Here is a 56462-nt window from a genome sequence, read left to right on the forward strand (position 1 = left end):
GCTGCACCCGCACGAACTCCAGCGGCACGCTAACGTCGGTGCCCCGGAAGAACATGCGCGCCTTCACCGCGTCAGACGGCAGGCGGTGCACAAGGATCTCGTCGACGTACACCCGCACGGCCAGCTTGCTCTGTCCCGAGCGCATCATCACCAGCGGGACGTAGCCCCGCGTATAGGCGTCATAGGTGCCTTGGGGCGAGACATAGGCGCCGGGTGAGGTGTTGACCGACATCACGATGCCATCGGCGGGCGCTCGCACGGTGTACTTGTCGAGCAGAGCGCTGGCCGCTGCCGCGCCCTTCTGCAGGGCGTCGCGCTGCTTCTGCATGGAGCGGATGTCATAGCTCCACGCGCCCGCGCGCGTCAGTTCATATTGGCGCTGTGCGACGGTCAGGTTGCCGTGTGCAACACGTACGGCATTGGCCGCGTTGTCCATCGCATCTCGACTGACAGCCTTGGGATTGAGCCGGGCGGCAGCCTCCAGCTTGTCCAATTGGTCCTGCACCGTACGCAGGCTTGCCTCTGCCGCCATCACCTGCGCGCGTGTGACCTCCAGCGTCTCCTTGCGAGGCTGCGCCAGCAGTGCGTTCAACTGGGCGTCGAGTGCATCCGCCTGCGACTGCTGCTGCGCCGTCAGGGCGCGCTGGACGGAATCTTCGATCAGGATCAGCGCATCGCCCCGCTTCACCGCTTGTCCTTCCTGCACAAGAATGCGCGCCACGGTGCCTGACACCTCGGAATACAGATTCAGGTTGGCACCGCTTTGCTGATCGCTTTCGATGATCCCATTGGCGTAGATGCCCGTGGCATACGGATTGGCCGCCGCCTGGAAGACGGGCTGCAACGGTGGGCTCTGCCGCGCGTAGTAAATGGCGGCCCCGACACCTGCCAGCAAGCCAATCACCGAGAGCACCAATAGCCAGTGGATCTTCATCGCGCGTCTCCCCGCTCAATGCGGCTCAGGCGGCCATCCTCCATGTCGAGGATGCGACTGGCCATGTCCAGAATGCGCGCATCGTGCGTCACGATGACGATGCAACGGTGCTCGTTCAAGATCTGCGTTTTGACGAACTGCATGATCGAGCGACCGGTATCACCATCGAGCGAAGCCGTCGGTTCATCCAGGATCAGGATGTCTGGCTGCGTGACGATGGCGCGCGCAATGGCCACCCGCTGCTGCTCGCCACCGCTCAACTTGACGGGCGGCAACTGCGCCCGGTTCTTCAGGCCAACCACATCCAGGTAGTGCATGGCCTGCTCAAGCGCTTCATCCCACGGCACACGCCGCAGAATGAGCGGAATCGCAACGTTCTCCACCGTGGTTAGGCGCGTAAACAGGTGGTAGTCCTGAAACACGAAACCGATCTTGGCGAGGCGAAAATCGGCCAATGCATCAGCCCCGAGGCTCCAGATATCGACGCCGTCGACCACCGCGTGGCCACCGTCCGGGCGCAGGATGCCGGAGATCACGCTCAGCAGCGTGGTCTTGCCGCTGCCCGATGGGCCGACGATGAACAGCATCTCATTGAAGTAGGCCTCGAAGCTGACCTGCATGAGCGCACGCGTGCGTGCCTCTCCCTCGCCAAACCACTTGTCGAGCGCCTGTGCGGCAATGGCAGTGTTGGCCACAGTTACCCCCGGAAGATGTCGAAGGGCTCGATGCGCAGCACCTTGCGCACACCGATGTAGCCCGAGATGGCGGCAATGACGATCACCATGGCCAGCGCCAGCACCAGGTTGGCGAACGTGATCATGGCTGCGTAGTCAGGAATGCGAAGCCGCACCAGCGCGATGGACGCCGCGCATAAGCCGATCCCGAGGCCATAGCCCACCAGCGCCACAAAGGTGGCCTGGAACACGATCATCGTTACCAGCTCATGCCCCTTGGCCCCGATTGCCTTGAGGGCGCCAAACCGTTCGAGGTTTTCCAGGATGAACGTGTAGAAGGTCTGCCCCGAGATCGACAACCCAACGATGAAGCTGATCACCGTCATCAACAGGATGTTGGTGCCCAACCCCGTCTGGTACGTATAGAAGTGCGAGATGCGGCCGATGAACTCCTCCTTGGTCAGGGCGCGATAGCCGAGCTTGCCAACTGCGCGCTCAATGGCTGCGATATCCGCCTCACTCTTGGGCTCGATCAGGATGTACGACATCGTGTAGCGCGTGGTCGGCAGGTACTGCAGCGCGCGGCTATACGTCGTGTACAGCGTGGGCACACCGAACAGCCCGCCGGTGGCAACCTCCCCGATCCCCACAATCACGCCACGGTGGTCATTGATCTCGAACTCGGTACCAACGTGGGGGTTTTCAAGTTTGCCGAATTCAGCATCCTGAATGACGATGAAACCGTTCTCGCCATACACGTCCTCAATGCGTCCATTGAGCATGCGCGGGCGGCCGAACAAGGTGGCGTCGTCAATGCCAACCACGGTCACGGGCTGGTAGGTACCGCTGGCCAGGCGCACGAGCGCTCCACCCGAGTACAGTGGCACGGCAAACTTCACACCGTGAATGCTGCGCACGGCGTCGAGCACGTAGTCCGGCATGCCGATGGTGTTGGCGACGGTATTGACGGCCGGGTCCATGACCCACATGCGCGCGCCGATGTTGTAGACGGAAGAGGACGACCGGTTCAGCACCCCGGCAAATAGCGAGGTCATCTCGATCATCAGGAACACCGCAAAGGTGATGCCCACCAGCAAACCGCTCAGCTTGGCCTTGTCGTTGACCAAGAGCTTGTAGGCGAGTTGGAGAATGGCTGACACGAGCCCCCCGTGGTCATGCACGGCGGGTGAGGTCATGCCTTGGGGTGACGTTCGAGAGACCCGCAATGGGCCGCGTGCCAAGTCATCGGGTGCCGATGCATGTGCCTCAACGATAGCGAGTCATGCATGCCGGCCTTTGACGTGCCGCAAAGGCGGCGCACGCCTTGCGTGCGGATGCGCTACAAGGTGTCGTCGTCCGAGAACAAGCGATGGCGTATCGCATAGCGCACGAGCGCGGCCTCGCTGGACACCTGCAGCTTGTCCATCAGGCGCATCTTATAGGTGCTGATGGTCTTGGCGCTCACGCACAGGCTGGTGGCAATTTCCGTTAGCGGTTCCCCGCGTACCAGCCGGCGATAGACCTCCATCTCCCGGTCGGACAGCCGTGTGTGCGCGGCCTCTTCGTTGGCCTCGCCCAGGCTGTGTGCCAGTTTCTCGGCCATGGGCGGGCTGACATACGTGCCGCCGCGCGCCACCTTTTGCAGCGCCGTCACCAGTTCGGTCGCAGCGCTTTCCTTGGTCAGATAGGCCGCTGCCCCGGCGCGAAAGGCCCGCGCCACATACTGCTCCTCTGCGTGCATGGTCAGCACCAGCACACGTACGGTCGGGTGATCGTCATGCAACTGGCGCAACAGCTCCAGCCCACTGCGCCCCGGCATCGATAGGTCAAGCACGATGACCTGCGGCTGGTGGTCACGTACAAGCTGCAGCACCTGGGTGCCGTCGGACGCCTCGCAGGCGACCTCGAAATCTCCTGCGCGCTCCAGGATATGGCGTACGCCGTCGCGCATGACAGCGTGATCGTCGGCAATCATCACGCGGATCATCGTCCGGTCTCCTCGGTCACTTCGTGGGCAGCAGGAAAGCGCACGCTCAACCGAAAGCCGCTGTTGGGCGTATGCGTGATAGAGGCCTGGCCGCCCAGCAGACGCGCACGCTCCCGAATGCCAAGCAACCCCAGCGGCATGCGCTCACCCGCTACGGGCGGCACCCCGCTCCAGCCGCGGCCGTTATCCTGAATCGACAGTTCGAGCATGTCGCCTTGCTGCGTAAACTCGATATCAACGCGGGTCGCGTCTGCATGGCGCACCACGTTGTTGAGCGCCTCCTGCACAATCCGGAACACCGAGATTGCTGCACGCTCCTGCAGCTGTGTCTCCTGGGCGTGTACGTTGACGATCAGCCCAAAGCGCTGACGGAAGTTCTTGCCGATCCACTCGATAGCGGGCACCAGCCCCAGTTCATCAAGCAACGGCGGACGAAGATCCGCTGAAATCTGCCGCACCGCCGCAATGGTCTCGTCAATCACGCGTTGCATGGCCTCTGTCTGAGAGATCAGCACCTTGTCACCTCCCCCGGCCTGCAGATCCGTTGCCAGCAGTGAGATGTCCATCTTGAGCGCACTCAGACGCTGCCCAAGGTCATCGTGCAGCTCCCGTGCGATGCGATGGCGCTCTTCCTCCCGCAACGCCAGAATGCTGTCCGACAGGTGCTGCAATTCTTCCCGCGAGCGACGCAGCGCCGCTTCTGCCCGCACGCGCTCTGTGGTGTCGCGCAGCATCACGGTAAAGAGCTTGCCGCCATTCACCTCGATCTGCGAAATCGACGCCTCGATCGGGAATTCACGGCCGTCGGCATGCAGCGCGAACAACGGGCGCTGCTTGCCCATCTGGCGCTCTGATACGCCCGTCACGCCAAAACGCCGCACGTGCGCCTCGTGTGCACCGCGAAAACGTTCCGGCATGAAATCGGACAACGGACGGCCGATGGCATGCTTGGCCGGGCATCCGAACAGGGTTTCCGCCATGGGATTGAACAGAACGATGCGCTGGGCATCATCCACGGAAATGATGGCCTCCATGGAGGAGCGGATGATGCCCGCCAACCGGGCCTCGCTCTTCTCCAAGTCGGTCAGATCCTTGGCCACCGTTGCACGCAGCATGCGAAGCCGCAGCCAATAGAAGACGAGCGCCAGAACAGCCGCAATACTTGCCAAGGCCAACAATGCAAACGGTGCATCCCGCGCCTGAAGCGCCATGGCGAGCCAGGTGACTGACACAGCCAGCAGCAGAATGGCCAACCCACCCGCCACCAGCTCGGCCGGTGTGGAACGCGATAGCAACAGGCGCCTGCGCGACGCCTTCTTTGAGGAATGGCTGTCTTGCTTCACCACAGATGCCACCAAAAAAAGGCCGTGATGCACACAACATAGCCCATTCAGACGGCGGGAGGTACTAGCCAAGTGATGGAGGCGCCTCAGGAAAACCCCCTCGATGCTGTCAGGGATGCCTGACAGCATCGCAGCGTATCCCGACGTGCATCTCAGCGCCGCCTGATTTCGCGCAAACGCCGCGCCTTCGATACTGAGCATACGGACACCGAACTGTGGCTGCATGCGGTGGCCGATCCCGCCCCTCCCAACCAGACGCGGGACCCACATACAGCGCGTGCCCTCCGGAGGCCCCATGATTCCGAGCTCTCTCAAAGCCCAGACGTCCGTCGAAGTTGTCCGCCCCACACCCCTGCCCCAGCTCAAGCTGGTCCGCGATGCAACACAGGGCTGCCAAACGGCCAGCCCGGCGCTAAGCAGCCAATGCGCCAACTGCATGATGCATTGGGCGTGTATCACCGCAGCCGTACCATCCACGCAACAAGAACAGTTGAACCGGATGGTGCATACCTGGCGCAAGGTCGGCAAAGGTGAATCGCTCTTCCGTGCCGGCGACACCTTTCATGCGCTGTACGCCATCCGCTCCGGCTCTTTCAAGACGGTCGTGTCCCACCCCAATGGCACGAACCACGTCACGGGCTTCCAGTTGGCAGGGGAAACCCTTGGTCTCGATGGCATTGCCGCAGATCGTCATACGTGCGACGCAATTGCCCTGGAAGACAGCACCGTCTGCTCGATGCCCTTCCACTGCATTGAAGACCTGTGCCAGGACATTCGTCCGCTGCAGCGCCGGCTCCACCAACTGATGGCAGAAGAGATCGTGCGCGAATCCGGGTTGATGTTGCTGCTGGCTGGGCTGACAGCAGAGGCGCGCGTCGCCACCTTCCTGCTCAATCTGTCCACACGCATGCAAGACCGGGGCTACTCAGGGTCCAGCTTTACGCTGCGGATGACGCGCGAAGAGATCGGCAGCTATTTGGGCATGCAACTGGAAACCGTCAGCCGCGCGCTGTCGCGGTTCCAGCGCGAAGGCTGGATCGCGGTGAGCGGCAAGCAGATTGAGATTGCCAACAAATCGGCGCTCAGTGAACTGTAGCCGCGCGATGGAAGGCAAGCGCCGCCGTTGAAGATGCGGGCGGCGCTGCCCTGCCATCAAGTGGCGAGCTGCAGATGGTCGATGACTTCCGTCACGCCAGGCGCAGACCACGCGGCTCCCGTGGCCGCCTTGCGTTCCGATGCGGAGTCGACGCGGCCACTCAACGTCACCGTCCCGCCCTGCACGGACACCTGGATATGGTTGGCTTCGCGCGCGGCATGGCGCTGGAGTGCTGCCCCGATCTGCTGCGTAATATTGGCCGGCACCACGCGCGATTTGATCTTCAGCCGGTTGATCAACCCGGCCACGCCACGCAGTGACCCGACGGCATGCGCCGCAAGTTCACACTGGTAAGGCCAATCCAGTTCGCCCGAGAGCGTCACCCATCCGTTCTCCACCAGGACTTCAATCCGGTTGGACGGCAGGCTGGAATGCCATTCCAGAGCTGAGCGCGCCGCCTCGGCAACATCCGCGTCCGTGTGTGTGCCGGGCAATCGCACTTCGATCTTCTGAACCACGCCGCGCACACCCGCAACGCGTTCGGCGGCGTGCTCTGCCGCAACCTTTTCCAGATAGCTATGTACGTGCCCAGTGAGTGTCACCACCCCGTGGTCGACCTCCACACCCACGCCTGCCGCATCCACCGCGGGCTCCCAGAGCAGTTCGTCATTGACGTCCTGCTTGATACTCAAGTCGCTTTTCATATCTCACTCCTACTGTGCTTACGCTGCTCGCTAGCCCCACTTGCGCTCTCGCAATGCCTGGCAGCTCAGGCAGCGCAGCGCGGTTGGCTGCGCTTGCAGGCGCAAGAAGGGAATCGCCTCGCCGCAATCCACACAGATACCGTACTGCTGCTCTTGCATGCGCAGTCGTGCCGCGTCGACCTGCGCAAGCTCATTTCTGTAGTGAGCGAGCATGATGTCGTTCGTCGCGTCTCCAGCTTCTTGATCCGCCAGTTCCGCGTTCTCGACAGGTGCCTCGTAGGATGCCGGCGTGGTCGCCGCGCGCAGTGCTACCAATTGACGCTGTGTGCGCGCCTCTTGTTCATCGAGCAATGTGTTGAGTCGCGTCCATTGCGCCTCGGTAAAGCGGTCCATTCACGCTCTCCTGCCATCGATCTGATGCGCAGTCCCTACGTGGGTTTCAGGCCTCGGTCGGTGACAGCCATGCTGGCCGGCGCTTGGATTGATCCCACTTGCCAGCGGTCTGCACTTGCTCGATAAAGCCCGAGATCTCTTGTTGAGAAAGACCGCTGAGCACATCGCGCTGGCAAAGTGCCAGTACAGGTGCCGGAATGGCAGAGGTGATGCGCGCAATCTCTTCCATGGCACTGAACGCCCCACGCGACGCCATCACGCAGATCACCGACAGGTTTGCCGAGAACGGCGACTGATCCGCCAGGAAATCCCGCATCGGCGAGGCCAGATGCCGCATCCAGATTGGCGCCAGCACAACAACCTGGTCGACCTCATCCAGTGGCGGTCCGGCATAGTGATACTTGGCGCGCACGTGGAATAGCGTTTCAATCATGCAGCGCAGATCGCCAAGAAAGCCGGCACGCGGGTACTCATCCGACACCTCGGCAAGCTGCCAACCGCTTTGCGCCGCCATCAGTTCAGCCACCTGGCGTGCGGTTCCGGTGCGCGAGTAGTAAACGATCAGGTTTTTTTCCATGGCAGAAGTCCGAAATGGATAGGGTTGGGAGGTGCGCCGCCGTGGGTCAGGTGCTCACCCAAAGATGGTCGATCACGGCTCGTACACCTGGCGCGTCCATGGCGGCCTCCCGCGCGGCACGGCATTCATGCAGATTGCGCAAGGGCCCGTACAGCGTGACCGTGCCATCCGCCACCACGACATTGATCCGAGCGGCATCGAGAACAGCCTGGCGTTGCAGTGCCTTGACGATGCGCTCAGACAGGTCTGCCGGGCCGGCGGCCTCCCGAAGGGTCAGCGCGTTGGCAACCGATGTCACGCCGCGCACGCGCTGTACGGCATCCAGTGCAGCGCGACGCTGGAAATCCTGATCAACCTGGCCCCGCAAGGTCACCGCACCATCCTCGACCGTGACGCGAATGGCGTCAGCAGGCACGGCAGTGTTCCAGTGGAGGGCATCGCCGATGGCTTGGGCGATCTCCTCGTCCAGGCGCCGCATATCGGGCGGCACGCGCACCTGCACGTGCACAACGAGCGCCGTCACACCGGCTACCCGACGAACGGCTTCCTCCGCGGCATGCTTGTCCGCAAAGCTATCGGCGCTGCCGGAAATCGTGACGACGCCGTTCTTGACGCGAACGGCAAACCGGTCAGCATCCACAGCCGGATCCCATTGCAGTTCTTCTTCCACGTCGCTCTTGAGCTGGATATCGTTCTTCACGGCGGTCTCCTGGAACAACGTCCGGACTCAGTGAGACAGCAAGACCGGTACGGTCATCGTCTTGAGCAGCGTGCGCGTCACCCCACCAAGCACGAGCTCACGCAAACGGCTGTGCCCGTAGCCCCCCATCACGATCAGGTCTGCGCCGAAATCGGCGGCGCGCGATAGCAGCATCTCGCCAATTGCGACGTCGGAATCCACACAACGTGCTTCCTCAACCGTGGGCTCAATGCCATGTGCCACCAGCGCGCGGGCGACTTGACCAACGGTCGTGTCCTCCGCCCAATGTGGCGGGCGGTCACCCGTCATTTGCAGTACCTGTACGGTGTTTCCGGACATCAGCGGCATAGCATCGTGCAGCGCACGTGCCGACTCCCGGCCACCGCTCCACGCCACCAGCACCCTCTGCGCCACGCTCGTAAAGCGGCCTGCATACGGCACGACCAGTACCGGCCGGCCTGACTCAAGGATCAGCGTCTCAACAAAATCGGGGGCAACAAAGCTTTCGGCGTCGCTGGCGTCTTCCTGGCCGACAACCAGCAGGTCCGCCTCACGCGCCTGGCGCAACACCTCAGCCAGCGAATCACCGTCGACTGCCCGCCATTCCGTCTCAATAGGAACGGATTGCACCGCCTCACGAAAACGCGCGTGCACAACGTCTCGGACACGGTTGCGCCGATTGCGGTCCTCTTCCAGATAATGCGCTGCGCCTTCCATCCGGTAGAACCAGTTCGGGCTTGGCGCAAAGCTTGCATAGACAGCGATAAGCGTTGCGTGGTGCGCTTGCGCGTAGCACGCGGCAAGACTGAGGCGGTGCATCGCACGCTCGCTGGCATCGAGGTGCACCATCACACTGGCATAAGTCATGATCGAACCTTGTTTGGAGTCAAAAGAAGAACGCGCTACGCAATGACAATGTTCGTCAGCGGTTCAGTGACCGCGTGCTCGGTTTCAGTCGGAACGGCCCGCACCAGCAGCACTGGCAGCGTGCTTTGTCGCGTGACGCTCTCTGCCACGCTGCCGAGCAATATCCGCCGAAAGCCGCGTCGGCCATGCGTTCCGAGCACCAGCAGCTTGGCGTCGGCGTCGCGCGCGGCCTGTTCGATTGCATAGCCCACATCGAAGGCACCAAGCGGGTCGTTGACGAGTGCCGTCTTGACGCGCGCGCCTGCCTTCTCTGCCTTGGCTTTTGCGCTCGCTACGATCTGCTTGCCGGACTCAATCAGCATTTCGGTGAATCCAGCCACATCGATGTAGCCAACGTCGTACCTCAGGTAGTTGTTGTCGATCACGTGAGCAATGATCAACTCCGCGTCGAGCTTCAGGGCGAGCTGAATGGCTTCGTCCAAAGCGCGATCCGCCGTTGGACTGCCATCCACCGCAACCAGGATCCTGTCGTACATGGTGCGCCTCCATATTGAATCGGCCGAGCGCCCGAACACGGGCTGACGTGATTCCATGTTGGACCACCGGAGGGATTGCCCCTTGATTTACATCAGCGTTTTCCCATGCGCGAAGAGACCACGGCCGCTTGATCTGCCTCAAGGGGGCTGGCGCCCTTTTCACTAGACTTTTTGGTTTCCCGCTGCAGCCAACACCAGCAATGGAGGGCGACAACATCTTGTGCGGGATCAACTTCCGGAACCTGTCCGTTCTTATAGTGAATACGTACGCGCATCGGAGTCCAGCATGAGGGTCAGTGAGATTTGCTCCCGCCGCATCGTCCACGTTCCGGTCTCCGCAACGCTGCAGACGACCGCACGCCTGATGCGAGACCAATGCCTGCGGGCGTTGTTCGTGACTGAGCATGGCGTAACAGGCATGCGGGTTGTCGGCATCGTGACGGACCGCGACATGGTGGTCCATGGCATCGCCAGCCAGACCGATTGCGCTCAAACCGCCGTATCCGAAGTCATGACGCGCGGCGTGCTGACCATTCAGGGGCATGCAGTCATCAGCGAGGCACTGCGCACCATGCTCGGTCACGGCCTGCACCGTCTTGCGGTAATTGACGATCAGCAGCAACTCATCGGCATGCTGAGCCTGGATGACACCATCCGCGCGATCGGCGGCGAATGGACTCTGTTGGCCGGCATACTCGGCCGCGACCGGTGCACCGACCATGGCTCCGAAACCCTCTCTCCGTTAACCGTTGCGGACGTCCGCCCGATTTCATTTCATCCGTAGGAGTGCTGCCATGTTTCCCAACGTTGGAACAGCCGACCGCATCGTTCGCATCCTGGTCGGCCTCGTGATGATTCTGCTGGCGCTCTTCAGCAAGGTGCCGGCCTGGGTTGGATGGCTTGGTCTGGTACCTCTCATCACCGGCCTCATCCGCATGTGTCCGGTCTATTGGATGATGGGCATCGGCCGAGATTGAACGCTCTGCATCATCCATACTGAACGGGTGCGGTGCGTTTGGAGGCGCCGATGCCAGAAGCCATGCGAGCCATGGTCCACGAAAGCGCGGGGGCGCCACTGCAGTGGCGAGAGGTTCCTGCACCGATTCCCGGGCCGGGCGAAGTCCGGATTGCCGTGTCCGTGTGTGGCGTCTGCCGCACCGATTTGCACATCGTGGATGGTGAGCTTCCACACCCCAAGGCATCGCTCATTCCCGGTCACGAGATCGTGGGCATGGTCGAGTCCTGTGGCCCTGGCGTTTCTTCGCCAGCGCTGGGCGATCGAGTTGGGGTGCCCTGGCTTGGCTGGACATGCGGAGCCTGCCCGTTCTGCTTGAGCGGGCACGAAAACCTGTGTGACCACCCCGCCTTCACGGGCTACACGCGTGATGGCGGCTATGCCGAGTACGTGGTCTGCGATGCCCGGTACTGCCTGCCCATTCCAGAGCCGTATGACGATGCACATGCGGCGCCGCTGCTATGCGCTGGCCTGATCGGCTATCGCACGCTACGCATGGCTGGAGATGTGCGTCGAATCGGCATCTATGGCTTTGGTGCGGCAGCCCACCTGGTCACCCAGATTGCCGTAGCGGAGCAGCGCAAAGTCTTCGCCTTCACACGCGCCGGAGACACTGCTGCACAGCAACTTGCCCTGCAGACTGGCGCCAGTTGGGCAGGATCGAGTGACCAATCTGCGCCAGAGCAGCTGGACGCGGCCTTGATCTTTGCTCCGGTTGGGGCGCTGATACCACAAGCCCTGCTGGCCGTTGCCAAGGGTGGTGCCGTGGTCTGTGGCGGCATTCACATGAGCGATATTCCGTCGTTCCCGTACCGGCTGCTGTGGGAGGAGCGAAAACTCATGTCGGTCGCCAACCTGACCCGCGCGGACGGTCTTGCGCTGATGCGTGTGGCATCGGCAATTCCACTGAAGGTTCATGTCACACCGTACCGGCTGCAAGATGCCAACACTGCACTGGATGACCTGCGCGCGGGACGCGTGGCCGGCGCGGCAGTCCTGAAGGTCAGGTCTGATAAGCGTTGATGTGGGTCAATGGGGCGCCCTCCATGCGGCCTACGCTGGTGACACGCGGCACCATTTCGCGTGATCCCATTGGAGACCACCATGTACCAACGCATCCTGCTCGCTATCGACGGGAGTCATGCATCGCTGCTCGCATTGCATCAGGCTATCGTCGTGGGCAAAGCCACCGGCGCAGAGGTCGAGGCCTTGTTTGTGGCTGACAGTTCGGACCTGACCTTCGACATGGTCGGCTGCGACTCAGTTGCCTACGCAAAGCGCGTGCTCGAGGTGGGCCGGGAAACCCTGGCCAGCGCAGCGACCAAGCTGGAGACGGCCGGCATCAAACACTCGACCAAGCTGCTGGAACGGGGGATCGCTCCCGGCCAGATCTCGGCGACGATCGTGGCGGAAGCCAACGAAAACGGGGCGGACCTGATCGTGCTTGGTACGCACGGCCGAAGCGGCCTCGGCCATCTGGTGCTGGGCAGTGTGGCCGAAGGCGTGGTTCGCAAGACCAACAAACCTGTGCTGATGGTTCGCAGCGAGGTTGAGGACTAAGCGGCGCCATCCGTCCTTTACGGCACCAGGATTGATACCCGATACAGGACAAGGATCCGCTGCAGTGCGCTGCCCTAGCGCAGTGCATTTTCCGACGCTTGCGTCAATGCACGCGGATCTGCCTTGGCAACCCTGCCAGTGGCCCACGGCGACTCAAGCTGATGACCGGCGCCTTGCTCGCTTCAGCCTGGCTGCGCCGCCGCGCCATCCCAACCACGACCTTCAACGAACCAGTCCGGCACCACGGACTGCGCCTGCCCGACGGGCAATTCGGCGAACGGCCCAAGCGCCGGCTTACCGCACACGCCCCAGGTCGCACCATATTGCCGCGTGAACACGCTACGGCCCTGCGAAGTGACCCTGCCGAACCCGGGATGATTGCATCCCACGGTCCGACATCCCCCCGTACTTGCGCCGTATTCACAACGGTTTAGACCCGCTTGATTCTTGTCATCTGGTACTTGTAACTGATCCCTCGATTTCAGTCGCCAGACGCAAAAGAGCCGGAGCGATTTACATCGCGTACCGGTATATCATCCGGGGCGTTGCTTATACGGAAAACCCGCTACAACAAGCGGCATCCAAGCTAAAAGGGTTTCCGGTATAGAGCACATCATTTGTTATCAAAACAAAATAAAACAATACGCGCGAGTCAGGTCCATGAATACCAACCATAAACCTTCGGCACCGTTGCTCGAAGAGGAACAACATCCCGCCATCGTCCGCGTGGCTGACGCCACGATCCGCGATGCCAACACGCTGCTCCACTCCAGCGGCGGCATGGTTTTCGGCCGCGGCATGATCGGCACCGTTCTGGCACTGGTGCTGGGGTTCCTCTGCCTGCTGGGCGTGCTGGCGTTTCATTTTCCGCAGTACATGACCACGCCGGAATTGCGACGTGCGTACTCGGTGGATGTGATTCGACAGATCCTGTTTGTCTCGTTGCTGATTTCGGGTGGCCTGTCGCTGGCGAATATCGTGCTGGATAACCGGCGCCGCCTGAACTGTCTGGCGTTTGTATTCGTGGTGATTGCAGTGGCATTGGGCGGCTCCCGCGTGCCGGTGGGCGATTTCCCGGACCATACGCCGTATATCGGCATGGACTGGTTCATTCTCGATCTGCTCGGCTCCACCGCCATTTTCGTGCTGCTCGAAAAGCTGTTTCCGCTCTATAAGAAGCAGCCGGTGTTCCGCGCCGAGTGGCAGACCGACATGGCGCACTTCGCGGTCAACCACTTCATCGTGGGCCTGGTGCTGCTGGTGGTGAATTTCCTGATCCACCGCGTGTTCGGGTGGATGGTCCACGATAGCTTCCAGCAGATGGTGCAGCACATCTGGTTCATTCCGCAGTTGCTGCTGTGCATGCTGGTGGCCGACCTGATGGAGTACGTCACGCACCGCGCGTATCACGAGGTGCCGTTCCTGTGGCGCTTCCATGCCGTGCACCACAGCGTGAAGACGATGGACTGGCTGGCCGGCTCGCGCCAGCACATTCTTGAGTTGATCGTCACGCGTGTGGCCGTGCTGGGGCCGCTGTTCGTGCTGGGTTTCGACAAGGCCGTGGTCGATGTCTACATCATCATTGTGGGCTTCCAGGCGGTGTTCAACCACGCCAACGTTCACCTGCCCTGGGGGCCGTTGAAGTACATCTTCGTGACGCCGGATTTCCACCACTGGCACCACTCGTCGGAAGACGAAGCCATCGACAAGAACTACGCTGCGCACTTCGCCTTCATCGACTACCTGTTCGGTACGGCGGTGAAATCGAAGAAGGCGTTTCCAGAAAAATACGGCGTGGTGGGTGACTACATGCCCGACGGCTTCCTCAACCAGCAGCGCTTTCCGTTCCGCCGTCAGCAGAACTGAGTCGAGGACGCTTCATCATCATGCCGATTGCACCCGCTGCGTTGCACCTCATCCGCCGGCTCGGTCTCGAACCGCACCCGGAAGGCGGCTTCTACCGCGAGACCTATCGCAGCGAGGAACGCGTCCAGCGCGGTGTCCCTTCCGTCGAACGTGCGGCTGCCACCGCCATCTACTACCTGTTGGCGGATGATGCATATTCCGCCTGGCATCGGATCCAGTCGGACGAGCTCTGGCATTTCCATACAGGCGATGCGTTAGACGTGCATGTGTTGGAAGACGACGGTACGGTGCGCACGCATCGCCTGGGCCACGCGGCCGAGGACGAGATGGCGGTGTACCAGGCGGTGGTGCCGGCGGGCCGCTGGTTTGCTGCCGAGCGTGTGGCCGGAGCGCACGGCTACGCGCTGGTTGGCTGCACGGTCGCGCCGGGTTTCGAGTTCAGTGAATTCGAATTGGCGGAGGGCCATGTGCTGTTGAAGAGTCATGCGGCACATGATTCGTTGATCCGGAAGCTGTTGCCCAAGCCCATGGTGCGCTAGTCAGCACCAGACCACGCTTTCATAGCCGACTGTGCGGCGATAGATACTCATGCCGTGCCAAGTGCTGTACTCCATGTACGCGCATGTCAGGACGACGATCCAGTTGGCTGCTGTGGCTGTGGTTGACATATCCCCTCCCATCTCTGCCGTGCTCCGATAGTTGTGTTATCGGCACGGATTCAGCTTATGAGAGGGCGGCGTAAAGCCATTGCGCGAGCAACGACGGTTCTTGCCGCCAATTCTCAGGGGGATCTTTCGCGTCACGTCGCCGCCATGTGATGCACGACTGACAGGCCCTACGCCACCCGCTGCAAGGTGCGAAACACCTCGGGCTCCTCCACGCGCATCGCCAGCAACAACGCCGTACCGCGCTTCTCCACGCGGCGCATCGGCAACTTCGTCATGCAAGGTGGTGAGCTTGGCAGGTCGAACACATCTACGACGATGGAGTCTCGTTTGTACCCGTCACGACTCAAGCGCTCATAGAGCGAGAGCGCCAATCACGCGTTGGCAGCAGAAGGCACATCACGCCCTAGCGTCTGCGCACGCGGCCTGACCAGCGTCCATAGCAACGCCATGCCAATCAGGTCCCCGCAACCGAGCGCCACGAAAAACGGCGTGTAGCCGATACTGCTGACCAGCCAGCCGATCATCAGCGTAAAGCCGAGGTTGCCGAGGCCGGCCACGAAGCTGGCCATGCCGGTCACCGTCGCCACTTCATTCTTAGGGAACAGGTCCGCCGACAGTGAGATCACCGAGATCGACAAGGTCTGGTGCGCAAAGCCGCCCAGGCACAGCAGGAAGATGGCCACGGCTGGATCCTTGACGAAGCCCACGCCCGCCATGCCGATCATCAGCACCGCACCCAACGAGAACGCCACGCGCTTGCCGTCGACGATGACGATGCCAAAGCGCTTGTTCAGATAGGCCGAGATGGTGCCGCCCATCATGCAGCCGAAATCCGCCGCCACAAATGGCAGCCACGCGGTCAGCGCGATGGTCTTGAGATCGAACCCGCGCGCCTGGTACAGGTATAGCGGCATCCAGTAGACCAGCGTGCCCCACACCGGATCGGCAAAGAAGCGCGGCAGCGCGATGCCCCAGAAATTGCGCTGCGACAGAATGTGCCGGATGGACGGCTTGCCGCCTTCCCTGGCCGGCCCCGCCCGCTCGCTGCCTGTGATTTCCTGGTCCTGCTCCTGCCCGGTTGCAATGTAATCGGCTTCTTCCTTCGTGAGCGCGGGGTGCTCATCGGGGTGGCGATAGAAAATCAGCCACAACCCCGCCCAGCCCAGGCTCAACGCGCCGGCAATGATGAACGCGGTCTCCCAGTCGTACTTGAGGATCGACCATGCGATCAACGGTGGCGCCAGGATGGCACCGACCGATGCGCCCAGGTTGAACGTGCCGGCCGCAAAGCCCCGCTCGCGAGCGGGAAACCAGTAGGCCGTGGCACGCATGCCGGCAGGAATGAACGCCCCCTCCACCAGCCCCAGCAGGCCGCGCAGGATGAACAGGCCAACCCAGCCGCTCACGAACCCGTGCGCTATGCAGATCAGCGACCATGCCACCCCGCACAGCAAGAAGCCGAAGCGCAAGCCGATACGGTCCATCAGGTAGCCGGTCAGCGGTGCGCCAATCGGATACATGACCAGGAAGGCGCCCGTGATCCACCCATAGTGCTGCGTGGTGATGTGCAGGCTCTGCATGACCGTGGGTGCGGCCACGCCCAGCGAGCTGCGCGCCAGATAGTTCATGACCGTGCCGAGCGTCAGCAGGCCGATCATCCACCAGCGCAGTCCCTTGATTTTCATTGTCATTGCGGTCTCCCTAGGCCGGGAACAAAGTGCGCGCAACCGGCGTGGCATCCAGCCCAACCGATACCGCGCGGAATTGCGGATCCAGATGCGAGGCGATCCGGTAGAGGTCGGCAGCCTCGTTGCGTTGCCAAAGGCCTGCGTAGCCTTTCACGTTGGCAGCAGCACGACGCGCATCGAACTTGACGGTGCTGTGCACGAACTCCTCGTGCTGCCGCTCGCCGCGCGCAAAGGGGGCAAGCCAGTTCAGCGCGCTCGCCAGCCGGCCGCGAATCTCGGGCGCGCCATACCAATCGTGCCCATGCGCGACCGCCATCGACGCCGCCATCAACAGCGGCTCGAGGTTGAAGACCACGTAGTGCATGGCATCGCGCTGGGCGAAATCGTAGGTGCTGCCGTCATCGCGCACGTTCTGTCGCACGTGGCCGATGAAGGCGGCGCGCGCCGCGTCGATCCAGCGCCTGTCGCCGCTCAGGTAGGCACCGGCGGTCGCCAGCTTGACGCGATGGCTCTGCCAGTTGTTGAGCAGGGTGCTGTCGTCGCCCACGCGCCGCGCGGGCGTCAGGTAAGCCTCGGCCAGTTGCGCGCCGAAGGCAGGAATGCGCGCGGTCAGCTCGGCCGACAAATGCTCGCGCACCAGATCCAGCCCGAACAGGAATTGCACCAGCCCCGCCTCGTCCACCGGGTTGGAGGATGACCGGTACGCCGGCAGCCAGCCGGCGATGTACGCCACCGCCTTGTCGGCATAGGCGGACGTACTGGACACACGAAACGCCAGCGCCTGCACCAGCGTCTGCTGCCAGTCCTGCTGCGCCAGCACGCTCGCATCGCGGTCGCCTTCATGCGGCAACAGACCCTGCGTATGCACAACCTCGCGCACGTGCAACGCACGCGTCAGCCCGGCCTGTGCCAGCGAGATCAGTTGCGCAGCCACGGCAGGTGGCACGTTGCCCGCCAACGCCTCTGCACGCTGCGTTGAAAACAGTGCATAGGTGGCAGCGGGCTTGGCGCTGGTTTTGGCGACGGCACCGTCTGCCCACGTGGTGCGATAGGCGCCTGCCACCGCCGTCAACGGTGCCGCAAACATGCCCCGCAGCAGCAGGCGACGGCCCTGGGCGTGCCGGCCGGAAACGTCTTCGCAGCTCATAGCACCCCCGCGTATTCCGCCTCGGCCAACCCTCGCACGCCTGGGCGGACGGCGAAGACATGCCCGTCGTGCTCAGTGGCACCGGTGGCCGGGCGGATTGACGTGATGAACAGCGTGTCGAGATCGGTCCCGCCGAATGCACACATGGCCGGCTTGATGGCCGGCAGATCGCTCCTGCGATCCAGCACACCCTGCGGCGTGAAGCGCAGCACCGCGCCGGCATCGTTCGCGCAGATCCAATAACAGCCATCGGCATCCACCGCGGCGCCATCGGGGCGCCCTACGTAGTCGTGCAGATCGGCAAAGACGCGGCGGCGGCTGGGCGTGCCGGTCTCGGTGTCGTAGTCGAACGCCCAGATCAGCCGACGCTGCGGGTGCGAATCGGACAGATACATCGTCGTGCCATCAGGAGACCACGCCAGCCCGTTCTGCACGATCAACTGATCAACCACAGGCGCCGACAACCGCCCCTGCGTGTCCAGGCAGAACAGTGCGCCGGCCGGGTTGGCTGCAGCCATATCCTGCACCATCGTGCCCGACCAGAAGCGGCCCTGGCGATCACAACGGCCGTCGTTGAAGCGCATGCCCGGCACAGGGAACACCGGTGCAGCAAGCTTGCGTGCGTAGGCCAGCGTTGCACCGTCGGCAGGCGCCGGTTCTGGCAGCGCGACGGCAAACAGGCCCGTCTCCAACCCAGCCACCAACCCGCCATTGCGGCAGAACGCAAAACACGCAACCTTCTCCGGCAGCGCCCACTCCGTGCGCACACCCAAGGCCACGTGCTGCCGCACGATGCGCTGCGCGGGAATATCCACCCAGTACAGCGCGTCTTCCTGCGCACGCCAGACCGGGCTCTCACCGACCGTGGCCGGGGCGTACCCCTCGTCAATGCGCTCGATACGTGCTTGCGAAACCACGTGCATCACTTTGGCTCCATCGGCCCGGCGAGCACGAACGGTCCGCCCTGAAAACGCTGCGTCGGGTCGTCGAGATCGGTGGTGGGTGCAACGGCCGGGAACAGATGTTCGAACTGGGCTGAACTGTCCTGCGGGCGGAACCCCAGGAAGCTGGCCTTGGTGTTGTCCACCCACTTGATGCGGTTGTCCGACACGCCATAAACGATGGCATGGCCAACGCGGTTGGTGAACAGCGAGCAGCGCACAAGCTCAATGAAATCGCGATAGCTCAGGTAGGTGACCAGCATGCGCGGGTTCTTCGGCGCCTCGAACGACGAGCCGATGCGCAGGCACACGGTCTCCAGGCCGAAGCGATCGAAGTAGTAGCGCGACAGCGCCTCGCCAAAGCACTTGGTCACGCCGTACAGGCAATCGGGGCGCAGCGGCGCATCGACATCCAGCACAGAGGTGACGGGATGGAAGCCCATCGCATGGTTCGAGCTGGCGTAGACAACGCGCTGCACGCCTTGCTTCTGAGCAGCCGCATACAGGTTGTACAGACCGAGGATGTTGGCCTGCATCAGATCATCGAACGGCGCCTCGACCGAGATGCCGCCCAGGTGCACGACTGCATCCACGCCATCGAGCAGGGCGAGCACGGCTTGCCGGTCCGCCAGGTCGACGACTGCGCCCTCTTCGTGCGCCGCCAGCTCGCCCAGCGGGGCAATGTCGCTCACGCGAACCACGTCCGCCCATGCCGCCAGTGCGCCGCGCAGTTGCCGGCCGAGGTTGCCGGCAGCGCCGGTCAGCAGCAGGCGCTTGAATGGCTTGCCTTGTGCGGCCGTGCCGCCTTCTTTGTCGTGGATTCCCATGCTTGAATGATGTGGTTAGCGTTGATGTGACCGTGCCTGCTTGAGTGCCGCCTCGGCACCGCTGCGCATCAGGCTGATGTCGGTGGCCACGGCGACGTAGTCGAAGCCGTCGGCGATATAGCGAGCATTCAGCTCCGGATCGGCCATCAGGATGCCGATCGGCTTGCCGCAACGGTGAGCGCGCTCGCGGGCGTCATGGATGGCAGCCTGCACTGCCGCATGCCGGACGTTACCCAGGTGCCCCATCGTGGCGGCCAGGTCGGCCGGCCCGACGAAGATGCCGTCGATGCCTTCCACCGCAGCGATGGTTTCGAGGTTCTCCAGGGCCTTGGGTGTCTCCAGTTGCACGAGCAGGCCGACCTCCTCGTTGGCGCACTGGCCGTAGTCGGCATCGCGCCCGTAGCGGTTGGCGCGTGTGGCCAGCGAGACACCGCGAATACCCTGCGGCGGATAGCGCACCGCCGCAACGGCGCGCCTTGCATCGTCCGCCGTATCCACCATGGGCACCAGCACCGTCTGCGCGCCGATGTCGAGCAGGCGCTTGAGCACCACCGCATCGTTCGTGTTCGGCCGGACCACTGCCGACATCGTCGTCTGGGCCACAGTGCGCAACTGGTCCAGCACCATCGGCACCTCGTTGGGTGCGTGCTCGGTGTCGAGGAGGATCCAGTCGTAGTCAGACTGCGTCAGGACTTCGACGACATTGCTGGAGGCCAGCATGCTCCAGATGCCGAGTTGCTGCTTGCGGGCGAGCAACTGTGCCTTGAACCGGTTGCGCTGCATGGAAATGCCCCACCGAAAGTTAGAAGGAGTGGCGGATACCCAGACCCACACCGATCGGCGATCCGCCAGGTGCACGGCTCGCCACCGAAGTCACAACCGGGTTCACGTCATAGTCATAGGTGGCGAACGAGCCGTTGTGAATACGGCTGACGTAGGCCTGCAACATGGTGCGTTGCGACAACCAGTAGTGGTACGCAAACACCATCTGCTGCGCACCAGTGTGCTCACGCTGCGCATCCGCGCACTGGCCGAACTGCGCCGCACCCGAGCACTTGAGCGGGCGTGCCACCGAATAGCTGAAGATGAAATCCTGCGCACCGACCTTCTGCATGACCGAGACGCTGAAGGCGTCGCGGTAGGTCTCACCCTTGCCCACTGCCGCGCCGGTGCCGAAGATGCCCTTGGAGCCCAGCCGGTCCCAGCCCACCGAAAAATTGGTCGAACCTGCCGACAGCCACGTCGCCTCGTAGCGCACAGCCACGCGGTGTTCGTAGTCGTTCGAGTAGCCGGCCCCGGCCACGCCCATGCCCGCGCTGCCCGCTCCCGAGAGGCCCGCCCCCGCGCCCAGCAATGCCTGGCCACGCCGCGTTTCATAGGCATAAGCCGCGTAGATCGGGCCACGAGCGAACTGCGTCCCGGCGCCCCATGCATACATGCCGTTGATCGGCTGGCCGGCGGTGCCGCCCACGCTGCTGTTGGTCGGGCCCACGCTGCCCTCGCCTGGCGAATACACCACCTGCGCGCTCAATCCGCCCAGCATGTCGGGCGTCGTGTACTGGATGGTGTTCGCCAGACGCGCATTCAGGTTGGTCTGCACGCCGTTGAGCGTGGTCATGATGCCAATGTTGTTGGCAATCGATGTGCTGCCCGGAATGAAGTTGAGCTTGCCGCCCAGGCCGCGCATCGGGGTCGTCATCAGCCCCATCTGCACTGTACCGAGCGTGTCGCTGCGAAGGCCGACAAACTGATCACGCCCGCTGGGGCCGGAACCGGTGTCCGCGTTAAAGCCGTACTCGATCTGGAAGATGGCGGAAAGGCCATTGCCCAGTTCCTCCTTGCCGCGCAAGCCCCACAGCGAGCTGTTGCTGGAATCCTTCACTGCCATCGGCACATTGCCGCCCACCTTGTTGGATCCCGTAGTGCGCACTGCCTCGACCGTGTTGTCGATCACCCCATACAGCGTCACCGAACTCTGTGCATGCACGTTGACGGTCGCACACATCGCCGCCACCGCGCCCGCCGCGCAAGAGAGTTTCGTCTTCAAACTCATTTCCTTCCTCCTTGTGGATCTCTGTCTTCTTTGTGATTGCGTTGTGGTTTTCACCCGTGGCAGATCCACTGCGGGAAACCGGTCTCTCAGTTCAAGCGCAGCTCGGTTGTGCGATCGAACAGATGCAGGTTGGCCGTCTGAATGCTCAGGCTGGCTTGTGCGCCGTGCTGCAGGCCATAGGCCTGGCGGTCGCGCCCGGTTGCGGCCAGGGCGCCGACCGGGGTGTCACAGACGAGCAGCGTTTCGGCGCCGTAGAACTCGCCGCTCTTCACGCGGGCGTTCATGCGGATGTCTTGTGCCCCGTCGTCCGCGCCAATGCGGATGTGCTCGGGGCGGACACCACAGACGATCTCCTGACCATCGTGCACGGGGGCGCGCTCCGGCAGTGGAATCTCGATGCCCTCCGCGCAGCGGATGGCGGTCTGGTCGCCACGCACCTGGGCCACGCCCTCGAAAAAGTTGATGGAGGGCGAGCCGATGAACTGCGCGACAAAGCGGTTCACCGGGCGGTCATACAGCTCGACCGGCGTGCCGACCTGCTCGACACGGCCATCGCGCAACACCACGATGCGGTCAGCCAGCGTCATGGCCTCGACCTGGTCGTGCGTCACATACACACAGGTGGTGCGCATGCGCTCGTACATCTCGCGGATCTCCGCACGCACGTGGTGACGCAGTGCGGCATCCAGATTGGAGAGCGGCTCATCGAACAGGAACACCGATGGCTTGCGCACAATGGCGCGCCCCATGGCCACACGCTGACGCTGCCCGCCCGAGAGCTGGCGCGGATAGCGGTCCAGCAGCTTGTCGAGCGCCAGCGAACGCGCGATCTCATTCACGATGGCATCGATCTCTGCTTTCGGCCGCTTGGCGAGCTTCAGGCTGAAACCCATGTTCTCGCGCACGGTCAGTTGCGGGTACAGCGCGTAGCTCTGGAAGACCATCGCGATGTCGCGCTCCTTCGGGTGCAGTTGCGTGACGTCACGCCCGCCGATGCGCACGGTGCCGCCCGACACTTCCTCCAGGCCGGCGATGATGCGCAACAGCGTCGACTTGCCCGAGCCGCTCGGGCCCACGAGCACGCAGAACTCACCGTCGCGGATGTCCACCGAAACGTTCTTGATAATGTGCTGGTCGCCAAAGCGCTTGTCGATTGCGTCCAGGGTCACGGAAGCCATGGTTCGCTCCTCTTTCTGTTCTGATCGGTTACCGGGCCCAGCCTCAGCCCTTCAACGCGCCGGACGTAAGTCCGCGCTGGAAGTGCTTCTGAAGGCCGAGGTACAGCCCCACGCTGGGAATCATTGCCAGCAGCGTGACGGCGATGAAGACGTTGGGCGAGATGTGTTCGTCGGTGCGCAGCGAGGCAAGCACGACGGGCAGCGTGTACAGCGTCTCGCGGTTGACCACGATGAGCGGCAGCAGGTATTGGTCCCAAATCATCAGGAAACCGAAGATGGCCGTGGTGCCCAGCGCCGGCTTGACCAGCGGCAGCACAACGTTGAAGAAAATCTGCCACTCGCTTGCGCCGTCGATGCGCGCGGCCTCTTCCAGCTCCATCGGCACGGCCTTCATGAACTCGGTCAGCACGAAGATCGAGAACGCCCAGCCGGCTACCGGCAGGATCATCCCGAGGTAGGAGTTCAACAGGCTCGCGTGCACCACTGGCAGCTTGCCGAGCACGAGGTACAGCGGAATGGCGATGACCTCTTCCGGCAGCATCATGGTCGACAGGAACAGCAGGCTCACCACGCCCGCGCCGACAAACTTCTTGCGAGCCAGCGCGTACGCCGCCAGCGCGCTCACCGTGATCTGCAGCGCCAGGCCGGCTACCACCACGACGCACGAGTTCAGCAGATTGCGCCACGCACCAGCCTCGCTCCACGCATAGACGAAATGCTTGAGCGACGGGTGCGACGGCCACAACTGGAGCTGGCCCGGCTGCACGGTATCGGCGTTGAAAGCGGTGGCGATCATTGCCCAGTACGGGCCGGCAAACACGGCCACGACAACTGCGTACAGCAGCCAGCGGACTGCCGTACCGGCCACCCCCGAAAACCGAACGCGGGATTGCGCAGGCGCCATGGCAGCGGGTTGCCCGGAAACAATCGATTTAGCGTTCATGACGTTTGCTCCGCTGCCGCAGGGCCAGGTAGGTGACGGTGGTCACCGCCGTGAAGAGGAACAGCAGGCACGACACGGCAGAGGCATAGCCGTAGTCGAACTGCACGAAGCCGGCCTTGTAGACGTACGTCATGACAACCTCGGTAGCGCCACCAGGGCCGCCGCCCGTGCTCGAATACACCTCGGTAAACACGCGCACACCGCGAATGAAACCGAGCACGCCCACGATCACGAAGGTGTGGCGGATGGCGGGCAGCGTCACATACCACAGACGATGGTGCCAACGGGCGCCATCCACGGCGGCCGCGTCGTACAGCTCTCGGTTCACGCCGGTCAGGCCCGCGATGAAGATCATCATGTCGTAGGGCACGGTCTTCCAGATCTGCATGGCGATGAGCGAGCCGAGAGCGAGATCGGGGTCGGCAAAGAAGCCTGCGGGTGCCACGCCAACCCAGCCGAGGATCGTGTTGCCGATGCCCTCCGGCGTGGGCGCCAGCAGGATCTGCCAGATCTGCGCGACCACGGCAGCGCTCGTCACAGCCGGCAGGAACATCGCCGTGCGGATGATGCGCAGATGCCGCGCCGGGCCTTCCAGCGCCAATGCCAGGAAGAAGGCAATCACAGCCGATGCGATGACCGACACCGCCACATACAGCGCCGTCTGCACCACAGCCGCGTGCAGATCGGTGTCGGCAAAGGCGCGCTCGAAGTTCTCGAGCCCCACCCACTGCCAATCCGCGCCGAAGTGCACCTGGTAGAAGCTCATCTCCAGCCCGCGCAGCATCGGCACGAACTTGAACGTGACAAACACCGCAATGGCCGGCAGCAGGAAGAGCCACGGCACAATCGGATGGCGTGTGGCCAGCCCGCGCGCGTTGCGTTTCATGGTGAGTCGCATGACAAGCCCGCCGTCAGTTTGCAGCCACGCGCTGGCGGGCCAGTTCCTGGTTGACCTTTTTGTTCAGGTCTTTCAGGCCGGCATCGATATCGCTGCTGCAGTTGGCCAGGATGCGGTTCAGGCCGTCGGCCGTGAGCTGGCGCATGCTCATCCAGTCAGGAATGGCAGGGGCGTAGTGCGCGTTCTTCTCGTACACGGTTTCGACCGTCTGCCAGCGCGGGTCGTTGTAGACCTTGCCGGCATCCACCGTCTTGTTGACCGGCAGGCGCACCACCGGAAAACCGCCCGGATGCATGCCCAACTTCTGCCCTTCCGGCGACGTGAGGAACGCGATGTATGACAGCGCAGCCTGCTTATTGGCCGAACGCGTGACGTACGCCAACTCGCCTTCGCCAAGGCTGTCCGCTTTGCCGGCCGGGCCCGGCGGCGGCGCAACCACCTCGATCTTGTCGCGGCCCGGCTCTTGATCCACTACTGCGATGTGATAGGGGCCACTGAAGAAGATGCCCGTCTGGCCGGAACGGAAGCTGGCGATGGCATCGGCCGTGGTGGCGTTGATGGCGCCCGGCTGCGTCACCTTGTCGGTGCACAGCATCTGGCGGAAGTAGGCGACGGTCTTGGCGGCGGCGGGCTCATCCAGCGCGCCGCGGAACTTGCCCTTGCCATCCGGGCGGATGAAATCGCCACCCGCCTGCCACAGGAAACTGCTCATGAACCACGTGGTGTAACCACGCGTGGCCGAGGCGGGGAACGTAAAACCGTAGACCGGTTTGCCGGCGCCTGCCGGTTGCATCGTGGTGAAGGCCTTGGCCAGCTTTGCGATGTCGTCCCACGACTTCGGCTGCGGCAGGCCGAGCTTCTCGCGCCAGTCCTTGCGGATGAAGAACACGAACGACTGCACCGACACCGGCACCGCGTAGTACTTGCCGTTGTAGCCCTGCGCGCCCTGCCAGGCACGGTCCTGGATATCGGCGCTGCCGGGGAAGCCGGCACGGTCAATCTCGGTAGCCACGCCGGTCTTCATCATCAGGCCCAGCGACGAACTGTCGTTGATGATGACGTCGGGCAGGTCATTGCCGGCAATGGCGCGCGACAGACGCTGCTCGTAGTCCGTCATCGCATTGAAGTACTCGACCTTGATGCCGGTCTTTTTGGTGAACGCGGCTGCGATGTTGTCGTAGGTGGCGCGCGCATCCGGGTTGGAGCGCGTCCAGACACGCAGCGTGGTCTCCGCCTGCACGTGCGATGCGAATCCGAACAGTGCCGCGCATGCTGCGCCTGATGCCATCAGCCGCGCAAACAGGCGCGTGCGTTCCCTGGTGATCTTCATCTTGTCTCCTGCTTGTTCTTTCGGCTCGGCGTCCAACGTATGTGGCGCCGTGCTCGTTCATCAACTTCCACGCCCCGGCTCGGGCAAGCCGCTCAAGCCCTGCACCGCCCCTTACCCTTACGCGGTGGCGGGCATCCGCAACTGCGCGAGCAGACCGCCATCAATGGGCAACACGTGCCCGGTGATGAACGACGCTGCGCTGGACGCCAGAAACAACACCGGCCGCGCGGCCTCTTCCGCCAACCCGTGACGGGGCAGCGGCAAGCCGCGTGCGGCAGCCGGGTCGACGTTCTTCGTGTGGGAATGCGGAATCTGTGCCGGCGCAATCGCATTCACGCGAATACCGTGGTGGCCGAAGTCCACGGCCAGACAGCGCGTCATGGCATCCACGCCGCCCTTGCTGATGTCGTAGATTGCGTTGTTGCGGTGCGCACGCTGCGCCCCCGGCGACGACACATTCACCACGACCCCCGGATGCGCGCGCCCGATCCAGCCGCGGATCACATCCAGGCTGAGCGCGTACATGGCACGGAGGTTGACGGAGACGATCTCGTCGAAATCCGTGAGCGTGCCGTCTGCGGTCGGCTTCTTGGTCTGGGTCATGCCGGCGTTGTTGACCAGCACGTCGATGCCGCCACGCTCCGCCGAGCGGTCGATGATGGCCTGGCGATGCGCGCCATCCGCCATGTCACCCATGACGATGTCGCAGCGCTCACCCAGACTCTTGCTCAGGGCTTCGAGTGCCTGGCGATTGCGGCCGGTGGCGACCACGTGCGCGCCGGCACGGTGGAATTCGCGCGCGATGGCTGCGCCGATCGCGCCGCTGGCGCCGGTCACGACAGCCAACTTGCCGTGGAAATCGAACTGAGTGTGCATATCGAGGAAGCGGTTGAAAGAGAACTTCTTGGAAAACGGTTTCCAAACTATAGGGATCAGCCAGAGCCAAGTCAACCGTTTTCCTGGTTGGCCACACTCGTGAAAACCCGAACCCACCGTCAACCGACTTCCTCAAAGCGATTCGCTCTCCACCTTTCCGCTCACACCAACTGGAATGCGCCGCCCCCTCTTGCATCACACCCTAGTCAAAGATGGCTTAGGTAAGCCAACATTCTGTTTTCTCTTTCTCGATTTCTACTGAGAACATCCTCAGCACTTTCTTTATCGACCAGGTAGCCGATCGCTCGGTTTACGCTTTCAGGAAAATTGTTTACGATAGGAAAACGTTACCCAAAGATACCCGGCGGTCGACCAGCCGCCCCATCCGCAACAGGAAGCCCTCCATGAAGATCACCGCCGTCCGCGTCACCCCCATCGCCATCAGCGATCCGCCGCTGCTCAATGCCAGCGGCGTGCACGAGCCGTTTGCGCTGCGCTCCATCATCGAAGTGGAGGCTGACAACGGGCTCGTCGGCCTGGGCGAAACGTATGGCGACAAGCCGGTGCTCGAAGGCCTGCTGCGCGTAAAGGATTCACTCATCGGACTGAGCCCGTTTGACCTGAACGGTCTGTGGCAGCGCGTGACGGCGGCGGGTGCCCCGGCAGCGCAGGGCGTCGAACTGGACGTCGCGCCAGGCTCCGCGGCCAGCAAGGGGGATCGCAAGGTGTTCGGCGGGTTCGAGGTGGCGTTCGTGGATCTGCAAGCGCGCTCGCTCGGCATTCCCGTGCACGCGCTGCTGGGTGGCGCCGTGCGTCGCAAGGTGCCGTTCTCCGCCTACCTGTTCTTCAAGTTCGCCAGCGATGTCGACCCGTCGTACAAGCCTGACGCGTGGGGCCCTGCGCTCAACGCCGAGCAGATGGTCGAACAGGCCCGCAAGATGATCGACGAGTACGGCTTCGGCAGCATCAAACTCAAGGCCGGCGCGCTGGAGCCGGAGGTGGAGGTGGCGTGCCTGAAGGCGCTCAAGCGCGCCTTCCCCAACCATCCGCTGCGCATCGACCCGAACGCCAACTGGTCATTGGAGACGGCCATCCGCATGGCCGAGCTGCTGCAGGGCGACCTGGAGTATTACGAGGACCCTACCCCGGGCCTGGAGGGCATGGCTGCACTGCACAAGGCCACCGGCCTGCCGCTGGCAACCAACATGGTGGTGACGGACATGGACGAGTTCCGCCGCAACGTGTCACTCAATGGTGTGCAGATCGTGCTGTCGGACCACCACTACTGGGGCGGCCTGCGCGCCACGCAGACGCTGGCGGCGATGTGCGAGACCTTCGGACTGGGCCTGTCGATGCACTCCAACTCACACCTGGGCATCAGTCTGATGGCGATGACGCATCTGGCCGCCGCCGTACCCAATCTGACCTACGCTTGTGACACGCACTACCCGTGGCAGGATGACGAAGTACTCAAGGGCGGCAAGATCGCCATCGAGGGCGGCTGCGTGAGCGTGACCGACGCGCCGGGCCTAGGCATCGAGATTGACCAGGATGCACTAGCCGCGCTGCACGCGCAGTATCTGCGCTGCGGCATCACCAACCGCGACGATGTCTCGCAAATGCGCAAGTTCCGCCCCGACTGGACACGCAAGAAACCGCGTTATTGATTGCGAAGTACGAAGCAACCACCCTCACCTCACCGAACAACTCGGAAGAACATCATGGCAACCATCGGTTTCATCGGTCTGGGCATCATGGGCGCCCACATGGCCCGCAACCTGCTCAAGGGCGATCACACGCTTGTCGTCAGTGGCAAACACTCGGTGCCCGATGACCTGCGTGCACGCGCCACGGTCGTCGCCAATTCCGCGGCTGTCGCCCAGGCGGCGGACATCATCATTGCCATGGTGCCGGACACGCAGGACGTGGCCAACGTGCTGTTTGGCGAAGATGGCGTGGCCCAGGGCCTGACCGCCGGCAAGCTGTTCATCGACATGAGCTCGATCTCGCCGATCGAGACGCAGGCCTTCGCCAAGCGCATCGAAGCGCTCGGTGCCGACTACCTGGATGCGCCTGTGTCGGGCGGTGAAGTTGGCGCGCGCGATGCCACGCTCACCATCATGGTGGGCGGCAAGGAGGCGGCGTTTGAACGCGCCAAGCCGCTGTTTGCACTGATGGGCAAGAACATCACGCTGGTGGGCGAATCCGGCGCCGGGCAAACCTGCAAGGTGGCCAACCAGATCATCGTGGCACTGACCATCGAGGCGGTGGGCGAGGCGCTGCTGTTCGCCTCCAAGGCCGGCGCCGACCCGGCGCGCGTGCGCGAGGCGCTGATGGGCGGCTTTGCCTCGTCGCGCATCCTGGAAGTGCATGGCGAGCGCATGATCAAGCGCACGTTCGACCCGGGCTTCCGCATCGAACTGCACCAGAAAGACCTGAACCTAGCGTTGGACGGCGCACGCAAGCTCGGCATCGCCCTGCCCAACACTGCCAGTGCACAACAGCTCTTCAGCGTGTGCGCCGCCAACGGCGGTAAGGCATGGGACCACTCCGCCCTGGTGCGCGCGCTCGAACTGATGGCGGACCACACCGTCGCCTGAGGAGGGTACCGGCGCAGCACCGTGCGCCATCCACGCCAATGCGCACCGGTGGAAAACGTTCTCCACCTATAATTCCGCACCATTGGCCGCTGCCGTTTTCGTGCAGCGGCCCACCCTCTCGCCACCGCACGTACGTGCCACCCGATGAAAAAGAGCTCTCCGACCATTCGAGACGTTGCAGCCGCTGCCGAGGTATCCGTGGCCACCGTGTCGAAGTATATGAACGGCGCGCAGCGTTTTTCCGCGCCGGTGGAAGCCAAGCTCAAGGCCGCCATCGAACAGCTCGGCTACCGCTCCAACCCGCTCGCGCGCTCGATGATCACGGGCAAGACACGCACCATCGGCCTAGCCATCCTCGACATCCGTAATCCGCACTTCACCAACATCGTGAAAGGCGCCAACCGGATTGCCCTGCAGAATGACTACACGCTGCTGCTGGTGGATACGGAAGAAAGCCAAGAGCGCGAGCGACAGTTGATCGAAGCGCTTGCACAGCGCGTGGATGGCATGATCGTCAGCTCGCGCATGCCGGAAGAAGCGATTCAGTGGATGCTCGAGTTGAACAAGCCGGTGGTGCTGTTTGGCCGCACGCGTGAACTGCAGATTCCCAGCGTCGGCTCAGACAGCCATCTGGCAGCCTACATGCTGGCGAAACACTTGCTGAACGAAGGCCACCGCCAGGTGGCTTACCTGGGCTTCGGCCAATCGCGCTGGAATGCAGAGCGCATTCGCGGGGTATCGGAGTGTTTTCAGGAGGCCGGCCTTACCGTCGACATTCACGACGCGTACGCGCCCTCGGCGCTGGCTGGCGAACAGGCCTGTTCTGCCATCATGCTTGCGCCCAAACGCCCGCAGGCGGTGATCTGCTACAACGACTTGATCGCACTCGGCTTCATGAAAGAAGCGCGCGCACTCGGGTTCAACTTGCCTGATGACGTATCGGTGGTGGGCTTCGACAACGTGCCCTACGGGGAGTACTCCTCCCCCGCGCTCACCACGATGGACCTGCAGAGCGAGCGCATGGGTGAGGTGGCCATGCAGAAACTGCTTGATCTGCTGGCCGGCCAGGACGGTGACGGCGAATATGCGCTGCTCGAACCGCGCCTGGTTGTGCGCGAATCCACCCGGCGCCGCGAAGCGGCGGCAAACGCCATGCCGCTGCCTGCCTCCAAATCACGGCGCAAGGCCTAGGGAACGCGCGGCGCTGCACCGCTAGACGACAGTCTGGCAGCGCCGCGCCGGGTCAGGCCGTCAGAACGAGTGATGCACGCCGGTGCTGACAACGATCTGGCTGCGGTTGGCCGACACGCCTACACCGTTGATCGCCGCCGACGGCGCATCGCCTGAGGCGCGCTGATATGTGCCCTGCAAGTACACCTGCGTGCGCTTGGAGAACGCATACACATTGCCAACGCTGAACTGGTTCCAGCGTGCGCTTTCGTACTTGCTGAAGGTATAGCCAACGTTGAGCGTGTTCGCCGCGGTGTAGTGCCACGCCGTGCCCAGATCGACGTTCTGCGAGCGGGCATTGGCGCCGCCCAGCGTGATGCGCGTTTGCGTGTAGACCGCATTGATCTGCACCGGCAGGCCGCTGAACTGGTACAGCGTGCCCGCACCGAACGACTTGACCGAGCTCATCGGCGTCATCACGCCCGGCACCAGCGTCGTCCCCAGCGTGTTGGTGATCCCCAGGCGGCCGGCAATGTCCAGCGCACGGTCGTTCGACGCGGTATAGGCCGCAGCAGCGCGGAAGCCGCCGTTGCTGTAGTACGCGCCCAGGCTGTAGCTGCGGCTCTTCGAAGGCGAACCCGGTACCTCGCCAAAACCGTACATGCCGCCCAGTTGTAGCCCGCCGAAGATGGGCGAGACATAGCGCACAGCGTTGTCGATCTGGAACTGGTTGGCCAGATTATCGAAGTTGCCCGGGTGGAACAGGTAGAAGTTGGTGAGCTGGAAGCCGTTGCTCAGGCGGCCGAGGTAATCGAACATGAAGTCCGCCTGATGGCCGAGCTGGATGTTGCCCAGACGTTCGTTCGACAGGCCGACCCATGCGGCGCGGTTGAACAGCTTGCCTGCCACCACGCTGTTGCCGGTGTCGCCCAGAAAGCCCGATTCCAACTGGAAGATGGCCTGGGTACCGCCGCCAAGATCTTCCGAGCCACGGAAACCGAAACGGTCCGGCTGCATCGTGCCCGGGTCCACGCGCATGGCAGAGCCGCTGGTCGCACCGCTTTTCAGGTTGTTGATGTAGGCCACGCCTTGGTCAATGCTGCCGTACAACGTCACATTGCTCTGCGCGGCAGCCGTACCGGCCAGGCCCATCGCCACCATGGCGAACAGTGTCTTCCTCATGTTTGCTTCCTCCGTTGGCCGGGGTGTCGGGCCCCGTCCGTTGTTATCGCCCGCCTATTGGCAGACCGTTATCGATCGTTCCACCTATGAAACGATGTTTAAGAAATTGGCAACGTAAAAAAAGAGAGCGCGCGACTGGTCAGGCCGGCGCTCAACTGCTTAAAGATCAACCACCAGCCGCTTACCCTTGCAGCCGGATACGCAGACCATCATGGTCTGGTTAGAGGCCCGCTCGCTCTTGGAGAGCACGCTGTCACGATGCTCGGGTTCCCCCTCCAGCACGCGTGTCTCGCACGAGCCACACACGCCTTCCTTGCAGCTGTATTCCACCTCCACGCCCACTTCCAGCAGCGCATCGAGCAGCGACTTGCCGGCGGGCACGCACAGCTCCGAGCCGGTGCGCGCCAGCTTGACCGTGTACTCACCCTCCTGCACCGACGACACTTCCGCATCCGCCGCAAAGCGTTCGATGTGGACATTGGTGTAGCCCAGCGCTTCGCATGCGGCCTCGAAAGCGCGCAGCATCGGGCCGGGGCCGCAGCAGTAGAAATGCGTATCCGCCGGATGGCCTGCGAGCAGCGCCTTCAGATCCGGCGGGCCGCCTGCATCTGCGTCAAAGTGAAAGCGCACAGCATCGCCATGTGCCGCCAGTTCATCGGCGAAGGCCGCTTCCGCACGTGAGCGGGCGCAGTAGAGCATCGAGAACGTCTTGCCCTGCTCTGCCAGCCGGCGCGCCATGCACACGATAGGCGTCACGCCAATGCCGCCGGCCACCAGAACCGTGCGCGGCGCGGCTTCATCCAACACGAAGTTGTTGCGCGGGCCGCCAATCTTGAGCGTCGAGCCCACACGCAGTTGCTCATGCACGTAGCGCGAGCCGCCACGGCTATTGCGGTCGAGCAGCACGCCGACCACATAACGGTCACGCACTTCCGGCGCACCGCACAGCGAGTAGCTGCGCACCAGGCCATTGCCCAGGTGCAGGTCAATATGTGCGCCCGGCGCGTATTCGGGCAGGGTCTTGCCGTCCACATCGCGCAGCTCCACGCTCACGATGCCCTGGGCTTCGTAGCGCATGGCGTGCACGCGCAGGTTGAGGGGGGGATTCGTACTCATGACTGACACGTCTCTCAACTTCGGTTCAGCGCTTCTCGGTGAGGAACTTGCCCTCAACCTTGCCGGCATCCTTCTGCCGGCGCGTATTGCCGTCGATACCGCCGTCGATGGCCCATTCGGCAAACACGGTCGGGCCGGGCTCGAAATCGCGCGGCTGCCATTCGCCATTCAGTTGATCTTCATCGGCGTAGTACTCGATCAGGCCGCCGGCGGGGTTCTTGAAGTACCAGAAGTACGCCGACGAGATCGGGTGACGGCCCGGGCCGAGTTGCGTATCCCACCCGCAGCGCGACACATGCATGCCGCCGCCAAACACTTCGTGGATATCGCGCACGGTAAAGGCCACGTGGTTCAGCCCGCTCTTGGCCTGCGGCAGTTGCAGCAGGAACAGATCATGGTGGCCGCCTTCCGGCTCGCAGCGCAGGAAGGCACCGCGGCCCGGATAGTGATCCGACGGTACGAAGCCGAGCTTCTCGATGTAGAAGCGCTCGGTCGTGGCCACGTCCTTCACGAAGAACACCACGTGGCCCACTTCGATTGGCGTGGCGCGTTCGTAGATGGGGCTGGGCTGGTTGAGGCGTGGCTTGTCTGTCCACGTGTTCATCGCTGCGCATTGCACGTCGATGTCGTGCTTAGCGGTCAGTTGCACCCGCACAGCCAGGCCGTTCGGGTCGATGCAGCCAACACGGCCGTCCGCATTGATGTAGCCCGGTTGACCTGCCAGCTTGTCGGCCAGACGATCCAGCACGGCTTGCGAATCCGCACCCCAGATCACTTCGCGCAGCGTAGGGCCGGCCTCCATGGCCGGCGGCAGCGTGGCATCGTCGCTGCGTTTGACGCGCACGCGGCAGCCGTTGAGCGTTTCGAACAGCAAGCCACTGGCGTCTTCTGCCTTCAGCGTGAGGCCCCAGTCCTGGAAGAACTGCTTACAGGCGGCAAGGTCGTCGGCACCGTAGACGATTTCGTCGATGCCTCGAATGGTATTCATCTTCATCTCCTGCTTGGCGCCGCGTGGCCTCGGGTGGCCGGCGAGCGCTGTGATTCGTTGCGGGTTGTCAGTGCACCGTGCCAGGGACGGCGCGCGTGGCTGCCTCTCCCTTGCGCAGCAGGGCCAGTCCACACAGCAGTACGATCAATTGGGTACCCACCAGGCTGCCGAAACCGGCAGCAAGGCCACCACCGCCCCCCAACCCGATCACGACACCCATGATGGCCGGCATAAAACCCGCCACCAGACTGCCCACACCATTGGTGACACCAAACGCGCACGCAACGTGCTCAGGCTTGGCGTTGAACTGCACGGTGCTGGGGATGGCCGGGCTCTGCAGGCCCCAGCACAGGCTGGCGGCCGTCAGCCAGTAAGCGGCGGCATAGCGGTCGGTGCTATTGATGGCCAGCAGCACTGCCACCGCCACGCCCAAACTGCCGAACACGAAGATCAGCGGAATGCGGCGACGCGGGATGAGATCCAGCAACAGCCCGCCCAGCAGCACACCGAGCACTGCAGCGTATTGCGGCATCGATGCCATCCAGCCCATCTCGCGCAGGGAAAAGCCACGCGCTTCCTTCAGGTAGGTCGGCAACCAGTTGCTGCTGCCCCACAGGTAGGAAAGGAAGGCGGCGGTCAGCACCGTCATGGTCAGGATGTGGCGCGTGTGGAAGGCACCGCGAAACATCTCACCAACCGTGTTCAGCGCAGCCGGGAGCGACTCCGGCTTAGGGATAGCCGCGTAACGCGCCGGCATGCGCACAAACGCCAGCACCAGCGGAATGCCCAAGAGCAGATTAAGGAGGCCGAGCAGATGGAACGACGCTTCCCAGTCGGCGCTGGCAATGGCGTAGCCCACCAGCGGATAACCCACCGCCAAGCCGACACCGGTGCCCATGTTGAAGATCGCGTTGGGCTTGCCGCTTTCCCGGCTGTCGAAATGAGCCTTGATGTAGGACGCGCCCAGCGAGAACAGCGGACCTTCGGCAAAGCCGAGAATAAAGCGGGACGCCAGGATCTCGATGTAACTGTTGAACCAAGGCGAAACCATGGTGATCAGCCCCCACAGGCAGAGCCCGTAGATCAAGCTGCGGCGCACGCCAAACAGGGCAGCACAAAACGGAGTGAACACAATGGCGGACAAGCCGTAGCCAGCCATGAAGGCCGTGGCCAACAACCCTTGGCCGCTGCGGTCATTGGCGGCTAGACCAATATGCTGCAGAAAGTCATGCTGCGTGATCAGCACCGCAATATTGATGCGATCGATGTACGAAATGGCGACGACCAGGAACAACACGACCACGCCAAACCAGCGTTGCGCACTTGAGTTCATTGCGAGCTCCTTTGCGCGTTGCGTTGATGCGATTTCATTCTTTTGTCTCCTCACACCTGCCCCGGGGCTTCAATGCTTCAATTGGCCCAGGCCAGCGGTTGTTCGTTCAGGCCCCAGTAGAGGCTCTTCTGCTCCATGTACTGCAGGATGCCCAGGCGGCCCTTCTCGCGGCCCAGGCCGCTGTCGCGCCAGCCGCCAAACGGCGTCGAGATCGAGAACTGCTTGTACGTGTTGATCCACACGTTGCCGGCCTGCACCGCGCGGCCGATGCGCCAGGCGCGCTTGTAGTCGCGCGTCCAGATGCCGGCGGCCAGTGCGTAGACGCTGTCGTTGGCCTGCTCGATGAGCTCCTCTTCATCGTCGAACGGCATGGCAACGAGCACCGGGCCGAAGATCTCTTCCTGGCAAATGCGCGCGCTGTTGGTGAGGCCTTCGATGATGGTGGGCGTATAGAAGTAGCCCGACTCACAGCCGGCGATGTCCGGGCGCAGACCGCCGGTGCGCAGGTGGCCGCCCTCTTCCACGCCCATCGCCACGTAAGACTCGATGGTCTCGCGGTGGCGATCGGTGATCAGCGGCCCCATCTGCGTGGACTCGTCGGCCGGGTTGCCGACACGCAGGCGTGCTGCGGCAGCCGCCAGGCGGTCCATGAACGGCTCATACAGCGAGCGCGCCACGAACAAACGCGAACCCGCGATGCACGACTCGCCCGACGAGCTGAAGATGCCGTACAGCACACCGTTGACCGCGTGGTCGAGATCGGCGTCTTCAAACACCATGGTCGGCGACTTGCCACCCAGCTCCAGCGACACCGGCATCATCTTGTCAGCCGCGATATGCGCGATATGGCGGCCAGTGTTCGTGCCGCCCGTGAACGACACGCGGCGCACCAGCGGGTGCTTAGTGATCGCGTCGCCAATGACCGAACCCTTGCCCGGCAGCACGCTGATCATGCCCTTGGGCACGCCGGCCTCTTCGCAGATGGCAGCCAGTTCCAGCGCCATCAGCGGCGTGACTTCAGCAGGTTTGACGACGACGGCGTTGCCAGCGGCCAGCGCAGGCGCCATCTTCTGCGCCTCGCTGGCGATGGGCGAATTCCACGGTGTGATGGCCGCCACCACGCCCATGGGCTCGTGCACGCTCATCGTCAGGCAATCGCCGCGCGCAGGCGTGAGGGATTCTTCCAGCGTCTCGCAAGCAGCGCCGAAGAATTGGAACGTCGCGGCCGCGCTCGCCACCAGGGCGCGCGTTTCGTTGATCGGCTTGCCGTTGTCCAGGCGCTGGCGCTGGGCCAGGGCTTCGCTGCGCGAGCGGATCAACTCGGCCACGCGGTACAGCACAGCCGCACGCTCATGCGGCTTACGCTGTGCCCAGCCGCTGGAGAGGAAGGCACGGTAGGCACCGGCCACGGCCTCTTCCACATCGGCCACGCTGGCAGCGTTGAGTTCAGCCACGACTTCGCCCGTGGCGGGGTACCGCGTGACATAGCGCTCGCCGGTGCCGAGGCGCCATTCGCCTGCAATGCAGATCGGCAACAAAGCGGTTGCGGTTGGATTCAGGGTGGAGACAGTCATGGCGCTGTGGCCTCACTCAGATCGAAACAGCGTGCGCGCGGTTGCCCAGCGCACGCACCACGCTGAACACCGTCAGCGCAGAAGTCTTGGGATTGGCTGCCAGCGGCTTGCCGCGCATGGTCAGCTCGAAGCCGCCAAAGGCGCCACGTGCCTCGACGTGGTGGATGTTCTCGTCCACCGTCGGATCGGCCAGCAGCTTGACGTGTGTGTGTTCCAGCCCCAGGCCTGCCAGCGACAGCGTGGCCGCCACGTTGGCGTTCTTCGGGAACAGGCGCGCAGCCTCACGGGCATTGCCTTCGAAAATCACGGTCGGCTCGCTCAGCGCATCCAGGTCGAATTGCTGATCGGCCGGCGTGTCCTTCCAGGCACGCGGGGGCTTGCGGCCGGTGTAAACCACAGCATCCAGCCCGCCAAGCCGCGCGGCGGCCAGCGCATCGATGGCCCCGATGGCGCCTGACAGCAACTGCATCTGCGCGTTGCCACGCCGTGCTGCAGCTTCCAGACGCTCGGCCACGCCCGGTTCGGACAACGCACCGACGGACACCACTAGGCAATCAATGCCCTGCTCCAGCGCCGGCACCACGTGCTCTTCCAGCGCGTCATGCCCGGCGCATTCGACCAGCAGGTCGGGGCGTGCATCGGGGGATAGATGCGTGACTACGCGTGCGTTCGGCGCGAGCGGGGCAATGGCCTCGCGCGCCTTGTCCATCGCGTGCTCAGGCACGATCACGGCATCAAAGCAGACGTCCGGATCGCTCTTGAGCAGCTCCAGCACGCCCTGCCCGATCGCTCCGCAACCGACCATCGATACATGCAGCATGTCCGGCTCCTTGGGTTGGCTCAGTTGCGGGTTCACGCCACCACCGTGGTGCGTTCGGCTGCGCGTTCGCCCTGCCCTTCCTTGGCCAGCTGGTTGACCGGCGGGCCCGCAAAGATGGTCTTGAAGCTGCCGATGGAGAGCATGTCGATCTCCAGCAGGAACGGGCCCTCACCGCTAGCGGCCTCGTTCAGTGCGTTGCCCACGTCGGCCAGATCCGACACGCGGCGATGGCGTAACTGCAGGGATTGCGAGAGCGCCGTGTAGTCCGGCGTATGCAGATCCACGTAATGACGGCGGCCGCCGTACTGCGCGTCCTGGATGTTCTTGATGACGCCGTAGCCCTTGTCGTTCATCAGCACGATGACGAGGTTGGCACGCTCCTGCACGGCCGTTGCCAGCTCACCCAGGTTCAGGATGAAACCGCCGTCGCCGGCCAGGCAGAACGTGGTCTTGCCCGATCCGGTTGCCGCGGCACCGATGGCCGCGCCAATGCCCATCGCCAGGCCTTGGCCGATGCCGCCGCCCAACGCATGCACGCCGGCACGCGAATCGAAAATACGCAGGTGACGGTTGCCCCAGGTGCTGTTCGATACCGTCACATCGCGCACCCAGTTGAACTCACGGCCCACGGCAGCCTGCAGGGCTTCCACCAGCTTCGAGTACGGGCCGAGGCCATCGACCAGTGCACCGACTGCCGTCTCATGCGCGGCACGCAGGTCGCCGGCAAATGCCGCGTCGATCTGCATCTTCTTCTCCAGTCGATCGGCCAGACCGTCCAGTGCGAGGGCCGAGTCGCCACAGACGAAGTAGTCGCTGGCGTAGCAGCGGCCTTCTGCCGAAGCATCCGCATCAATGCGGTACAGCGGACGCGGCAGCTTCAGTTCGTACTTGAGCGTTTCATTGCCGCGCAAGCGCGAGCCGACTACGACCATCGCATCGCACGTCTGGTAGAACGCCTCGACCGGCTTGTGCAGATTGAAGGCACCCAGCGAGCGCGGATCGTCTTCCGGCACAATGCCGCGGCCTTGCGTGCTGGTCACCACGCCAAAGCCCAGGTCCATCAGGCGCTTGACCTGCTTCGCGGCATGGCGGGCACCACCGCCCAGCCACAGCATCGGGCGGCGCGCACGCGACAGGCGCTCGGCCAGCTCATCCAGCGCATGCGCCGACGGCACATGCTGCGGCACGAGCAGCGGGCGCAGGTCGGTCGGCATCGGGATCAGCGCGGCCTGGATGTCGATGGGGATCTCCACGCTCACCGGGCCGGTCGGGGCCGTCAGTGCGGTCTGCACAGCCAGCTTCATCGTGCTGATGGCGGTGTCTGCGCTACGGATGCGGAAGGCCGCCTTCGACACCGACTTGAGCATCGTGAGCTGGTCCGGCGCTTCGTGGATGTAGGCCAGGCTTTGGTCCAGATACGGCGTTTCGATCTGGCCCGTGATATGCAGCAGCGGCGTACCAGCAGTCAGGGCTTCGACCATTGCGCCGGCGGCATTGCCGGCAGCGGTACCGGTGCTGGTCAGGCACACGCCCAGGCCACCCGTGGTGCGGGCATAGGCATCGGCCATGTTGGTGCCGCCTGCTTCGCCGCGCGCCATGATGAAGCGGATCTTGCCGCGCTCGCCCATCGCATCGAGGATGGGCATGTTGTGGATGGAGATCACGCCAAAGGCGGCCTTGACCTCGCAGGATTCCAGGAAGGCTGCAATCGCGTGGCCCACGGTGACCAGTTGTTGTTCCTGTGGTTGTCTATTAAGCATGACGGGAGTGTCCTCCGGAGATATCGATATGGCTGCCCGTGGTGTACGAAGACAACGGCGAGGCAAGGAACAGAATGGCGCGGGCTGCCTCTTCGGGCAGGCCCAGGCGGCCAAGGGGAATATGTTTTTGCGTGGCCAGGCGGCGCGTCCACGCGGCCCAGTCCAGATGCTTGTCTTCTTCGGGGCGCGCCTCAAAGCGGCGCCGCCACTGGCCGGACTCGACCAACCCGATCAGGATGCCGTTGACGCGCACGCCCTTCGGTGCAAATTCGGTCGCCATCGAGCGCACCAGGTTGAGCACCCCCGCCCGCGCGGCCGACGTGGCGACCATGTGCGGCTCAGGCTGCTGCGCGAGCAGCGAATTCACGCAGACGATCGCACCGTGCGCGGAGCGCTCCAGTTGCGGCATGAACGCGCGCGTCGGGTGGATGACGGAGAAGAACTTGAGATGCAGCTCCTGCGTCCATGCGGCATCGTCGGTGTCGGCAAACGTCGAGACGCGGCCCTGGCCGGCGTTGTTGACCAGCATGTCGATGGGGCCAAGCGCTTGCTCCACCGCATCGGCAAACGCAGCCATCTGCGCGGCATCAAGCACATCGCAGGTTGCGGCGAACAACTTCGCGCTCGGGAATCGGCTGCGCAGGTGTTGTTCAGCTTGTGCAAGACGTTCTGCATTGCGACCGCACAGCGCCACAGCGGCACCGGCTTCCAGCAGCAGTTCAACGGTGGCGAGGCCGATGCCCGAGGAGCCCCCGGTCACCACAGCGGTCTTGCCCGTCAGATCGATCATCGGCATGGTCATTCCCGGAACAGGTTGACGACCTTGCCGCTGGCGGGGCGGTAGTCCAGCAGGTACGACAGCTCGCCGGCGGCAGCGCGCACCTTGTCGATCATCGAATCCAGCTGTGCTGGCTCGATGCGCGGTGACGGGATCGTCGTGCCGAGCGCGGCGACCACCTTGCCGCCGCGATCCAGCACGGGCGCTGCAATCGTCGAGATGTTGGCCTCAAAGAAGCCCTCTTGCAGCACGTAGCCATGGTCTCGATCACGCTGGACCATCTCGAACAGCTCTTCCACCGTGCGCGGCGTGTTGGCAGAGAACGCTTCCAGTTGAGGCTCCGGATAGAGCTGGCGCAACTCAGCCAGTGACAGATCCGCCAGCAGCACACGGCCCAGCACGGTGGCATGCGCGGGCAACCGCGTGCCGACATTGACGGAGCTCGTGAACGGCGTGGGCGCCACCGATTTCGCCACATAGACGATCGAGCGGCCATCGCGCACCACGAGGTTGCACGGATAGTGGATGTCGTCGCGCAGGCGATCGAGCAGCGGGCGGCCTAGCTCGGTCAACTCCAGCGAGGCGAGGTATTCAAAGCCCAGGCGCAGCACCGCCATGCCAAGGCGGAAATCGCGGCCGCCATCGACGCGCTCGATAAAGCCCATCACTTCAAGCGTGGTCAGCAGGCGGAACACCGTCGAGCGCGGCACTTTCAGCCGGCGCGCCAGTTCCGGTGCAGACAGCACACGATCTTTGTGGCTGAACTCGCAGAGCAGGCGCAGGCCGCGTTCGAGCCCGGGGACGATGTACTTTTCCTGCACGTCTTCGGAGATGAGGTCGTTGCTCATACGTGTTGGCGCTTACGCGTTTCGGGATTGGGAGAGGACGGCTTGTTCGATCCAGCCAGCAACAGCATCCGGTGCATCGATATAGGAGGCGTGTCCGGCAGACGGCACGAGCGCGAACGGCAGACCGAACGTCTCGGCCAGGGCTTCACAGCCTTGCGGCGGTGTGATGCCGTCAACATCGCCGCATGCCACATGGGCGTGTGTCGATGCCGGACGTTTGCGCAGATAGGCGCCGATGTCGTCGCCGCTTAGCATCGCCACAGCCTGGCGATAGCCGCCATCGTTCAGGCGTTTCATGTTCCAGCGCACCCAGGCACGTTCTTCGCCGGTGGCATCGGGGCGCAGCAGGTGCGCGTGGCGCGATTCGGCCATCCCCTCGATACCCAGTTGGTCAAGCGTGGCTAGGCGCTGCGCTTGCACACTGCGGGACTTGGCTTCCTGCCCCGGCTGGCCGTAACCCTGTGCCGGGTTCAGCAGCAACAGGTGTTTCGGCTGCATCGCCAGGGGTGCGTCGGCCACATAGGCCGAAGCCATCAATGCGCCAAGGGAATGCCCGACAAGCACGTCCGGCTTGACGTGGAGCACAGCGAGCCAGGCGCGCAGCCGCGCGGCATAGTTGGCCGCGCGCGGCTCGTGCCGCTCCAGGGGTGTGGAGTTGCCGTAGCCCGGCGCATCCCACGCAAGCACACGCGTGCTTTGCGAAAGCAACTGCGCGCAAGGCAGCCATGACGCCGCACTGGAGCTGATGCCGTGCAACAGCACCACCACCGGCCCGCGATCGCCCCATTGCCGATAACCGACGCGATCGCCGCGCTCGCTGATCACAGCGGTGCGTTCGGCAAACTCAGCGCCGAGCAACGCCAGCGCATCAGCAACGCGCAACGGATGAGAAGACATGACAGCCTGCGCACACATGGCATCAACGCTTGATCTTGGCGAGCGGATGCTCGGGCGGATACGTCGGCGTAATCGGCTTCTTGGCGCCGAGCATCACGCACATGAGCGCGTCTTCGTCGCCGATGTTGATTTCTTCGCGGTACACACCGGGCGGCACCGAAACGAGGTCGCGATCGGTCAGGATGGTCTCAAAGCGCTCGCCGTCCTTCTCCAGGACCAGCTTGAGCTTGCCGCGGATGACGAAGAACACCTCTTCCACATCAGTGTGCAGGTGCGACGGGCCTTCGTGGCCGGCCGGGATGACCATGGTCGAAAACGTGAAGTGCTCCGACGGCACCGTGTTGGTGTCAGCCGCCACGCCCGTGCCGCCCGTGCCGAGGTAGCGCATTTGCGCACGGCGATATTTCGGGTCGTAGTCGGCCTGGAACTTGAGGGCGTCCCAGTCGTAGCGGCGGGTAGCGAAACGCGCTACGCGGCTGTTCATCCAGTCCTCAAACGACGCGCCTTCCGGGCGGTCCCACGTGCGCTGCACTTGCTGTTGTTCGGAGAGATCGCTCATCGAATACCTCTTCTCAATGGTGTGTGGTTGCGTTACTGCATGACAAAACCGCCGTTGACGGCCAGCGTCTGGCCCGTCACGAATCGGGAGAGATCGGACAGCGCGAACAGCACGGCGCCGCAGACGTCGTCGGGCACCTGGTCGCGCGAGATGGCGCGCTGATCGCGGTATAGCGCGTGGCGGTGCGCCGGCACGTATTCCGTGGCTTCCACCAGCGTCAGTCCCGGCGCGATGGCGTTGACGGTGATGCCGTCAGCACCGCATTCGCGCGCCAATGACTTGGTCATGCCGATGACGGCGCTCTTGCTGGCCACATAGGCCAGTAGGTTCGGCGCGCCCCACAGCGGCGTGTCCGACGACAGGTTGACGATGGCGCCACGGCCCGACGCCTTGAGCGCCGGCAGGCAGGCCGTCGTCATCAGCCAGGTGCCGCGCACGTTGACGTTCATCACGCGGTCCCAGGTGTCGACGTCGATGGACGAGGCATCGCGCCCGCCCGAGTTGGTGATCGCCGCGTTGTTGACGAGGCCGTCGAGCCCGCCCAGTGCCTGCGTAGCCGCAGCAGCACAAGCCTGGATGGAAGCCGGGTCACCGAGGTCAAGCGTGAAGCCATGGGCTTCGAAGCCGGCCGCGCGCAGTGCTGCGGCCTCCTCCTGCACACGCTCGCCCAGGATGTCTGCCAGCGCGACCGCACCACCCGCTTCGGCGATGGACTTGGCGAACGCCAGACCCAGCCCGCGTGCGGCGCCTGTGACGAGCACCTTGCGGCCGGCCAGCAGCCCGGTGGCAGGATTGCGCTCAGGCATGTTGGGCTTCCGAAGCAATGGGCTTGAGCATGGCGACCGGCGCATCGGCCAGTTCAGCTGCGGCGCGGCGGGCCAGGATGCGGCGGATGCGCGTGATGCCGATGTCGTGCTGATACAGCGTCTCGTGGTCACGCGCCTCGGGTGCCAGCGATTCGAGCACCACACGGTCCTGCTCGAGGACATCCCAGTGCAGTCCTTCCAGGCGGTTGCGATACAGGAAGCGCCACACGTCGCGCTCCCAGCCCTGCACGTGGCGCGTGCGCCAGAAGTAGACGATGCAATGCTCTTCATCAACCGGCGTGGTAATGCCGATGATGGTGAATGGGCCACCCGGGCCCACCTTCGGCTGATACGGAATCGACAGGCGCAGCCACATCGTGCCGGTCTCGCCAAACTCGGTCCAATCGAAGTTCACACCGCGCTGGCCGGTCTTCTGGAACATGATGCCGTGCTCGGTTTCGAGCACTTCCATCACGGCCTTTTTCTCGCCGCTGGCCATCGAGTGCGACACGGCGTGCAGGTACGCGCCGTGCATCGGGTCCATGACGTTGTCGATGGCGTAGCGGTAGTTGACGTTCCAGTGCGCGAAGCAGAGGAAGTGGCTGTGCTCGTCGCTGGTCAGCTCTTCGGGCAGGCGCAACGTGCCGACAGCGTCGTCGTATTCAGACGGTGCCTTGTCGCCAAACCACAGGAAGATGGCGCCGGCACGTTCCTGCACCGGGTAGCTGCGCACGCAGGTCTTGCCTTCCATCGGGCAGGCGTCGACAGCCGGCACGCTGGTGACGGTGCCTTGACCATTCACTTCAACGCCGTGGTACCAGCAGGCCACGTGATCGCCCAGGTTCCAGCCCATCGACAGGCGCGCACCACGGTGCGGGCAGCGGTCTTCCAGTGCATGCACCTGGCCAGCGGTGTCGCGCCACAGCACGATGTTCTGGCTCAGGCGGGTGATGCCCACCGGCGCGTTCTTCACATTCCACGATGCCGCCACCGGATACCAGTAGTTGCGCAGACCGGTGTTGATGCGCGCTTCCTTCTGCGCTTCCTTGTTGCCTTCCATTGCTTGCCTCGCTTGATGGGGTTGCGCCGGCTGCCTCTGCGGGCAATACGGCGTCGAATCGTGTGTGGTGATCAGGCGCCCAGGCGGCGCATCTCGGCCAGGAAGGCGTCTTCCGTCCAGACGTCGCCGCCGGCAGGGTTGCGCGGGCCGCGTTCATTCAGCACGGCGACGATGTCTGCGGGCGTCTTGGCGCCACCGAGAAACGCAGCTTCAAGCGAATCGCCCAGTTGGTTCTCATACGGGGTCGGCTCGGCGGCGCGCGTCTGCCACACCAGATTGGCGACCTGACCCGGGCGCTCAACACGGCCCTTGCCAGCGACGTTGTTCGGAGAAATCGGCTCCCACGGAGCGAGGTCGGGGTTGAATTGCGGCTGCATTTTTGTCGACTCCATCACGTTTCACTTGTTTTACCTATGAAACGTCTGTTAATATCTGGAACACAGGTGCAACTATAGACCGCGTCTTCGAAATCGCAGATGCGGGATTACCCTATGGTTTTGCAAAGAAATGTGGCGCCAACAGTCGACCGCGCGGCCAGATGGCGCGCGGGACGCCGGTCTTGGCGAGGTGGGCCAGCCCTGCATCAATCGACAGCGCCCCCTCCCTCCTCTCCTACCCAGCACGCCGGCGCCAAAACCGGCAGCCCCTCCCCATCAATACCCACCCGCGCCAGCCCGCGTAACCGGAGATGCGGCGCGCAGGCCCTCCCTCTTTCGAGGGAAGTCTCTTCAGATATGCAACTGGTTGCCGTATCTCTATTCGTCGCGCACAAGGGGCGGCTGGCTCGCGGCTGGCCGGAATGCGACGGAGACACGCACGAGACAACAACAACCACATGAAACGACTGACCTTGAACGCCAAGCTGTACGCGACGCTTGCGCTGCTGTGGGTAAGCCTAAGCGCGCTGCTGGTGATCGGCCTGCTGGCCAACCGCGCCACCATGCTGAACGAGAAACGGCTGGACCTGCAGCACCAGATCGAAAGCGCCACCGCCGTCATCAAGTCGTACCAGGATCGCGCCGCCAAGCAGACCATGCCGGTGGACGACGCCAAACGCGCCGCGCTGGAAGCGCTACGCCCCATCCGCTTTGGCAAGACCGGCTACATCGGCGTGATGGATTCCGGGCAGGTGATCCGCCTGCTGCCGGTCAAACCCACTTCTGAGAACCAGCACGTCGACACCTTGAACGACCCAGCCGGCGTGCAGGCGGTCAAGCGCATCATTGGGGTCGGCACGGGCTTCATCGAATACGAATTTCCACGCCCGGGCACGGAGAAACCCGTTCCCAAGCTCACGTATGCACAGTACCTGTCCGACTGGGATTGGCACGTCTATACCGGCGCCTATATCGACGACATCGACGCCGTGCTGCGCGAGAACGCACTCAAGGGCACGGCCATCGTGCTGACCATCGGCCTGCTGCTGACGCTGCTGATGCTGGCGCTGATCCGCAACATCCAGCGCAGCCTGGGTGGCGAGCCTGGCTATGCCGCCGCCGTGTGCACGCAGATTGCCGATGGCGACCTGAGCGTGCCGGTTGCGCTGCGTGCAGATGACCGGTCAAGCCTGCTGCACGCCATGCATACGATGCAATCCACGCTCACTGGCACGGTGGCGCGCATCCAGTCCGGCATCGAGCAGATCAACGTGGCCTCCAAGCAGATAGCGGCAGGCAACGCAGACCTGTCGCAACGCACGGAAGAACAGGCTTCGTCGCTGGAAGAAACCGCATCGAGCATGGAGCAGCTCACGGGCATCGTGCGTCAGAACGCCGACAACGCCCGCCATGCCAGCGCACTTGCGGGCGATGCGTCCAGCACGGCCAGCCAGGGTGGCGAGGTGGTGGCGCGCGTGGTGTCCACCATGGGCGAGATCAGCGACAGCAGCCGCAAGATCGTCGACATCATCGGCGTGATTGAAGGGATTGCGTTCCAGACCAACATCCTCGCGCTCAACGCAGCCGTGGAGGCGGCGCGTGCGGGTGAGCAAGGCCGCGGATTTGCCGTGGTGGCGGGCGAGGTGCGCACGCTGGCGCAGCGCTCCGCAGCGGCGGCCAAGGAGATCAAGGCGCTGATTGGTGAATCCGCCGAGCGCGTAGCGACGGGCTCCACGTTGGTAAGCGAAGCGGGCGCCACGATGGAGCGTATCGTGCAAGCCATCGCGCGCGTCACGCAGATCATGGACGAGATCAGCGCGGCCTCTGCCGAACAGAGCAGTGGTATCGAGCAGGTCAACCAGGCCGTCACGCAGATGGACCAGGTGACGCAGCAGAACGCCGCACTGGTCGAGCAGGCCGCGGCGGCGGCGGAATCGCTGGAAGAACAGGCGCAGGAGCTGGCGCGGGCGGTCAGCGTGTTCCGCGTGGCGGGCTAGTGTCCAGGCGTTACAGAAACTTGCGGTAGACCACGAAGCCGGACTTTTCCGCCACCGTGTCGTAGAGCTTCATCGCCGTCGTGTTGGTCTCGTGCGTCTGCCAGTAGACGCGCGGCAGGCCGGCCTCTGCTGCACGCTGGTAGACGGCTTCGATCAGTGCGCGGCCCACGCCCTGCCCGCGCGCCGCTTGTGCGGTGAAAAGATCCTGCAGGTAGCAGGTCATCTGCACCTGCGTCGTGCTGCGATGGAAGAGGAAATGCACGATGCCGAGCAACGCGCCATCGCGCTCGGCAACCATGGCATAGACGGGTTCATGCTCGTCAAAGAAGCGCTGCCACGTCGTCTGCGTGACGAAGTCGGGCAAGGCGGTTTCCCCGGCACGGCCGTAGAAGGCGTTGTAGCCGTCCCAGAGGGGTTTCCAGGCCTCGTAGTCGTCTTGGCGGATGGGGCGGATCAGCAGTTCGGCAGATGCGGGCATGGTGGGCAGTCCGTGTGATGAGGCTGCCATTCTGCCGCACGGGGGCACGCACATGCGGGTAAGTCCTGAGGGCCTCCGAAAGTTTGACGAAAGCCGACGGGTCATACAGTGCAATCACTGCTTGGCGACGAACTCCGCCAGTGTGCAAGGTGGAGGCGGTCGGGTGTCAGGTAGGGCGCGTCGGGCAGCAATGCTTGGCAAGGATGGGCTTGCAGTGTGATTGGGGAATCCGCGCTGCGAGCTCAACCGAAGGTTGCCGAGTCAGTGTTGTCATGCGCGATTGGGTTGGTGACGTTGCGATTGGAACATCCGCATACCGCCAACCTGCGTGTCACACCGATTTTGATCGGTCTTTCCTGCTGTCAACTTTCGGCCCACCGTCCTCCCGGTGGGCCGATTTCTTTTTCAGTCAGGGCTGCAGCGCATCCGGCACCACCAGCCGTTGCGTCAGGCGCTGCACGGTGGGTGCGGCAACGAGCACGATGGTGAATGCTGCCGGCCAGGCCAGCACGAAGGCATGCGCCCAGCGGGCGACAAAGTCTGCGCTGAAGCCGGCATTGATCCAACCAATCCAGCCCGTCATCAGCAACGACATCAGACCAGACATCAGCCAGGCAAACGTGACACGGAGGCGCGTAGGTAGCGAAACAAGCATCGACATGGCGGTTCTCCTTGCAAAGCCATCAAATGTGATTGACGGTATGCTAGACAACCGTGTTTCAAGAAACTATAGATGTTTATTGAAACTTAAATTCCAAAAATGGAATCATGTTTGACGACTTGGCCCTCTTCGTTTCCATCGTGGACCACGGCAGCCTGCAGGCAGCGGCGCGCCACGCCAACCTGCCTGCAGCCACCCTCACACGGCGCCTGCAGAAGCTGGAGGCCACCCTCGGCTGCCAGCTCCTGCTGCGCAGCGCCCGCAGCCTGAAGCCGACGCCCGAAGGTCTGCTCTATTACGAGCAATGTCGCCCGCTGCTGACCGCGCTCACGCAAGCCACCGCAACACTCGACGACGATCTCAACCAGATCAAGGGCACCCTGCGCGTGCTGGCGCCGCTGAACCTGTCACGCGGGCTGCTGGGGCCGGCCTATGCGAGCTTCATGGCGGCGTGGCCGGAGATCCGACTGGAGCTATCCCTGAGCAATCGCAATGAAGATGTCTGGCGGCACGGCGCGGACCTTGCCATCCGCGTGGGCCAGCAGGATGACCCGAAACTACGCCAACGCCGGCTGGGGGTGATCGGGATCGTGCTGGTGGCCTCGCCCGCGTATCTGGCCGAGCGCGGCGCACCGGCGCATCCCCATGATTTGGAGACCCATCGGCTGCTGGTGGCGTCACCCATTTCCACCTGGCGCTTCACCTCGCCCGATGGCAACGAGACTATCGAGATGCAGCCGCAAGGGCAATGCGACGTGAACGATATCGAGCTGGCGGCTTCACTGGCCGAGGCGGGACAGGGCCTGCTGTATTGCCCGCGCACGCTGTGCCATGCAGCATTGGAAGCCGGCCGGCTGGTGCGCGTGCTGCCTGAATGGCGCACGCCACAACGTACCATCTATGCGGTGTGGCCACAGCAGCAATTGCCGCGCAAGGTACGCGCACTGCTGGAGCATCTGGCTGAATTCGCAGCGGCCAATCCGCTGTTGCAAGACGGGCCGGAGCTGCCCGTCTGACCCTCACATCTGGAAGGTCGACACCGCACGGCGCTTGCGGCGCCCGATCACAATGTGTACCCACAAGGCAATGCACACCACCCCCCCCGCCACCCAGTGCAGGATCTCTGCACCCTGGCGTGGCAGTTCGCCGTTGACGTAGTACAGCGCGTAGCCCGTCACCACCAGCACGGCAGTCAGCGTGCCAAACACGGCGCCCGCCATGCGATTGCGCCGCCGTACCCAGGCGTTGCGGATATGCGGGCCCCACAGCATGCCGAGCAGATACAAACCCGCCATGGCGGCTGCACCGTGCAGCTTCATGCTCCACGCCAACGCCAGCGTGCCGCCCTCGCTGCCGTCATCCAGAAAATGCAGCGCCAGCCAGACCAGGCCCGTCACCAGCAGCACGGCAAACACGCCATACACCATCCAGCGCCGGCGGCGGCTGAGGCGGAAGGCGCTTTCGCGCAGATGGTGCGTAAAACGAGGAGAGGCAGACATGACGGACTGGGCAACCGGTTAAGCCGGCGAGCTAAATGGGCGAGTATAGGGCCACCGTTGCACCGTACTGATTCAGAAGCGGATGCGTGACATCACCTGTGGCGAGCACGACCTTGGTCAATGCATCAGCCAGCATGCAGGTGGGCGCCTGCACAGTCGCCCCTGCCAGCGCTGGAAGATCGATTCGATCTGCATTGTGAATACGCGATGCGCTATCAGCACGCGCACCCAAACCGCCCGCCGTTGAACTCGCGAGTGCAGCATTGTCCAGCGTGACCGTCACGGCAATACGCGCCGCATTACGCGGGTCGCGCACCTGGACCGTCATCGGCCGGGCTCCGTGGTGGCGCAAATCTCCGCCGGCATTGACGACAGCGCGCTCGATTGCAAGCGCACGCATCACCTCGATCGCACGATCAACCGCGTAGCCCTTGGCGATGCCGCCCAGGTCCATCGATGCGCGGGTCTGCTTGATGAGGATGTCGCCGTCAAAGGCGATGGGAAAGCGCGTGTCGGCCAACTGTTCAGGTGTGCCGACACGGCAATCAAACGCACGCGCCGATGCGCCATACAGTGTGGCCGCAAGACGCAGCACGGTGAGCGTTCGGGGATCAACGTGCAGCTGTTCACCAGGCGCAGCACGGTTGATCGCCTGCAGTTCACTGTCCAGCGCGTGAAAGCTCAGCAGCGCGTGTACGGCGGCAATCTCGTCGAATGCCGCCGCCACGGCTGCATCTGCATCCGGCCCCGCGGCGTGCACGTCAACCAGCGTGCCGAGCAGCGGCCGCGCACGCCGGCAGACTCCTGGCTCCATCTGACGCGTCAGTTCTTGACCAGCGCCAATTGCGCCATCACCGCGATGCGCCGGATGCCGTCGGTCAGGTGCGTGCACGACAGCGTCGCCCCGCTGATGTTGTTGATGTCGTCACCAATGCGCAGCGCCGACTTGGCCGACTTGCCCAGGAACTGCGCACGCCACGGCTTGTTGCGGACTTCATAGCCGTGGCTCTCGCGGTACGTGAGGATCTCGACGCCGGTGATCTCGCCCGCTGGGTTCAGGCCCACGGCGTAGTTGATCAGCTCGAACTTGCCGATGACGGCATCGGTCACGACGTAGCCGATCGCTTTGTCGCCCTGCTTGGCTTGCCACACGCGCCAGACGCCGGGCTTGGCCTGGCCGCCTGCGCGGTCGGCCAGTTGCTTGAGCTGATCGGCCGACAGCGCGAGCGCCACCGGCTCAAAGCTGGTGGCATCGGGAAACATCGCCTTCTGGGCCTCGGCCGCGGTCATGTAGTCCGCTGCAAAAGCCTGCGTGATGACGACACCCGGTGCGCCCACGGCGGCGGCACACACGAGAACGATGGGCACTGGCTGGTAACGCATGGCTTGCGCCTCCTTCGGTTCTTTGGATTGCTACGGCTTAGAACGCGACGCCCAGACCCAGGTCGACGCGCGAGAAATCGCGGTTCTGCTTGAAGCGCTGGTAGTCGACCTTGAAGACCACGTTCGGGTTCAGATAGAAGTTCGCGCCGATGGTGTAAACCGTGTCGGACAGCGACGGCCAGCCAGCCGGCGACGTGAAGCCCGGTGCCAGACCTTCGTACTTCTCGCCCATGTTGTAACGCTCGTAGCGCACGAACGGCGCGAAGCGATAGTCGCCCTTCTGCCACAGGTTATAGGCCGCCTGCGCATACCAGCCGTAGAACGCTGCCGGCATCGGGTTGGAGGCACCCGGGTTTAGCTGATTGACGGCAGCGGTGTTGCTGAATGTGCCGCGCGCATACAGGGCAGACAGATCCCACTTGCCCGGCGTCCAGCGGGCATGCGCCTCATACAGCGTGGCGCGCTGCCCGGGTAGCACGGGGTCGGGGGTGTTCGTAGCATTCGCATTCGTGCGGCTGCTCTTGCCTGTAAAGACCGAGCCGCCAAGCGTCAAGCCCGAGATGCCGGTGTAGTTGAGCGCCACGTACTGCGACAGGTTCTTGGCGTTGGCCAGCGCCGCCTCCTGATGCGAGGTCTGCATCGGCGCCATGGCGTTGTTCTGCATGTCCAGCGCGGAAGTGAACTGCGGAAACTCCGGGTTGAAGTTCCACTTGGCCAGGTTAAGGCCGGTGGTCAGGCCCACATTCCAGTTCAGGCCGAAATCGGTATCGCCGTACAACGACAGGCCGGCTTCACGCCACGTGCTCGGGATGATCAGCGTCTCGACAAAGTTGCGGTGCACGCCGTAGTAGTTGGTCGGCTCGTGGTTGCGGTTGATGAAGCCCGCCGGAATCAGGAACAGGCCTGCATTCAGGCCGATCTTGTCGGTCAGCTTGTGGTCGATGTAGAACTGCTCAACCTCGAACTCGCCGACGTCCGACGACGAGGTGACACCGTGCTCGATCTCGAACTCGGAGTTGAAGCGCGTCTTATCGTTGAAGCGATAGCCGATGCCGAACACCGCGCGAGAGAGGTCGACCTTGCTGTCTTCGGAGCGACGGGTCGGGCGGTCGTAATTGAGTTCGCCATAGCCCCACAGCGTCAGGTTATCCAGCGGCGACGGCTTGGTCGACGCGAGCTGCGCCGTCTGCACGGTCTGCTGCACGTCTTGCAGGGCAGCGGTCTGCTGCGCCTGGGCCTTGGCCTGCGTCTGCTGCTGCGTGGCCAGCGTCGCGTTCTGCGACTTCACTTCCTTCAGCTCGGCCTTGAGCGCTTCGATCTGCGCGGCCATGGCATCAAGCTTCTGCTCCAGTTGCGAGGTCGTGGCGGCATTGGCCGCGCCGGTCCCCATCAAAGCGATGGCGGCGGCGGCCGACAAGGCGGTTCGTTTCATGCTGTGACGCTCCCTTGGTGTCTTGAATGGTTTATTTGGTGGTGCTCGTCTTGGCCTGCGTGGCTCCGCTGGCCGAGACGGTCTGGATACGGGCGGCACCCACGCTGGCGGCGGTCGAGCCGCATTGCGCCGGCACGTTGTAGGCAGACGGATTGGTCGGATCAAACCCATCGGTGAGCGTGCACAGGAAGTGCACGATGTCGCTCATCTCCTGATTCGTCAGCGACGGGGCCTTGGCCGGGTTGTACGGCACCTCTGCCACGTTCACGTTGCCATCGAAGGCAACCGGCAGGTCGTTGTACGGCACGTCAGGCGTGCCGTCGGCCTTGACGTACCAGCGGCCAGGATCGGTATCGCGCGTGACGTACCACGCCACGACCTGATCCAGCGTCTGGAACACACCGTTGTGGAAGTACGGGGCTGTGAGCGCAATGTTGCGCAGCGTCGGCACCTTGAAGCGGCCACATGTGGAGCCGCCGACGCGGAAGTCGGTCCGCAGCGGGCCGCACAAGCCCATGTCGTAATAGCTGTAGTTCGGATCGCCCAGCGCCAGGCCATTCTTCGGCACGTACGGCAGCGTGGTGCCCTCCTGGTTGGCGGCAAGACTCCAGTTGCGCGGGATGCCGACGTTGTCGTTGGTGAAGTCGGTAAACAGCGCTGGCGTAGTGCCCTTGCCCGTTGAGATATGGCAAGCGTTGCAGTTGCCCTTGGTCGGGTTGTTGAACAGCAGCAGGCCGCGCATCTCGGCGTCGGACAACGTTGCCTTGCCGGCGAGGTAGGCGTCGAACTTGCTGTCGAAGGTGTGGAAGCTCGGGTCTTCACTCTGATAGGCAGCCAGCGCGCGGCCGATGCTCTGCATCGCGGTCGTGCTGTCCTGGATGCCGACCTGGGTGAACACGGCCTTGAACTGTTCGAGGTACGGGCGTGTCAGCAACGTCTTGAGCACGTCGTCGGCCGAGGCGTTGGCCATCTCGAACGGATTCGTGAACGGCTGCTGTGCCTGGTCCGCCAGCGACGGCGAGCGGCCATCGCGGAAGAATCCCCCAGAGGTCTTGCCGGTGTTGTCGGTCTGGAAGGTCGGCGTGAACGACGCGTAGTTCAACGACGGCGCATTGCGCAGGCCCGGCAGATCGGAATTCGGCCCGCCAATCGATACGGCCAGGTTGTTCGGGTCGGTAAAGGCACGCGCCGGGTCATGGCACGACGCGCACGACTGCTTGCCCGAGGCGGAAAGCGTCTGATCAAAGAAGATCTGCTTGCCCACCTGCGCCATCGGCGACAGGGCGTTGGCTGCGGGTGTGCTCGACGACGTTGTGCTGCTCCCGCCATCTCCGCCACCGCAGGCCGTCACCAGCGCGGTGCAGGCTGCCATCCACATTGCACGCCATGACGCGCGCGCCGTCCGACGTGCGCGTACGCCGTCTCCTCCGTGTTCTTTTTCTTGCATTTCCCTGATCTCGGCGGCCTGTAGACTCACTCAAGCCGCTTAATTAATGGTAATAGGAACAATTCGCGTTCGCATTCTATGGAACTTTTTCACGAAAAGCTACGTTCTTTGTGGCGGTGCACATACGCGACGTCAGTGAAGTTGCGCATTGCCAACCCGTGATATCGGCCCCTACCATGCCATCGATCAATGTCACCATCAGATCGACATGGAGACCCGCCGATGCCCACGCCAGCCGTTCCCACGCGCCCTGATACGCATCCGGATTTACGCCAGACGCGCGGCCATCCCCAATCCGTTCAGCGGTCTTCCCACGTCGTGCGCTCAGGCGGCGTGCGCTTGCATGCGCGCCTGACGCAGCCTAGGGATGACGCTGCCCGGCAGCGCCCCGCCATCGTTCTCGTACACGGGTATCCCGACGACAGTTCGGTCTGGGACGGCGTGCGCGATGCACTGGCGCGCCATAGCCGCGTCATCACCTTCGACGTGCGCGGTGCGGGCCTGTCCGACGCCCCGGCCGACACCACCGGCTACCGCATCCCGCAGTTCGTCGATGACCTCGCCGCGGTGGCGGATGCGCTGCTGCCGGGAGAACCATTCCACCTGGTCGGGCACGACTGGGGCTCGATCCACAGCTGGGAATCGGTGACGACCGACCGCCTGCGCGGACGCATCGCCTCATACACGTCGATCTCAGGACCGTGCCTGGATCACGTCGGCCACTGGATGCGGGCACAGCTCGACACCGGCACCTGGGCGGCCAGGCGCGCGGTGTGGAAGCAGCGGCTGCAGTCGTGGTATGTGGGGGTTTTCCACCTGCCGCTGGTACCGGAATGGTCGTGGCGGCTGTGGATGGCGCGCGCATGGCCGTGGTGGCTGCGCAAGACGGAAGGCATACGCGGTGCGGAGCAACGGCCATCGCTGGTGCGCGACGCATGCAATGGTGTGCGGATGTACCGCGCCAATTTTCGCGAGCGGCTGGCCCGCCCGCAGGCACGTGCGCCGCATGCCCCCGTGCAACTGATCGTGCCGACACGGGATCGCTACGTGAGTCCCGCCATCACCCGTGCGGTGGAGGCTTGGGTAGCGCACTACTGGCGGCACGAGATCGACGCCGGCCATTGGCTGCCGCTGCGCCGGCCCGACTGGGTGGCGGACTGCATCCGCCGCTTTGCCGACTACGTGGAATCTGGCAACGAACCCGCCGCATTGCAACGGGCCCGCGTGGCCGGCACGTTGGTACCGGCCTGATCTTGCGAACGCGTTACTTACCGCCCTCATCCAGCCAGCGCTGGTGGTATTCCTCCAGCAAGCGCTGCAGCGTTGCACCAATGCGGATGTAGTCCGGCTCGTTCAAGTTGGCCAGCGACACGCGCACCGATGGGTTGAGTGCGCCAAAGCCATTGCCGGGCAGCAGTACCACGCCGCTTTCCTTGGCCAGGCGGAACAGCACATCCGCCGGTTTGGTCTTGCTACGGAACCACTGCACGAAAGCCTCGCCGTAGGTCTTGCGGCCCACCACTTCGGCGTCGAGGATGTTGTAGTACGCCACGTCATTCTCATCCGCATCGTCCTCAATGCCGAGGGCCTGATACAGAGCAGCCTTGCGCCCGCGCACCAGGCGTTTGACTGCCGCCTTGTAGGCATCCGGCTGATCCATGAGCGCGTACAGCGAGAACAGCGCCATCTGCACTTGCTGCGGCGTCGACAGACCTGCCGTGTGGTTCAGCGCCACGGTGCGGCTATCGGCCACCAGGCGATCAATGAACTTGAGCTGATCCGGTTCGGTCGTGATGGACGCATAGCGCTGGTGCAGGATCTTTCGCTTGTCTTCTGGCAGTGCGGCCAGCTTATCGTCCAGCACGTTCTTCTCATGCGTGGCGATGGTGCCCAGGCGCCAACCCGTCGCACCGAAGTATTTGGAGTACGAATACACGAGGATCGTGTTGTACGGCGCCACCGCAAACAGCGAGACAAAGTCATCCGCAAACGTGCCGTACACATCGTCGGTCAGGATGATGAGATCGTTGCCGGCCTTGTGGCGCTCGTCCACGATGGCCTTGAGCTTCTTCAGGCCGTCTTCGGAAATCTTGACCGACGGCGGGTTGCTCGGGTTGACCAGGAAGAACGCCTTCACGCTCGGATCGCGCAGCTTGTCGAGTTCTTCGTTGGTGTATTGCCAGCCATTGAATGGGTCCGCATTGAGCTTGACCTCGACAAGCTGGAAGCTGTTGAGCTCCGGAATCTCGATGTACGGTGTAAAGATCGGCATGCCCAGCGCAATCTTGTCGCCGGCATTGAGCAGGAAGTTCTCCTTGAGCGTGCTGAACAGATAGGTCATCGCCGCCGTACCGCCCTCCACGGCAAACAGATCAAACTGGCCGACGAATGGCGCATTGCCGATCATTTCCTGCTTCAGATAGCGCGCGGCAATCTGCTCACTGATCTTCAGCATGCGGTCGGGCACCGGATAGTTGCAGCCGAGAATGCCGTTCACCATCTCCGCCAGAAAATCCTCGGCAGACAGGCCAAGCTGATCGCGCACGTACGACACAGCGTGGTGCAAAAACTTCACGCCAGGCACCTCTGCGTTGCGGCGTGCAAAGCTTTCAAAGCGCGCCTCAAAGCCTTGCTTGGTGGGGATTCCGCCAATCTTCTCGGCTAGGTACGAGAATGAGCGCTCGGACTCCTCCAGCGCGAACAGGCCAAGTTGGAAGAAACCATGGCGCGGCTCCAATGCCAGGAAGTTTGGATTGCCGCGCCCGGCATTGAGCATGATGCGTTGCGAATCGCTCTGCGCGAGCTGGATCAGCACGTCCTTCAGTTCAAACGGGCTCAGTTGCCCAAGGGCTTCCAGCTCCTTGGATTTTTGCGTCGGATTGGTAGTCATCGCAGG

The 56462-nt window shown here is 63.5% G+C and carries 59 protein-coding genes (1 of these 59 cut by a window edge); 13 read left to right on the top strand and 46 right to left on the bottom strand.

Features of this window, described 5'->3' with window-relative positions; genetic code table 11:
- From V6657_RS25235 to V6657_RS25255, 5 genes are all read right to left on the bottom strand, one after another.
- Positions 1–934 carry the 5' portion of a biotin/lipoyl-binding protein gene (locus tag V6657_RS25235; protein WP_048932074.1) on the bottom strand. 152 nt of this gene lie to the left of the window's left edge, so 934 of the gene's 1086 nt are visible here — the first part of the coding sequence; its start codon is at positions 932–934; its stop codon lies beyond the left edge, outside the window.
- Positions 931–1629, bottom strand: a complete 699-nt coding sequence (locus V6657_RS25240) for an ABC transporter ATP-binding protein (RefSeq protein WP_048932075.1) — start codon at positions 1627–1629, stop codon at positions 931–933. The genes V6657_RS25235 and V6657_RS25240 overlap by 4 nt, the downstream gene beginning before the upstream one ends.
- Before the next feature lie 2 nt (positions 1630–1631).
- A complete protein-coding gene (locus V6657_RS25245; protein ID WP_048932156.1) occupies positions 1632–2768 on the bottom strand; it encodes an ABC transporter permease in 1137 nt (378 codons plus the stop codon).
- Between the two features lie 179 nt (positions 2769–2947).
- Positions 2948–3595 carry a response regulator transcription factor gene (locus tag V6657_RS25250; RefSeq protein ID WP_048932076.1) on the bottom strand — a complete coding sequence of 216 codons (648 nt, stop codon included), beginning with the start codon at positions 3593–3595 and terminating at the stop codon, positions 2948–2950.
- Positions 3592–4890, bottom strand: a complete 1299-nt coding sequence (locus V6657_RS25255) for a PAS domain-containing sensor histidine kinase (protein WP_338755388.1) — start codon at positions 4888–4890, stop codon at positions 3592–3594. Before V6657_RS25255 ends, V6657_RS25250 begins: the two co-directional genes overlap by 4 nt.
- Before the next feature lie 343 nt (positions 4891–5233).
- Here V6657_RS25255 and V6657_RS25260 point away from each other — a divergent pair, with 343 nt between their 5' ends.
- Positions 5234–6034, top strand: coding sequence for a helix-turn-helix domain-containing protein (locus V6657_RS25260; protein WP_048932077.1), 801 nt, complete (start codon positions 5234–5236; stop codon positions 6032–6034).
- Between the two features lie 56 nt (positions 6035–6090).
- On the opposite strand, the gene V6657_RS25265 is transcribed toward V6657_RS25260, so the two are convergent.
- Genes V6657_RS25265 through V6657_RS25290 form a run of 6 tightly spaced genes read right to left on the bottom strand, consistent with a single transcriptional unit; the run spans position 6091 to position 9811 of the window.
- On the bottom strand, positions 6091–6738 hold the full coding sequence (locus V6657_RS25265) for a BON domain-containing protein (RefSeq protein WP_048932078.1): 648 nt from the start codon (positions 6736–6738) through the stop codon (positions 6091–6093).
- A 30-nt stretch (positions 6739–6768) separates the two neighbouring features.
- A complete protein-coding gene (locus tag V6657_RS25270) occupies positions 6769–7131 on the bottom strand; it encodes a TraR/DksA family transcriptional regulator (RefSeq protein ID WP_048932079.1) in 363 nt (120 codons plus the stop codon).
- Positions 7132–7177: 46 nt separating this feature from the next.
- A complete protein-coding gene (locus tag V6657_RS25275; protein WP_048932080.1) occupies positions 7178–7708 on the bottom strand; it encodes a flavodoxin family protein in 531 nt (176 codons plus the stop codon).
- A 46-nt stretch (positions 7709–7754) separates the two neighbouring features.
- Positions 7755–8408, bottom strand: coding sequence for a BON domain-containing protein (locus V6657_RS25280; protein WP_048932081.1), 654 nt, complete (start codon positions 8406–8408; stop codon positions 7755–7757).
- A gap of 27 nt (positions 8409–8435) precedes the next feature.
- Entirely contained in the window at positions 8436–9275 is an 840-nt protein-coding gene (locus V6657_RS25285; protein WP_048932082.1) for a universal stress protein, read from the bottom strand.
- A gap of 35 nt (positions 9276–9310) precedes the next feature.
- Entirely contained in the window at positions 9311–9811 is a 501-nt protein-coding gene (locus V6657_RS25290) for a universal stress protein (protein WP_048932083.1), read from the bottom strand.
- Positions 9812–10097: 286 nt separating this feature from the next.
- On the opposite strand from V6657_RS25290, the gene V6657_RS25295 reads away from it, so the two are divergent.
- From V6657_RS25295 to V6657_RS25310, 4 genes are all read left to right on the top strand, one after another.
- Positions 10098–10595 carry a CBS domain-containing protein gene (locus V6657_RS25295; RefSeq protein WP_048932084.1) on the top strand — a complete coding sequence of 166 codons (498 nt, stop codon included), beginning with the start codon at positions 10098–10100 and terminating at the stop codon, positions 10593–10595.
- Positions 10596–10605: 10 nt separating this feature from the next.
- On the top strand, positions 10606–10788 hold the full coding sequence (locus V6657_RS25300; RefSeq protein WP_048932085.1) for a DUF2892 domain-containing protein: 183 nt from the start codon (positions 10606–10608) through the stop codon (positions 10786–10788).
- A 50-nt stretch (positions 10789–10838) separates the two neighbouring features.
- On the top strand, positions 10839–11849 hold the full coding sequence (locus tag V6657_RS25305) for a zinc-dependent alcohol dehydrogenase family protein (protein WP_048932086.1): 1011 nt from the start codon (positions 10839–10841) through the stop codon (positions 11847–11849).
- 81 nt (positions 11850–11930) lie between these two features.
- A complete protein-coding gene (locus V6657_RS25310; protein WP_048932087.1) occupies positions 11931–12386 on the top strand; it encodes a universal stress protein in 456 nt (151 codons plus the stop codon).
- 182 nt (positions 12387–12568) lie between these two features.
- Here V6657_RS25310 and V6657_RS25315 read toward each other — a convergent pair whose 3' ends face one another.
- Positions 12569–12724, bottom strand: a complete 156-nt coding sequence (locus V6657_RS25315; RefSeq protein ID WP_160315274.1) for a hypothetical protein — start codon at positions 12722–12724, stop codon at positions 12569–12571.
- Between the two features lie 322 nt (positions 12725–13046).
- On the opposite strand from V6657_RS25315, the gene V6657_RS25320 reads away from it, so the two are divergent.
- Positions 13047–14252 carry a sterol desaturase family protein gene (locus V6657_RS25320; RefSeq protein ID WP_048932088.1) on the top strand — a complete coding sequence of 402 codons (1206 nt, stop codon included), beginning with the start codon at positions 13047–13049 and terminating at the stop codon, positions 14250–14252.
- Between the two features lie 20 nt (positions 14253–14272).
- Positions 14273–14791 (top strand): cupin domain-containing protein, encoded by a 519-nt coding sequence (locus V6657_RS25325; protein ID WP_048932089.1) that lies wholly within the window; start codon positions 14273–14275, stop codon positions 14789–14791.
- Here V6657_RS25325 and V6657_RS25330 read toward each other — a convergent pair whose 3' ends face one another.
- The 12 genes from V6657_RS25330 to V6657_RS25385 all read right to left on the bottom strand — a co-directional run bounded on the left by V6657_RS25330 (position 14792) and on the right by V6657_RS25385 (position 26801).
- Positions 14792–14920: a hypothetical protein gene (locus tag V6657_RS25330; RefSeq protein ID WP_274923403.1), complete on the bottom strand. Its 129-nt coding sequence runs from the start codon at positions 14918–14920 to the stop codon at positions 14792–14794.
- 371 nt (positions 14921–15291) lie between these two features.
- Positions 15292–16611, bottom strand: coding sequence for an MFS transporter (locus V6657_RS25335; protein WP_082170107.1), 1320 nt, complete (start codon positions 16609–16611; stop codon positions 15292–15294).
- A 10-nt stretch (positions 16612–16621) separates the two neighbouring features.
- Positions 16622–17755 (bottom strand): alginate lyase family protein, encoded by a 1134-nt coding sequence (locus V6657_RS25340; RefSeq protein WP_048932091.1) that lies wholly within the window; start codon positions 17753–17755, stop codon positions 16622–16624.
- Positions 17752–18678, bottom strand: a complete 927-nt coding sequence (locus V6657_RS25345) for an SMP-30/gluconolactonase/LRE family protein (RefSeq protein ID WP_048932092.1) — start codon at positions 18676–18678, stop codon at positions 17752–17754. Before V6657_RS25345 ends, V6657_RS25340 begins: the two co-directional genes overlap by 4 nt.
- A complete protein-coding gene (locus V6657_RS25350; RefSeq protein WP_048932093.1) occupies positions 18678–19523 on the bottom strand; it encodes an NAD(P)-dependent oxidoreductase in 846 nt (281 codons plus the stop codon). The genes V6657_RS25345 and V6657_RS25350 overlap by 1 nt, the downstream gene beginning before the upstream one ends.
- Before the next feature lie 15 nt (positions 19524–19538).
- On the bottom strand, positions 19539–20306 hold the full coding sequence (locus V6657_RS25355; protein ID WP_048932094.1) for an HpcH/HpaI aldolase/citrate lyase family protein: 768 nt from the start codon (positions 20304–20306) through the stop codon (positions 19539–19541).
- 19 nt (positions 20307–20325) lie between these two features.
- On the bottom strand, positions 20326–21576 hold the full coding sequence (locus tag V6657_RS25360; protein WP_082170108.1) for a porin: 1251 nt from the start codon (positions 21574–21576) through the stop codon (positions 20326–20328).
- Between the two features lie 86 nt (positions 21577–21662).
- Complete coding sequence (ugpC, locus tag V6657_RS25365; RefSeq protein ID WP_048932096.1) at positions 21663–22754, bottom strand: sn-glycerol-3-phosphate ABC transporter ATP-binding protein UgpC; 1092 nt, start codon at positions 22752–22754, stop codon at positions 21663–21665.
- A gap of 43 nt (positions 22755–22797) precedes the next feature.
- A complete protein-coding gene (locus V6657_RS25370; protein ID WP_048932097.1) occupies positions 22798–23658 on the bottom strand; it encodes a carbohydrate ABC transporter permease in 861 nt (286 codons plus the stop codon).
- A gap of 28 nt (positions 23659–23686) precedes the next feature.
- Positions 23687–24583: a sugar ABC transporter permease gene (locus tag V6657_RS25375; RefSeq protein ID WP_200900875.1), complete on the bottom strand. Its 897-nt coding sequence runs from the start codon at positions 24581–24583 to the stop codon at positions 23687–23689.
- A gap of 25 nt (positions 24584–24608) precedes the next feature.
- Complete coding sequence (locus V6657_RS25380; RefSeq protein WP_053166294.1) at positions 24609–25925, bottom strand: sugar ABC transporter substrate-binding protein; 1317 nt, start codon at positions 25923–25925, stop codon at positions 24609–24611.
- A 117-nt stretch (positions 25926–26042) separates the two neighbouring features.
- A complete protein-coding gene (locus tag V6657_RS25385; protein WP_048932099.1) occupies positions 26043–26801 on the bottom strand; it encodes an SDR family oxidoreductase in 759 nt (252 codons plus the stop codon).
- Between the two features lie 404 nt (positions 26802–27205).
- On the opposite strand from V6657_RS25385, the gene V6657_RS25390 reads away from it, so the two are divergent.
- The 3 genes from V6657_RS25390 to V6657_RS25400 all read left to right on the top strand — a co-directional run bounded on the left by V6657_RS25390 (position 27206) and on the right by V6657_RS25400 (position 30592).
- On the top strand, positions 27206–28468 hold the full coding sequence (locus V6657_RS25390) for a glucarate dehydratase family protein (protein ID WP_048932100.1): 1263 nt from the start codon (positions 27206–27208) through the stop codon (positions 28466–28468).
- 54 nt (positions 28469–28522) lie between these two features.
- Positions 28523–29401, top strand: a complete 879-nt coding sequence (locus V6657_RS25395; RefSeq protein ID WP_048932101.1) for a 2-hydroxy-3-oxopropionate reductase — start codon at positions 28523–28525, stop codon at positions 29399–29401.
- Positions 29402–29545: 144 nt separating this feature from the next.
- Entirely contained in the window at positions 29546–30592 is a 1047-nt protein-coding gene (locus V6657_RS25400; RefSeq protein WP_048932102.1) for a LacI family DNA-binding transcriptional regulator, read from the top strand.
- Between the two features lie 60 nt (positions 30593–30652).
- Here the strand turns inward: V6657_RS25400 and V6657_RS25405 are convergent, their stop codons facing one another.
- From V6657_RS25405 to V6657_RS25470, 14 genes are all read right to left on the bottom strand, one after another.
- A complete protein-coding gene (locus tag V6657_RS25405) occupies positions 30653–31753 on the bottom strand; it encodes a porin (RefSeq protein WP_048932103.1) in 1101 nt (366 codons plus the stop codon).
- A gap of 159 nt (positions 31754–31912) precedes the next feature.
- Positions 31913–32869 carry a PDR/VanB family oxidoreductase gene (locus tag V6657_RS25410; protein WP_048932104.1) on the bottom strand — a complete coding sequence of 319 codons (957 nt, stop codon included), beginning with the start codon at positions 32867–32869 and terminating at the stop codon, positions 31913–31915.
- A gap of 25 nt (positions 32870–32894) precedes the next feature.
- Positions 32895–33857: a VOC family protein gene (locus V6657_RS25415; RefSeq protein ID WP_048932105.1), complete on the bottom strand. Its 963-nt coding sequence runs from the start codon at positions 33855–33857 to the stop codon at positions 32895–32897.
- Positions 33858–33924: 67 nt separating this feature from the next.
- A complete protein-coding gene (locus V6657_RS25420) occupies positions 33925–35190 on the bottom strand; it encodes an MFS transporter (RefSeq protein WP_048932106.1) in 1266 nt (421 codons plus the stop codon).
- Between the two features lie 77 nt (positions 35191–35267).
- Positions 35268–36764 (bottom strand): aldehyde dehydrogenase, encoded by a 1497-nt coding sequence (locus V6657_RS25425; RefSeq protein ID WP_048932107.1) that lies wholly within the window; start codon positions 36762–36764, stop codon positions 35268–35270.
- A 16-nt stretch (positions 36765–36780) separates the two neighbouring features.
- A complete protein-coding gene (locus tag V6657_RS25430; RefSeq protein WP_048932108.1) occupies positions 36781–37584 on the bottom strand; it encodes an aspartate dehydrogenase in 804 nt (267 codons plus the stop codon).
- 32 nt (positions 37585–37616) lie between these two features.
- Positions 37617–39344 carry a thiamine pyrophosphate-binding protein gene (locus V6657_RS25435; RefSeq protein WP_048932109.1) on the bottom strand — a complete coding sequence of 576 codons (1728 nt, stop codon included), beginning with the start codon at positions 39342–39344 and terminating at the stop codon, positions 37617–37619.
- Positions 39337–40140, bottom strand: a complete 804-nt coding sequence (locus V6657_RS25440; RefSeq protein WP_048932159.1) for an SDR family oxidoreductase — start codon at positions 40138–40140, stop codon at positions 39337–39339. Before V6657_RS25440 ends, V6657_RS25435 begins: the two co-directional genes overlap by 8 nt.
- A 2-nt stretch (positions 40141–40142) precedes the next feature.
- Positions 40143–40970: an IclR family transcriptional regulator gene (locus tag V6657_RS25445; RefSeq protein WP_048932110.1), complete on the bottom strand. Its 828-nt coding sequence runs from the start codon at positions 40968–40970 to the stop codon at positions 40143–40145.
- Between the two features lie 12 nt (positions 40971–40982).
- Complete coding sequence (locus V6657_RS25450) at positions 40983–41885, bottom strand: alpha/beta hydrolase (RefSeq protein WP_048932111.1); 903 nt, start codon at positions 41883–41885, stop codon at positions 40983–40985.
- Positions 41886–41889: 4 nt separating this feature from the next.
- A complete protein-coding gene (locus V6657_RS25455; protein WP_039600406.1) occupies positions 41890–42426 on the bottom strand; it encodes a cupin domain-containing protein in 537 nt (178 codons plus the stop codon).
- 32 nt (positions 42427–42458) lie between these two features.
- Positions 42459–43232, bottom strand: a complete 774-nt coding sequence (locus V6657_RS25460; protein WP_048932112.1) for an SDR family oxidoreductase — start codon at positions 43230–43232, stop codon at positions 42459–42461.
- Positions 43225–44292, bottom strand: a complete 1068-nt coding sequence (locus V6657_RS25465; protein ID WP_048932113.1) for an aromatic ring-hydroxylating dioxygenase subunit alpha — start codon at positions 44290–44292, stop codon at positions 43225–43227. The genes V6657_RS25460 and V6657_RS25465 overlap by 8 nt, the downstream gene beginning before the upstream one ends.
- 71 nt (positions 44293–44363) lie before the next feature.
- Positions 44364–44669, bottom strand: a complete 306-nt coding sequence (locus V6657_RS25470; RefSeq protein ID WP_048932114.1) for a recombinase-like helix-turn-helix domain-containing protein — start codon at positions 44667–44669, stop codon at positions 44364–44366.
- Between the two features lie 458 nt (positions 44670–45127).
- On the opposite strand from V6657_RS25470, the gene V6657_RS25475 reads away from it, so the two are divergent.
- Complete coding sequence (locus tag V6657_RS25475; RefSeq protein ID WP_048932115.1) at positions 45128–46666, top strand: methyl-accepting chemotaxis protein; 1539 nt, start codon at positions 45128–45130, stop codon at positions 46664–46666.
- Between the two features lie 10 nt (positions 46667–46676).
- On the opposite strand, the gene V6657_RS25480 is transcribed toward V6657_RS25475, so the two are convergent.
- Together V6657_RS25480 and V6657_RS25485 are read right to left on the bottom strand one after the other, a co-directional pair.
- Positions 46677–47144 carry a GNAT family N-acetyltransferase gene (locus V6657_RS25480; protein WP_048932116.1) on the bottom strand — a complete coding sequence of 156 codons (468 nt, stop codon included), beginning with the start codon at positions 47142–47144 and terminating at the stop codon, positions 46677–46679.
- 409 nt (positions 47145–47553) lie between these two features.
- A complete protein-coding gene (locus V6657_RS25485) occupies positions 47554–47805 on the bottom strand; it encodes a DUF2798 domain-containing protein (RefSeq protein ID WP_048932117.1) in 252 nt (83 codons plus the stop codon).
- A 107-nt stretch (positions 47806–47912) separates the two neighbouring features.
- Here V6657_RS25485 and V6657_RS25490 point away from each other — a divergent pair, with 107 nt between their 5' ends.
- Positions 47913–48821 (top strand): LysR family transcriptional regulator, encoded by a 909-nt coding sequence (locus V6657_RS25490; RefSeq protein WP_048932118.1) that lies wholly within the window; start codon positions 47913–47915, stop codon positions 48819–48821.
- A 3-nt stretch (positions 48822–48824) separates the two neighbouring features.
- On the opposite strand, the gene V6657_RS25495 is transcribed toward V6657_RS25490, so the two are convergent.
- From V6657_RS25495 to V6657_RS25515, 5 genes are read right to left on the bottom strand one after another with little or no spacing between them, the layout of a single operon-like run.
- Positions 48825–49304 carry a hypothetical protein gene (locus V6657_RS25495; protein ID WP_048932119.1) on the bottom strand — a complete coding sequence of 160 codons (480 nt, stop codon included), beginning with the start codon at positions 49302–49304 and terminating at the stop codon, positions 48825–48827.
- A gap of 31 nt (positions 49305–49335) precedes the next feature.
- A complete protein-coding gene (locus tag V6657_RS25500; RefSeq protein WP_048932120.1) occupies positions 49336–50118 on the bottom strand; it encodes an FAD:protein FMN transferase in 783 nt (260 codons plus the stop codon).
- 8 nt (positions 50119–50126) lie between these two features.
- Positions 50127–50687: an FMN-binding protein gene (locus tag V6657_RS25505; RefSeq protein ID WP_048932121.1), complete on the bottom strand. Its 561-nt coding sequence runs from the start codon at positions 50685–50687 to the stop codon at positions 50127–50129.
- Positions 50688–50724: 37 nt separating this feature from the next.
- Positions 50725–52119, bottom strand: a complete 1395-nt coding sequence (locus V6657_RS25510) for a porin (RefSeq protein WP_048932122.1) — start codon at positions 52117–52119, stop codon at positions 50725–50727.
- Between the two features lie 31 nt (positions 52120–52150).
- Positions 52151–53566, bottom strand: coding sequence for a cytochrome-c peroxidase (locus V6657_RS25515; protein WP_048932123.1), 1416 nt, complete (start codon positions 53564–53566; stop codon positions 52151–52153).
- A gap of 222 nt (positions 53567–53788) precedes the next feature.
- Here V6657_RS25515 and V6657_RS25520 point away from each other — a divergent pair, with 222 nt between their 5' ends.
- Entirely contained in the window at positions 53789–54817 is a 1029-nt protein-coding gene (locus V6657_RS25520) for an alpha/beta fold hydrolase (RefSeq protein ID WP_082170110.1), read from the top strand.
- Between the two features lie 13 nt (positions 54818–54830).
- Here V6657_RS25520 and V6657_RS25525 read toward each other — a convergent pair whose 3' ends face one another.
- Positions 54831–56456, bottom strand: a complete 1626-nt coding sequence (locus V6657_RS25525) for a bifunctional aspartate transaminase/aspartate 4-decarboxylase (protein ID WP_048932124.1) — start codon at positions 56454–56456, stop codon at positions 54831–54833.
- Positions 56457–56462 lie beyond the last annotated feature (6 nt).

It is taken from the genome of Ralstonia sp. RRA (assembly GCF_037023145.1).
GTDB lineage: Bacteria > Pseudomonadota > Gammaproteobacteria > Burkholderiales > Burkholderiaceae > Ralstonia.

Coding starts and splice junctions, on each gene's coding strand:
- V6657_RS25405 (WP_048932103.1), bottom strand. CDS start 31,753: ATGAGGAAGACACTGTTCGCCATGGTGGCGATGGGCCTGGCCGGTACG.
- V6657_RS25390 (WP_048932100.1), top strand. CDS start 27,206: ATGAAGATCACCGCCGTCCGCGTCACCCCCATCGCCATCAGCGATCCG.
- V6657_RS25475 (WP_048932115.1), top strand. CDS start 45,128: ATGAAACGACTGACCTTGAACGCCAAGCTGTACGCGACGCTTGCGCTG.
- V6657_RS25375 (WP_200900875.1), bottom strand. CDS start 24,583: ATGAAACGCAACGCGCGCGGGCTGGCCACACGCCATCCGATTGTGCCG.
- V6657_RS25395 (WP_048932101.1), top strand. CDS start 28,523: ATGGCAACCATCGGTTTCATCGGTCTGGGCATCATGGGCGCCCACATG.
- V6657_RS25495 (WP_048932119.1), bottom strand. CDS start 49,304: ATGTCTGCCTCTCCTCGTTTTACGCACCATCTGCGCGAAAGCGCCTTC.
- V6657_RS25450 (WP_048932111.1), bottom strand. CDS start 41,885: ATGTGTGCGCAGGCTGTCATGTCTTCTCATCCGTTGCGCGTTGCTGAT.
- V6657_RS25330 (WP_274923403.1), bottom strand. CDS start 14,920: ATGTCAACCACAGCCACAGCAGCCAACTGGATCGTCGTCCTGACATGC.
- V6657_RS25515 (WP_048932123.1), bottom strand. CDS start 53,566: ATGCAAGAAAAAGAACACGGAGGAGACGGCGTACGCGCACGTCGGACG.
- V6657_RS25480 (WP_048932116.1), bottom strand. CDS start 47,144: ATGCCCGCATCTGCCGAACTGCTGATCCGCCCCATCCGCCAAGACGAC.
- V6657_RS25300 (WP_048932085.1), top strand. CDS start 10,606: ATGTTTCCCAACGTTGGAACAGCCGACCGCATCGTTCGCATCCTGGTC.
- V6657_RS25385 (WP_048932099.1), bottom strand. CDS start 26,801: ATGCACACTCAGTTCGATTTCCACGGCAAGTTGGCTGTCGTGACCGGC.
- V6657_RS25370 (WP_048932097.1), bottom strand. CDS start 23,658: ATGGCGCCTGCGCAATCCCGCGTTCGGTTTTCGGGGGTGGCCGGTACG.
- V6657_RS25270 (WP_048932079.1), bottom strand. CDS start 7,131: ATGGACCGCTTTACCGAGGCGCAATGGACGCGACTCAACACATTGCTC.
- V6657_RS25500 (WP_048932120.1), bottom strand. CDS start 50,118: ATGGAGCCAGGAGTCTGCCGGCGTGCGCGGCCGCTGCTCGGCACGCTG.
- V6657_RS25400 (WP_048932102.1), top strand. CDS start 29,546: ATGAAAAAGAGCTCTCCGACCATTCGAGACGTTGCAGCCGCTGCCGAG.
- V6657_RS25295 (WP_048932084.1), top strand. CDS start 10,098: ATGAGGGTCAGTGAGATTTGCTCCCGCCGCATCGTCCACGTTCCGGTC.
- V6657_RS25360 (WP_082170108.1), bottom strand. CDS start 21,576: ATGAGTTTGAAGACGAAACTCTCTTGCGCGGCGGGCGCGGTGGCGGCG.
- V6657_RS25340 (WP_048932091.1), bottom strand. CDS start 17,755: ATGAGCTGCGAAGACGTTTCCGGCCGGCACGCCCAGGGCCGTCGCCTG.
- V6657_RS25505 (WP_048932121.1), bottom strand. CDS start 50,687: ATGCGTTACCAGCCAGTGCCCATCGTTCTCGTGTGTGCCGCCGCCGTG.
- V6657_RS25305 (WP_048932086.1), top strand. CDS start 10,839: ATGCCAGAAGCCATGCGAGCCATGGTCCACGAAAGCGCGGGGGCGCCA.
- V6657_RS25455 (WP_039600406.1), bottom strand. CDS start 42,426: ATGAGCGATCTCTCCGAACAACAGCAAGTGCAGCGCACGTGGGACCGC.
- V6657_RS25250 (WP_048932076.1), bottom strand. CDS start 3,595: ATGATCCGCGTGATGATTGCCGACGATCACGCTGTCATGCGCGACGGC.
- V6657_RS25470 (WP_048932114.1), bottom strand. CDS start 44,669: ATGCAGCCGCAATTCAACCCCGACCTCGCTCCGTGGGAGCCGATTTCT.
- V6657_RS25415 (WP_048932105.1), bottom strand. CDS start 33,857: ATGAATACCATTCGAGGCATCGACGAAATCGTCTACGGTGCCGACGAC.
- V6657_RS25345 (WP_048932092.1), bottom strand. CDS start 18,678: ATGCACGTGGTTTCGCAAGCACGTATCGAGCGCATTGACGAGGGGTAC.
- V6657_RS25525 (WP_048932124.1), bottom strand. CDS start 56,456: ATGACTACCAATCCGACGCAAAAATCCAAGGAGCTGGAAGCCCTTGGG.
- V6657_RS25335 (WP_082170107.1), bottom strand. CDS start 16,611: ATGACAATGAAAATCAAGGGACTGCGCTGGTGGATGATCGGCCTGCTG.
- V6657_RS25325 (WP_048932089.1), top strand. CDS start 14,273: ATGCCGATTGCACCCGCTGCGTTGCACCTCATCCGCCGGCTCGGTCTC.
- V6657_RS25410 (WP_048932104.1), bottom strand. CDS start 32,869: ATGAGTACGAATCCCCCCCTCAACCTGCGCGTGCACGCCATGCGCTAC.
- V6657_RS25440 (WP_048932159.1), bottom strand. CDS start 40,140: ATGCCGATGATCGATCTGACGGGCAAGACCGCTGTGGTGACCGGGGGC.
- V6657_RS25260 (WP_048932077.1), top strand. CDS start 5,234: ATGATTCCGAGCTCTCTCAAAGCCCAGACGTCCGTCGAAGTTGTCCGC.
- V6657_RS25520 (WP_082170110.1), top strand. CDS start 53,789: ATGCCCACGCCAGCCGTTCCCACGCGCCCTGATACGCATCCGGATTTA.
- V6657_RS25310 (WP_048932087.1), top strand. CDS start 11,931: ATGTACCAACGCATCCTGCTCGCTATCGACGGGAGTCATGCATCGCTG.
- V6657_RS25355 (WP_048932094.1), bottom strand. CDS start 20,306: ATGCAGCGCAACCGGTTCAAGGCACAGTTGCTCGCCCGCAAGCAGCAA.
- V6657_RS25290 (WP_048932083.1), bottom strand. CDS start 9,811: ATGTACGACAGGATCCTGGTTGCGGTGGATGGCAGTCCAACGGCGGAT.
- V6657_RS25265 (WP_048932078.1), bottom strand. CDS start 6,738: ATGAAAAGCGACTTGAGTATCAAGCAGGACGTCAATGACGAACTGCTC.
- V6657_RS25320 (WP_048932088.1), top strand. CDS start 13,047: ATGAATACCAACCATAAACCTTCGGCACCGTTGCTCGAAGAGGAACAA.
- V6657_RS25430 (WP_048932108.1), bottom strand. CDS start 37,584: ATGCTGCATGTATCGATGGTCGGTTGCGGAGCGATCGGGCAGGGCGTG.
- V6657_RS25435 (WP_048932109.1), bottom strand. CDS start 39,344: ATGCTTAATAGACAACCACAGGAACAACAACTGGTCACCGTGGGCCAC.
- V6657_RS25425 (WP_048932107.1), bottom strand. CDS start 36,764: ATGACTGTCTCCACCCTGAATCCAACCGCAACCGCTTTGTTGCCGATC.
- V6657_RS25445 (WP_048932110.1), bottom strand. CDS start 40,970: ATGAGCAACGACCTCATCTCCGAAGACGTGCAGGAAAAGTACATCGTC.
- V6657_RS25275 (WP_048932080.1), bottom strand. CDS start 7,708: ATGGAAAAAAACCTGATCGTTTACTACTCGCGCACCGGAACCGCACGC.
- V6657_RS25285 (WP_048932082.1), bottom strand. CDS start 9,275: ATGACTTATGCCAGTGTGATGGTGCACCTCGATGCCAGCGAGCGTGCG.
- ugpC (WP_048932096.1), bottom strand. CDS start 22,754: ATGGCTTCCGTGACCCTGGACGCAATCGACAAGCGCTTTGGCGACCAG.
- V6657_RS25420 (WP_048932106.1), bottom strand. CDS start 35,190: ATGAACTCAAGTGCGCAACGCTGGTTTGGCGTGGTCGTGTTGTTCCTG.
- V6657_RS25380 (WP_053166294.1), bottom strand. CDS start 25,925: ATGAAGATCACCAGGGAACGCACGCGCCTGTTTGCGCGGCTGATGGCA.
- V6657_RS25465 (WP_048932113.1), bottom strand. CDS start 44,292: ATGGAAGGCAACAAGGAAGCGCAGAAGGAAGCGCGCATCAACACCGGT.
- V6657_RS25490 (WP_048932118.1), top strand. CDS start 47,913: ATGTTTGACGACTTGGCCCTCTTCGTTTCCATCGTGGACCACGGCAGC.
- V6657_RS25350 (WP_048932093.1), bottom strand. CDS start 19,523: ATGGGAATCCACGACAAAGAAGGCGGCACGGCCGCACAAGGCAAGCCA.
- V6657_RS25485 (WP_048932117.1), bottom strand. CDS start 47,805: ATGTCGATGCTTGTTTCGCTACCTACGCGCCTCCGTGTCACGTTTGCC.
- V6657_RS25460 (WP_048932112.1), bottom strand. CDS start 43,232: ATGCCTGAGCGCAATCCTGCCACCGGGCTGCTGGCCGGCCGCAAGGTG.
- V6657_RS25510 (WP_048932122.1), bottom strand. CDS start 52,119: ATGAAACGAACCGCCTTGTCGGCCGCCGCCGCCATCGCTTTGATGGGG.